The organism is Methylobacterium amylolyticum (genome assembly GCF_030700245.1).
Lineage (GTDB): Bacteria > Pseudomonadota > Alphaproteobacteria > Rhizobiales > Beijerinckiaceae > Methylobacterium.
This window is the reverse complement of record NZ_JAUYZI010000040.1, coordinates 1-55,201: the sequence shown is the minus strand read 5'-3', so window position 1 is coordinate 55,201 and position 55,201 is coordinate 1. Positions and strand designations below refer to the sequence as shown.

52 protein-coding genes and 1 pseudogene are annotated in these 55,201 nt (G+C 72.7%); 26 read left to right on the top strand and 27 right to left on the bottom strand.

Annotated features, from left to right (window positions below; genetic code table 11):
- A pseudogene (locus tag Q8W71_RS23950) lies at positions 1 to 881 on the top strand (IS630 family transposase); the annotation flags it as partial.
- Positions 882 to 913: 32 nt separating this feature from the next.
- Here Q8W71_RS23950 and Q8W71_RS23945 read toward each other — a convergent pair.
- From Q8W71_RS23945 to lptF, 7 genes are all read right to left on the bottom strand, one after another.
- On the bottom strand, positions 914 to 1,369 hold the full coding sequence (locus Q8W71_RS23945) for a PIN domain-containing protein (protein ID WP_305527924.1): 456 nt from the start codon (positions 1,367 to 1,369) through the stop codon (positions 914 to 916).
- Positions 1,366 to 1,626 (bottom strand): type II toxin-antitoxin system Phd/YefM family antitoxin, encoded by a 261-nt coding sequence (locus Q8W71_RS23940; protein ID WP_305527923.1) that lies wholly within the window; start codon positions 1,624 to 1,626, stop codon positions 1,366 to 1,368. Before Q8W71_RS23940 ends, Q8W71_RS23945 begins: the two co-directional genes overlap by 4 nt.
- Before the next feature lie 115 nt (positions 1,627 to 1,741).
- The gene (gene rsmA, locus Q8W71_RS23935; protein WP_305527922.1) at positions 1,742 to 2,617 is read right to left on the bottom strand and encodes a 16S rRNA (adenine(1518)-N(6)/adenine(1519)-N(6))-dimethyltransferase RsmA; all 876 of its coding nucleotides are present in this window, start codon (positions 2,615 to 2,617) and stop codon (positions 1,742 to 1,744) included.
- Entirely contained in the window at positions 2,614 to 3,720 is a 1,107-nt protein-coding gene (pdxA, locus tag Q8W71_RS23930) for a 4-hydroxythreonine-4-phosphate dehydrogenase PdxA (protein ID WP_305527921.1), read from the bottom strand. Before pdxA ends, rsmA begins: the two co-directional genes overlap by 4 nt.
- A gap of 356 nt (positions 3,721 to 4,076) precedes the next feature.
- Positions 4,077 to 6,653 (bottom strand): LPS-assembly protein LptD, encoded by a 2,577-nt coding sequence (locus tag Q8W71_RS23925; protein ID WP_305527920.1) that lies wholly within the window; start codon positions 6,651 to 6,653, stop codon positions 4,077 to 4,079.
- A 75-nt stretch (positions 6,654 to 6,728) separates the two neighbouring features.
- On the bottom strand, positions 6,729 to 7,817 hold the full coding sequence (gene lptG, locus Q8W71_RS23920) for an LPS export ABC transporter permease LptG (protein ID WP_305527919.1): 1,089 nt from the start codon (positions 7,815 to 7,817) through the stop codon (positions 6,729 to 6,731).
- A gap of 8 nt (positions 7,818 to 7,825) precedes the next feature.
- Positions 7,826 to 8,986 (bottom strand): LPS export ABC transporter permease LptF, encoded by a 1,161-nt coding sequence (lptF, locus tag Q8W71_RS23915; RefSeq protein WP_305527918.1) that lies wholly within the window; start codon positions 8,984 to 8,986, stop codon positions 7,826 to 7,828.
- Between the two features lie 173 nt (positions 8,987 to 9,159).
- Here lptF and Q8W71_RS23910 point away from each other — a divergent pair, with 173 nt between their 5' ends.
- From Q8W71_RS23910 to msrP, 4 genes are all read left to right on the top strand, one after another.
- Positions 9,160 to 10,668: a leucyl aminopeptidase gene (locus Q8W71_RS23910; RefSeq protein ID WP_305527917.1), complete on the top strand. Its 1,509-nt coding sequence runs from the start codon at positions 9,160 to 9,162 to the stop codon at positions 10,666 to 10,668.
- 109 nt (positions 10,669 to 10,777) lie between these two features.
- Positions 10,778 to 11,518, top strand: a complete 741-nt coding sequence (locus Q8W71_RS23905; RefSeq protein ID WP_305527916.1) for a hypothetical protein — start codon at positions 10,778 to 10,780, stop codon at positions 11,516 to 11,518.
- 144 nt (positions 11,519 to 11,662) lie between these two features.
- Positions 11,663 to 13,405 carry an AMP-binding protein gene (locus Q8W71_RS23900; RefSeq protein ID WP_305527915.1) on the top strand — a complete coding sequence of 581 codons (1,743 nt, stop codon included), beginning with the start codon at positions 11,663 to 11,665 and terminating at the stop codon, positions 13,403 to 13,405.
- A 105-nt stretch (positions 13,406 to 13,510) separates the two neighbouring features.
- The gene (msrP, locus tag Q8W71_RS23895) at positions 13,511 to 14,464 is read left to right on the top strand and encodes a protein-methionine-sulfoxide reductase catalytic subunit MsrP (RefSeq protein WP_305527914.1); all 954 of its coding nucleotides are present in this window, start codon (positions 13,511 to 13,513) and stop codon (positions 14,462 to 14,464) included.
- Positions 14,465 to 14,635: 171 nt separating this feature from the next.
- Here the strand turns inward: msrP and Q8W71_RS23890 are convergent, their stop codons facing one another.
- The 4 genes from Q8W71_RS23890 to Q8W71_RS23875 form a co-directional block, all read right to left on the bottom strand.
- Positions 14,636 to 15,106, bottom strand: coding sequence for an arsenate-mycothiol transferase ArsC (locus tag Q8W71_RS23890; protein WP_305527913.1), 471 nt, complete (start codon positions 15,104 to 15,106; stop codon positions 14,636 to 14,638).
- A 33-nt stretch (positions 15,107 to 15,139) separates the two neighbouring features.
- A complete protein-coding gene (locus Q8W71_RS23885) occupies positions 15,140 to 15,622 on the bottom strand; it encodes a UPF0262 family protein (protein WP_305527912.1) in 483 nt (160 codons plus the stop codon).
- 105 nt (positions 15,623 to 15,727) lie between these two features.
- A complete protein-coding gene (hisD, locus tag Q8W71_RS23880; protein WP_305527911.1) occupies positions 15,728 to 17,023 on the bottom strand; it encodes a histidinol dehydrogenase in 1,296 nt (431 codons plus the stop codon).
- A 17-nt stretch (positions 17,024 to 17,040) separates the two neighbouring features.
- On the bottom strand, positions 17,041 to 17,481 hold the full coding sequence (locus tag Q8W71_RS23875) for a DUF2948 family protein (protein ID WP_305527910.1): 441 nt from the start codon (positions 17,479 to 17,481) through the stop codon (positions 17,041 to 17,043).
- A 184-nt stretch (positions 17,482 to 17,665) separates the two neighbouring features.
- Here Q8W71_RS23875 and Q8W71_RS23870 point away from each other — a divergent pair, with 184 nt between their 5' ends.
- Positions 17,666 to 17,974 (top strand): hypothetical protein, encoded by a 309-nt coding sequence (locus Q8W71_RS23870; RefSeq protein ID WP_305527909.1) that lies wholly within the window; start codon positions 17,666 to 17,668, stop codon positions 17,972 to 17,974.
- Positions 17,975 to 18,031: 57 nt separating this feature from the next.
- Here Q8W71_RS23870 and Q8W71_RS23865 read toward each other — a convergent pair whose 3' ends face one another.
- From Q8W71_RS23865 to Q8W71_RS23850, 4 genes are all read right to left on the bottom strand, one after another.
- Positions 18,032 to 18,409: a helix-turn-helix domain-containing protein gene (locus tag Q8W71_RS23865; protein WP_305527908.1), complete on the bottom strand. Its 378-nt coding sequence runs from the start codon at positions 18,407 to 18,409 to the stop codon at positions 18,032 to 18,034.
- Positions 18,410 to 18,419: 10 nt separating this feature from the next.
- Positions 18,420 to 18,722: a type II toxin-antitoxin system HigB family toxin gene (locus Q8W71_RS23860; RefSeq protein WP_305527907.1), complete on the bottom strand. Its 303-nt coding sequence runs from the start codon at positions 18,720 to 18,722 to the stop codon at positions 18,420 to 18,422.
- Between the two features lie 47 nt (positions 18,723 to 18,769).
- Complete coding sequence (gene murA / locus Q8W71_RS23855) at positions 18,770 to 20,059, bottom strand: UDP-N-acetylglucosamine 1-carboxyvinyltransferase (RefSeq protein ID WP_305527906.1); 1,290 nt, start codon at positions 20,057 to 20,059, stop codon at positions 18,770 to 18,772.
- An 83-nt stretch (positions 20,060 to 20,142) separates the two neighbouring features.
- A complete protein-coding gene (locus Q8W71_RS23850; RefSeq protein ID WP_305527905.1) occupies positions 20,143 to 20,319 on the bottom strand; it encodes a hypothetical protein in 177 nt (58 codons plus the stop codon).
- A 341-nt stretch (positions 20,320 to 20,660) separates the two neighbouring features.
- On the opposite strand from Q8W71_RS23850, the gene hemA reads away from it, so the two are divergent.
- The 9 genes from hemA (at position 20,661) to Q8W71_RS23805 (ending at position 28,680) form a co-directional block, all read left to right on the top strand.
- Positions 20,661 to 21,950: a 5-aminolevulinate synthase gene (gene hemA / locus Q8W71_RS23845; protein ID WP_305527927.1), complete on the top strand. Its 1,290-nt coding sequence runs from the start codon at positions 20,661 to 20,663 to the stop codon at positions 21,948 to 21,950.
- A gap of 319 nt (positions 21,951 to 22,269) precedes the next feature.
- Complete coding sequence (locus Q8W71_RS23840; RefSeq protein ID WP_305527904.1) at positions 22,270 to 23,067, top strand: inositol monophosphatase family protein; 798 nt, start codon at positions 22,270 to 22,272, stop codon at positions 23,065 to 23,067.
- Between the two features lie 80 nt (positions 23,068 to 23,147).
- Positions 23,148 to 23,693, top strand: a complete 546-nt coding sequence (locus tag Q8W71_RS23835; protein WP_305527903.1) for an adenine phosphoribosyltransferase — start codon at positions 23,148 to 23,150, stop codon at positions 23,691 to 23,693.
- Between the two features lie 164 nt (positions 23,694 to 23,857).
- Positions 23,858 to 23,992 (top strand): 50S ribosomal protein L34, encoded by a 135-nt coding sequence (rpmH, locus tag Q8W71_RS23830; RefSeq protein ID WP_238205808.1) that lies wholly within the window; start codon positions 23,858 to 23,860, stop codon positions 23,990 to 23,992.
- A 70-nt stretch (positions 23,993 to 24,062) separates the two neighbouring features.
- Positions 24,063 to 24,563 (top strand): ribonuclease P protein component, encoded by a 501-nt coding sequence (gene rnpA, locus Q8W71_RS23825; RefSeq protein WP_305527902.1) that lies wholly within the window; start codon positions 24,063 to 24,065, stop codon positions 24,561 to 24,563.
- Entirely contained in the window at positions 24,553 to 26,412 is a 1,860-nt protein-coding gene (gene yidC / locus Q8W71_RS23820; protein ID WP_305527901.1) for a membrane protein insertase YidC, read from the top strand. Before rnpA ends, yidC begins: the two co-directional genes overlap by 11 nt.
- Position 26,413: 1 nt before the next feature.
- Positions 26,414 to 27,076, top strand: coding sequence for a ribosome biogenesis GTP-binding protein YihA/YsxC (yihA, locus tag Q8W71_RS23815; protein WP_305527900.1), 663 nt, complete (start codon positions 26,414 to 26,416; stop codon positions 27,074 to 27,076).
- Between the two features lie 2 nt (positions 27,077 to 27,078).
- Positions 27,079 to 27,450, top strand: coding sequence for a DUF423 domain-containing protein (locus Q8W71_RS23810; RefSeq protein WP_305527926.1), 372 nt, complete (start codon positions 27,079 to 27,081; stop codon positions 27,448 to 27,450).
- 141 nt (positions 27,451 to 27,591) lie between these two features.
- Positions 27,592 to 28,680, top strand: coding sequence for a phytanoyl-CoA dioxygenase family protein (locus Q8W71_RS23805; RefSeq protein ID WP_305527899.1), 1,089 nt, complete (start codon positions 27,592 to 27,594; stop codon positions 28,678 to 28,680).
- A gap of 34 nt (positions 28,681 to 28,714) precedes the next feature.
- Here the strand turns inward: Q8W71_RS23805 and Q8W71_RS23800 are convergent, their stop codons facing one another.
- The 3 genes from Q8W71_RS23800 to Q8W71_RS23790 all read right to left on the bottom strand — a co-directional run bounded on the left by Q8W71_RS23800 (position 28,715) and on the right by Q8W71_RS23790 (position 31,731).
- Positions 28,715 to 29,386 (bottom strand): metallophosphoesterase family protein, encoded by a 672-nt coding sequence (locus tag Q8W71_RS23800; RefSeq protein ID WP_305527898.1) that lies wholly within the window; start codon positions 29,384 to 29,386, stop codon positions 28,715 to 28,717.
- A gap of 49 nt (positions 29,387 to 29,435) precedes the next feature.
- A complete protein-coding gene (locus tag Q8W71_RS23795; RefSeq protein ID WP_305527897.1) occupies positions 29,436 to 30,389 on the bottom strand; it encodes a quinone oxidoreductase family protein in 954 nt (317 codons plus the stop codon).
- A gap of 535 nt (positions 30,390 to 30,924) precedes the next feature.
- Entirely contained in the window at positions 30,925 to 31,731 is an 807-nt protein-coding gene (locus tag Q8W71_RS23790) for an FTR1 family iron permease (protein WP_305527896.1), read from the bottom strand.
- A gap of 254 nt (positions 31,732 to 31,985) precedes the next feature.
- Between Q8W71_RS23790 and Q8W71_RS23785 the strand changes: the two genes are divergently transcribed.
- The 3 genes from Q8W71_RS23785 to Q8W71_RS23775 are packed head-to-tail and all read left to right on the top strand — an operon-like array spanning position 31,986 to position 33,993.
- A complete protein-coding gene (locus Q8W71_RS23785) occupies positions 31,986 to 32,120 on the top strand; it encodes a hypothetical protein (protein WP_305527895.1) in 135 nt (44 codons plus the stop codon).
- Entirely contained in the window at positions 32,117 to 32,410 is a 294-nt protein-coding gene (locus tag Q8W71_RS23780; RefSeq protein ID WP_305527894.1) for an iron transporter, read from the top strand. Before Q8W71_RS23785 ends, Q8W71_RS23780 begins: the two co-directional genes overlap by 4 nt.
- Positions 32,407 to 33,993 carry a PepSY-associated TM helix domain-containing protein gene (locus Q8W71_RS23775; protein ID WP_305527893.1) on the top strand — a complete coding sequence of 529 codons (1,587 nt, stop codon included), beginning with the start codon at positions 32,407 to 32,409 and terminating at the stop codon, positions 33,991 to 33,993. The genes Q8W71_RS23780 and Q8W71_RS23775 overlap by 4 nt, the downstream gene beginning before the upstream one ends.
- 308 nt (positions 33,994 to 34,301) lie before the next feature.
- Here Q8W71_RS23775 and Q8W71_RS23770 read toward each other — a convergent pair whose 3' ends face one another.
- Positions 34,302 to 34,886: a sugar O-acetyltransferase gene (locus Q8W71_RS23770; protein ID WP_305527892.1), complete on the bottom strand. Its 585-nt coding sequence runs from the start codon at positions 34,884 to 34,886 to the stop codon at positions 34,302 to 34,304.
- A gap of 210 nt (positions 34,887 to 35,096) precedes the next feature.
- Here Q8W71_RS23770 and Q8W71_RS23765 point away from each other — a divergent pair, with 210 nt between their 5' ends.
- A complete protein-coding gene (locus Q8W71_RS23765; RefSeq protein WP_305527891.1) occupies positions 35,097 to 35,678 on the top strand; it encodes a TetR/AcrR family transcriptional regulator in 582 nt (193 codons plus the stop codon).
- On the opposite strand, the gene Q8W71_RS23760 is transcribed toward Q8W71_RS23765, so the two are convergent.
- The gene (locus Q8W71_RS23760) at positions 35,675 to 36,988 is read right to left on the bottom strand and encodes a DUF5666 domain-containing protein (protein ID WP_305527890.1); all 1,314 of its coding nucleotides are present in this window, start codon (positions 36,986 to 36,988) and stop codon (positions 35,675 to 35,677) included. The two genes, Q8W71_RS23765 and Q8W71_RS23760, sit on opposite strands and share 4 nt — an antisense overlap.
- 3 nt (positions 36,989 to 36,991) lie before the next feature.
- A complete protein-coding gene (locus tag Q8W71_RS23755; RefSeq protein WP_305527889.1) occupies positions 36,992 to 37,843 on the bottom strand; it encodes a DUF6502 family protein in 852 nt (283 codons plus the stop codon).
- A gap of 155 nt (positions 37,844 to 37,998) precedes the next feature.
- On the opposite strand from Q8W71_RS23755, the gene Q8W71_RS23750 reads away from it, so the two are divergent.
- The 4 genes from Q8W71_RS23750 (at position 37,999) to Q8W71_RS23735 (ending at position 40,021) form a co-directional block, all read left to right on the top strand.
- Entirely contained in the window at positions 37,999 to 38,301 is a 303-nt protein-coding gene (locus Q8W71_RS23750; protein ID WP_305527888.1) for a hypothetical protein, read from the top strand.
- Complete coding sequence (locus Q8W71_RS23745; RefSeq protein WP_305527887.1) at positions 38,298 to 38,429, top strand: hypothetical protein; 132 nt, start codon at positions 38,298 to 38,300, stop codon at positions 38,427 to 38,429. Before Q8W71_RS23750 ends, Q8W71_RS23745 begins: the two co-directional genes overlap by 4 nt.
- 40 nt (positions 38,430 to 38,469) lie before the next feature.
- A complete protein-coding gene (locus Q8W71_RS23740) occupies positions 38,470 to 39,207 on the top strand; it encodes an outer membrane protein (protein ID WP_305527886.1) in 738 nt (245 codons plus the stop codon).
- Between the two features lie 439 nt (positions 39,208 to 39,646).
- Positions 39,647 to 40,021: a hypothetical protein gene (locus Q8W71_RS23735; protein ID WP_305527885.1), complete on the top strand. Its 375-nt coding sequence runs from the start codon at positions 39,647 to 39,649 to the stop codon at positions 40,019 to 40,021.
- Between the two features lie 32 nt (positions 40,022 to 40,053).
- Here Q8W71_RS23735 and grpE read toward each other — a convergent pair whose 3' ends face one another.
- From grpE to Q8W71_RS23710, 5 genes are all read right to left on the bottom strand, one after another.
- The gene (gene grpE, locus Q8W71_RS23730) at positions 40,054 to 40,635 is read right to left on the bottom strand and encodes a nucleotide exchange factor GrpE (protein ID WP_305527884.1); all 582 of its coding nucleotides are present in this window, start codon (positions 40,633 to 40,635) and stop codon (positions 40,054 to 40,056) included.
- A 134-nt stretch (positions 40,636 to 40,769) separates the two neighbouring features.
- On the bottom strand, positions 40,770 to 43,562 hold the full coding sequence (locus Q8W71_RS23725) for a [protein-PII] uridylyltransferase (RefSeq protein WP_305527883.1): 2,793 nt from the start codon (positions 43,560 to 43,562) through the stop codon (positions 40,770 to 40,772).
- 77 nt (positions 43,563 to 43,639) lie between these two features.
- Positions 43,640 to 45,097, bottom strand: a complete 1,458-nt coding sequence (locus Q8W71_RS23720; RefSeq protein WP_305527882.1) for a UdgX family uracil-DNA binding protein — start codon at positions 45,095 to 45,097, stop codon at positions 43,640 to 43,642.
- Positions 45,098 to 45,335: 238 nt separating this feature from the next.
- Complete coding sequence (locus tag Q8W71_RS23715; RefSeq protein ID WP_305527881.1) at positions 45,336 to 46,547, bottom strand: putative DNA modification/repair radical SAM protein; 1,212 nt, start codon at positions 46,545 to 46,547, stop codon at positions 45,336 to 45,338.
- An 882-nt stretch (positions 46,548 to 47,429) separates the two neighbouring features.
- Positions 47,430 to 47,951 (bottom strand): RecX family transcriptional regulator, encoded by a 522-nt coding sequence (locus tag Q8W71_RS23710; protein ID WP_305527880.1) that lies wholly within the window; start codon positions 47,949 to 47,951, stop codon positions 47,430 to 47,432.
- A 224-nt stretch (positions 47,952 to 48,175) separates the two neighbouring features.
- Between Q8W71_RS23710 and Q8W71_RS23705 the strand changes: the two genes are divergently transcribed.
- Both Q8W71_RS23705 and polA read left to right on the top strand, forming a co-directional pair.
- Positions 48,176 to 49,603 carry a TAXI family TRAP transporter solute-binding subunit gene (locus Q8W71_RS23705; RefSeq protein WP_305527925.1) on the top strand — a complete coding sequence of 476 codons (1,428 nt, stop codon included), beginning with the start codon at positions 48,176 to 48,178 and terminating at the stop codon, positions 49,601 to 49,603.
- A 360-nt stretch (positions 49,604 to 49,963) separates the two neighbouring features.
- On the top strand, positions 49,964 to 53,155 hold the full coding sequence (gene polA, locus Q8W71_RS23700; RefSeq protein WP_305527879.1) for a DNA polymerase I: 3,192 nt from the start codon (positions 49,964 to 49,966) through the stop codon (positions 53,153 to 53,155).
- Between the two features lie 112 nt (positions 53,156 to 53,267).
- Here polA and Q8W71_RS23695 read toward each other — a convergent pair whose 3' ends face one another.
- Positions 53,268 to 53,555: a GIY-YIG nuclease family protein gene (locus tag Q8W71_RS23695; protein ID WP_305527878.1), complete on the bottom strand. Its 288-nt coding sequence runs from the start codon at positions 53,553 to 53,555 to the stop codon at positions 53,268 to 53,270.
- 164 nt (positions 53,556 to 53,719) lie between these two features.
- Here Q8W71_RS23695 and Q8W71_RS23690 point away from each other — a divergent pair, with 164 nt between their 5' ends.
- A complete protein-coding gene (locus tag Q8W71_RS23690) occupies positions 53,720 to 54,694 on the top strand; it encodes an NADPH:quinone oxidoreductase family protein (protein ID WP_305527877.1) in 975 nt (324 codons plus the stop codon).
- The last annotated feature ends 507 nt before the right edge of the window (positions 54,695 to 55,201 follow it).

Sequence of the window (55,201 nt, the reverse complement as noted above, 5' to 3'; positions counted from 1 at the left end):
GAGGGGCTGGCGGGTCTGCGCGACCGCCAGGCACCGGGCCGCTCCGCCAAGCTGACGCCCGAGCAGAAGCAGCAACTGGCGGCCCTGGTCGAGGCGGGGCCGGACGTCGACAAGGATGGCGTCGTGCGCTGGCGCCGGGTCGACCTGCAGGCGCGGATCAAGGAGTTGTTCGGGGTCGAGATGCACGAGCGCACGGTCGGCAAGCACCTGGCGGCACTGGGCTTCGTGCGGCTGTCGGTGCGCCCGCAGCATCCCAAGGCCACCGACGAGACCCAGCAGGCTTTTAAAAAAACTTCGCCGCGCGCGTGGCGGAGATCCTGCCCGAGCCCGCCCGCGACAAGCCGCTCGAGATCTGGTTCCAGGACGAGGCGCGCGTCGGCCAGCAGGGCACGCTGACGCGGGTCTGGGCGCGCAAGGGCACGCGCCCGCGGGCGCCGCGCGACCAACGCTACAAGTGGACGTATGTGTTCGGGGCGGCCTGCCCAGCGCGCGGCACCAGCGCGGCCCTGGTGCTGCCGACGGTCAACACCACGATGATGTCGCTGCATCTGGCTGAGATCAGCAAGCAGGTCGCGCCCGGCGCGCACGCGATCCTGGTTCTGGACGGTGCCGGCTATCACGGCACCGCCAAGACGCGCCGACCGCGTGGCCTGGTGGTCCCGGACACCATCACGTTGCTCCACCTGCCGGCCTCATCGCCCGAGCTGAACCCGATGGAGCTGGTCTGGCAGTACCTGCGCCAGAACAAGCTCGCCAACCGGGTCTTCCGCGACTACCGACAGATCGTCGACGCCTGCTGCGACGCTTGGAACTTCTTCGCCAACGACCCAGACCTCGTTACATCCATGACCTCGCGTGACTGGGCACAGGTCAACATCTAGGGCCATTGGTATGATCCGGATCCGGCGCGGTCCTAGAGGCCCTGCGGCTCGACCAGGGCAGCCAGCAGAGCGTGCCGGGGTGAGGCGAACGGATCGACGACCGTCACGCCGCCCCATGTGAAGCCGTCCTGAAGATCCTCCGTCAGCAGCAATCGGCAGCCGGCATGCGAGGCGGCGGACAGGATGACGGCATCCCAGATGCCGAGACGATGGTCCGTCGCGAGGTCGAGGGCCTTCAGCATCGTTTCGGGTGCCGTCCCGATGACCGGGAACGCGTCGCGCCAACTGAGGAGCGCGTCCCTGGCATCGTCCCGCGACCGCCCGGCCTTGCGCACCAGCACATTGAACAGTTCGCCCAGGACCTGAACCGGAATGACGGCGGCGTCCCGAGGCAGATCGCGGATCAGCGCGAGGACGACATCGCGCTTCGCGCCGCCGTTCACGCCCTCCGCGTAGGCCAGGATGTTGGTGTCGAGCGCGACCGTCACCGTTCGGACCCGTAGAGCTCGTCGCGCGTCCAGCGATCGATCTCGACGGGTGTTTGGCGTGCGAGCCGGGAGAACAGACTCGCACGGGCCCCGGCTGTCGAGGCGTCGGATCGGGAGCCCTCGGGCGCGCCGGCCGGAACGATGCGCGCGATGGGACGTCCTTCGCTCGTCACGACGTAGCTGTGCCCCTCGCGCGCGCCGCGCAGGAGGCGGGACAGGTCGCGATCGGCGTCCGCCACCGAAACGGCTTCGTCCACGGCGGAACCTCCTTCGGCGCTCACAGGGCGCATCCTGACGGCGAAGCGGCCCACGCGGCAAGCCCCGCGGTTCGCCCGGCGACGGATCTCGACCGCAGCGGATAGGGGCTTCGCGTCACGCGGACGCCCGGACCCCGGATCCGCCGCGCGCCGCGTCCCACAGGTTGGCCAGATCGACGAAACCCGCCACCGGCACCTCCTCCGCCCGGGCGGTCTCGGGGATGCCGGCCGCCGCGAGCAGGGGGGCGGGATCCGTGCCGAGGCTCTTCAAACTCTGGCGCAGCATCTTGCGGCGCTGGCCGAAGGCCGCTCGGGTCACCGCCTCCAGGGCGCCGGCCCGGCAGGGCAGGGGATCGGCGCGCGGCACGAGGCGCACCACGCTCGACGTGACCTTGGGCGGCGGTACGAAGGCGGAGGGCGCCACATCGAACAGGATGTCGGCCCGCGTGCGCCAGCCGCACAGCACGCCGAGCCGGCCGTAATCGGCCCGCGCGCCCTCGTCGGCGACGATCCGCTCGGCCACCTCGCGCTGGAACATCAGCACCGCCTGATCCCACCAGGGCGGCCACGCCGGTCCGTCGAGCCAGCCGGTCAGCAGGGCGGTGCCGACGTTGTAGGGGAGGTTGGCCACGATCCGCGCGGGCCCCGTGCCGACCAGCGGGCGCGGGTCGAAGCCGAGGGCGTCGGCATCGACGACCTCCAGGCGCCCCGGGTAGCGCGCGGCGATCTCGGCGAGCGCCGGCAGGGCGCGGGGGTCGCGCTCGATCGCCACGACGCGGGCCGCGCCCTCGGCGAGCAGCGCCCGGGTGAGGCCGCCGGGGCCCGGCCCGACCTCGACCACGGTGACCCCCGCGAGCGGTCCGGCCGCGCGGGCGATGCGGCCGGTTAGGTTGAGGTCGTAGAGGAAGTTCTGGCCCAGCGCCTTGCGCGGTTCGAGCCCGTGCCGGGCCACGACCTCGCGCAGGGGCGGCAGCCCGTCCGGGGCGCTCACAGCTCGTCCTCGGGATCGAAGTGCCGCGCCCCGAGCGGGCGCGGGCGCCCGGCATAGACGTTGAACGGGATCACCGCCGCCGTCTCCGCGGCCGGCGCCGACGCCGCCGCGAGGCGGTCGGCCAGCCGCAGCGCGGCGATCAGGCTGTCCGGCCGCGCCACCCCCTGCCCGGCGATGTCGAAGGCGGTGCCGTGATCGGGGGAGGTGCGCACGAAGGGCAGGCCCAGCGTCACGTTCACCCCCTCGTCGAAGGCGAGCGTCTTGGCCGGGATCAGCGCCTGGTCGTGGGTCGGGGCGAGGGCGACGTCGTAGGTCTCCCGGGCGCGGGCGTGGAACAGGGTGTCGGCGGGCAGCGGCCCGCGGATGTCGATGCCCTCGGCGCGCAGGCGCGCGACCGCCGGGGCGAGCACGTCCCGGTCCTCGTGGCCGATCGTGCCGGCCTCGCCCGCGTGGGGGTTGAGCCCGGCGAGCACCAGCCGCGGCTCCGGCAGGCCGAAGCGCTGCCGCAGGTCCCGGGCGACGACCCGCGCGGTCTCCTCGACCAGCGCCTGGGTCAGCAGGTCCGGCACCGCTCTGACGGGCACGTGGATCGTCACCGGCACCACGGCCAGGGCGTCGCTCCAGATCATCATGACCGGGCGCGGCGCCGCGCGGCCCGGGGGCACCGCGAGGGCGGCGAGGAACTCGGTGTGGCCGGGATGGGCGAAGCCGGCGCGGGTCAGGACGAACTTGGCGATCGGGTTCGTCACCACCGCGCTCGCGCGGCCGGCCTGCACGAAGGCCACGGCGGCGGTGATCGACTCGATCGTGGCCCCGGCCCAGGCCGCGTCGGGGGCGCCGGGCTCGGCCGCGACCACGGCCCCGCTCGGCAGCGGCACCACCGGCAGGGCGCGGGGGAAGACCTCCGCCGCGGTCTCGGGATCGACCTCGGCGACGGGTACGAGGCGGTCGAGGCGGTGGGCGAGGCGCTCGACGAAACCTGGATCGCCCACGAGGAAGAACGGCGGCAGCGGCTCGGGCCCGCCGCGGGCGAGCCACGCGGCGAGCGCGAGTTCCGGCCCGATTCCGGCCGGGTCTCCGAGGGTGAGGGCGAGGGGCGGCATGCCGCCCCTATAGCGCGTGCCCGGCGGGACCGTCCGAAAAAACCGAGAGCCGTTCTTGATCCCGTTGGGCACGGTACACGACGGTGCGTGCCGGGCGGCGCATCCGACCCTGTTCCTCATCCTGAGGTGCCGCGGAGCGGCCTCGAAGGAGGACTCCAGGGATCGCGCGGCTGGCTGGAGGGCTCCTTCGAGGCCTCCGCTTCGATCCGGCACCTCAGGATGAGGGGTCTGATGGGATCCGCGGGGCTGCACCCCGGACTGTCGTGTACTTTGCGCGTTGCGATCGTGCACGGCGCCAGCCGTCTGTTTCGACGCGCTCTGTCGTCGAACCGGCATCCACTTCGGCGGAGAGCGCTCTAGCGGGCCGAGGCGATGCCGTCGGAGGTCGTGGCGGTGCCGACGTTCTGGCGCAGATCCGCCTCGCCGAGCGTCTTTAGCTCGACGCGCAGGAGCACGGTCTGGTTGCGCTCGCGCACGCCGGTCGCGGTGGCGATCGGCGAGTTGATGTAGTTCACCGAGACCGTGGTGCACTCGTCCTGGTAGCCGCCGCCGAAGCTCGCCCCGGCCACGTAGAACCGGCCGGGATTCTGGTAGAGCGGCACCGCGCCGATCGGGTTGGCGATGTAGCTCGTCAGCGCGTCGTTGTAGGTGTTGCGCACGTCGAGGTAGTGCGTGAGGTCGACGAGCACCGAGCCCGACACGAACCAGTTCGGGGTGATGTTGTAGGTCGCCGAGGCGGTGATGCCCTCGCGGTAGCGGCTGTAGCCGAGCAGCGGCTGGGCCTCGTAGTACGAGTAGAAGGCCGACAGTGACAGCGGCGCGAACGGCGCGAAGCGGGCGGTCACGCCGGTCTCGAAGCGGGCGACGTGGAAGTTCGACTGGTCGAACCGTGCCCGGCTGATGAAGGTGATGTTCTGGTTCGGCGAGACCTGGAACCGCCCGACGAAGTCCGAGCGCCGGGTCTCCAGCCCCGACTCGAGGCCCGTGTTGGCGAGGTCGCCGCGGCGGAACGAGTTGACGCCGGCGAGCTGGATCGACTCCCCGAACAGGATGTTGGTGTACCAGCCCGAGGGCGTCACCACCGAGTACTGCGCGCCGAGATTGGTGCGCACGCCGCCCTCCACCCGGTCGTAGCCCGAGAACTTGTCCCACTCGAACAGCGAGGTGTCGTCGAAGACGAGGCTCTGCGCGTCCTCGTTGGGCAGGCGGCCGATCCGGGTCTCGGAGGGGCGCACCAGTACCTGCCCGATCGGCTCCAGGGTGTGGACGCCGAGCCCGCCGAAATTGGCCACGAACGGGTAGCGGTAGTCGAGGCCGACGGTGGGCATCACCCGGCCCGCGAAGCCGTCGTCGATCTTGGCGACCGCGGGGGCGAGCTCGTTCTGGTAACCCGACAGGCTCGGGTTCACGAAGAACGCGTCGAGGCGCAGCGACGCGAACGGCGTGAACTTCTGACCCCAGTCGTCGATGAAGCTGCGCCGCCAGGAGAGCTGCGCCGAGGCGCGGGTGTCGGTCCCGGCCAGGCCCTGGATCAGGCAGGTGCCGCGGGCGAACACGGTGCAGGTCTGGTAGAGCGGGAAGCTCACGCCGTTGACGGAGGGCGAGAACAGGTACGAGGCGGTCCGCGGCAGGCCCTGGTACTGGGTGGTCTCGCGGGTCAGGCTGGTGATGTTGCCCTGGAACCGGACCTCGCCGCCGATCTCCGGCGGCCCGTTGACGCGCTTGTCGTAGTCGATCACCGGGGCGACGATCGGCTGCTGCTTCTGCCAGTCGAAGCTCGACAGGCCCTTGAAGTAGAAGGCCCGCATGTCGAACCACGAGCGGTCGCCCTGGCCGGTGAGGTAGGCGGTCGAGACGGCCTCGCGGAAATAGTCCGTGGTGATCGTCTGGTTGCGGATCCGGTAGTTGTCGAGGAACCACTTGTCGGTGACGCCGACGAGGTCCCAGCCGGTGCGCCAGCGGTCGTTGATGTAGAAGCGGCCCTGGCTCTCGACCGAGCCGCGGAAGTCGCGCTCGCCCGCCCCGAGCGGGCTCGGCAGGAACGCCGAGGGCGTGGTCTGCGAGATGCCCGACAGGCGGATGTTGTAGAAGCCGGTGTCGAGCCGGTGCCGGAACTCGGCCTGGGCGAGCAGGCCCTGGCGGCTGAGCAGGGTCGGCGTCAGGGTCAGGTCGTAGTTCGGCGCGAGGTCGACGAAGTAGGGCAGCGACACGCCCCGCCCGAGCGGCGTCGAGGAGACGAAGCGCGGGGTCAGGAAGCCGGTCTTGCGCCGCACCGTCGGGTCGGGCGCCTCGAAATAGGGCAGGTAGGCCACCGGGATCCCGGCGACCTCCAGGGTCGATTCCTCGAAGTAGACCGTGTGGGTCTCGTTGTTGTGGATGATCTTCTGCGCGCGGATCTGCCAGAGCGGCGGCGTCTCCGGCGCATTCTTGCACGGCTCGCAGGCGGTGTAGCTGCCGTAGTCGAAGCTCGTCTGCTCGCCGCCGACGCGCTCGGCCCGGGGCGCCGAGAAGCGGGTGCGGACCGTCTCGCCGCGGCGCTCCACCGTCTGCTGGACGCGGAGCTGGTCGATGAAGCCGGTCTTGAAATCGTCGGTCAGCTCCATCCGCGCGCCGGTCACCACGCCGCCGTCGGCCTCGGTGAGGCGGACGTTGCCCTCGGCGAAGACGCGGCCGGTGCCGCGGTCGTAGCGGACCCGGTCGGCCTGGAGGGTGCGCGGGCCGTAATGCAGCTCGGCGTTGCCGCGGGCGGTGACGGTGTTGCGGTCGTTGTCGTAGATCAGCTCGTCGGCCTCGACGAGCAGCTTCTCGCCGGGCTTGGCCGTGACCGTGGGCAGGCCCTGCGCACCCGCGCCGACGCCGCCCGCCAGCGGCAGGGCGAGCGTCAGAGCAGCCGCGAGCCCGGCGCTCCGCAGGATGTCGGCGACCTTACGCAACGCGCGTCCCAACCCCTGTGACGTGTCCCGCCACGACCCTCAAACCCGTCTCCCGTCCCCCGTGGGGCCGCGGCCTCAGCCGTCTTCCTGGTACAGAAGCGTGAGCGTACCGAGAAGACTCCCTACCACGGCCGGGAACCACGCCGCCACCGGCGCGGCCACGAGCCCGGAGGCGCCGAGGCCCTCCATGACCTGACGGACGACGTAGAGGGCGAAGCCCGCCGCGACGCCGCCGAGGACGAGTTTACCGACGCCACCAAAGCGGAAGAACCGTAAGGAAACGGTTGCCGCCACGATAACCATAGCCACGAACAGAATCGGCCTCGCCCACAGGACATCGTACTGGAGGCGGTAGCGGGTGGCATCCAGCCCGGCCCGCTCCGTCCGCGCGATGGTCGCCGGGAGTTGCCAGAAGGGCACAGATTCCGGCGGGGTGAAGCGCTGGCGCACCTGCCCCGGGTCGAGATTCGAGGCGATCAGGTAGGTGTCGTAGGCCTCCGGCGGCTCGTCCGGGCGCAGCAGCCGCGCGTCGGCGAGTTCCCAGTAGCCGTCGTGCAGGGTGGCGGTGGCGGCCACGATCTGCGCGGCGAACCGGCCCGCCTCGTCGAAGGTGAACACCGAGACCCCCGCGAGCTGGGTCGTGCCCTCGACCGCGGTCTCGGCGCGGATGATCGCCTCGCCGTCGAGCCCCCTCTGGCGGATCCACAGGTCCTTGCCGGACGCGGCTTTCGTCGCGCGCGCGAAGATCCTGGCCTCGATCTCGGTGGAGCGCTGCTTCAGGAGCGCCGAGACCGGGTTGTAGATCCCGACCGTCACCGCCCCCAGCGCCAGCGCCACGAAGATCCCGGGCTGGAGGAATTGCCACGCCGAGATGCCGGCCGCCCGCGCCACCACCAGTTCGAGCTTGCGCGAGAGCTGGAGCAGCGCCGCCATCGAGCCGAACAGCACCGCGAACGGCAGCACCCCCTCCGCCACCGCCGGGGTGCGGTAGAGGGAGAGCTGCGCCATCAGGCCCGGGGAGGCGCCCTCGGCCTCGCCCGCCCGCCGCAGCAGCTCGACGAAGTCGAGGGTGTAGACGAGGGCGAACACGGTGATGAACACGCCGAGCACGGTCCGGACGAACCGGGCCGCGAAGTACCGTCCGAGGGTCGGTCCGATCAGCATCCGACGGGTTACCGGGCCGGCGCGAGGTTGGGGCCGCCCGGCGGGCGCCGCAGGGCGCGAGCGACCCGCGCGTTGAACGCCCGCACCCGCGCGCCCTGGAAGATCAGCAGGCTCGACAGGCCGATGGCGGCGAGCGGCACGGCGTAGACCGCGGCCACGGCGCCGGGGCTGCGCGCGGCCGCGCTCACCGCGGCGAAGCCGGCGATGCGCAGGGCGACCACCGCGAGGATCGCGGCCCCGATCGCCACGCCGCGGCCCTGCCGGGTGGTGCGCGGGTCGCCGAGCGCGGCGAAGGCGATGAACACCAGGGCGATGGGATAGAGCCACGCCGACAGCCGGTCGTGCAGCTCGGCCCGGAAGCGGCCCTTCTGGATCTGGTAGTAGCCCTCGCTCCGGTCCGGGAACAGGAGCTGCGCCGTCGAGCGCTCGCGCGGCTTGTAGATCGTGTCGGAATCCGGCGGCGCGAAGGCGGCCAGATCGATCGTGTAGCGCTCGAAGGTCAGGATCGAGGAATCGCGCGAGTCCTTCTGCTGCTGGAGCACGCTGCCGCGCTCAAGGATCAGGTAGCTCTGGCCGTCGACGTCCACCGCGTTGCCGCGCTCGGCGAGGTAGACCTTGGTCTTGCCGGCCTCGCGCCGGTCCTGGATGAACAGCCCGTCGAGGGTGCCGCCGGCCCCGCGCTCGCGGAAGTGGAAGGTGATGCCGTTGTCGAGCTGGGTGAACTGCCCCTCCTTGACGACGTTCGCGATGAAGTCGCCGCGCACCCGGGTGATCACGTCGCGCAGCTCCTGGAAGCTCGCGGGCATCACCGCGACGACGAGGAAGCCGACGAGGACGCTCACCATCAGGGCGAGCGTCAGGAACGGGCGCAGCAGGGCGCGCGGCGGCATGCCGGCGGCCGCCATGACGATCAGCTCGGAATCGCCGTTGAGCTTGTTCAGCGCGTAGATCGTGCCGATGAACAGCGCCACCGGGGCGATCACCACCACCAGCGTCGGCAGCGACAGGGCGGTGACGAACAGGAAGACGACGAGCGTCTGCCCCTTGGCGGTGACGAGGTCGAGCTCGCGCAGGGCCTGCGTCACCCAGATCGTGCCGGTGAGGCCGACGAGGCAGGCGAGGCTCGCGCCCAGCGCGATGCGGAAGATGTAGCGCTCGATCTGCCTCATCGGCCCGCCGGCCCGTCACCGCGCTCGATCCGTGGAGGCGGCGAGGAAGGGGACAAGTGGGGCGATTCGAGGGCTGCCGCGTCGCGTTGCGTTCTCCGGCTCAGCGGCTACACAGGGCGGATTGCGCATCGCGGCAGCGCGCGGGCTCGAAGACGGCGGTCAGGACGGCGGGAATGGCGGACGGTATCGACATCGGTTTCGGGCCCCTGGGGCAGGCGGGAACCGGCGACCTCGTGGTGTTCGTCGGCGACGACCTCGCCCTGGGCGGCGCCGCCCGCGACGCGCTCGGCGGGGCGGGTGCCGATCTCGTGGCCCGGGCCGCCGCCTCGGAGAAGTTCAAGGGCCGCTCGCTGAGCGCGCTCAGCCTGCCCGCGCCCGCGGGCGTCTCCGCCGACCGTCTCGTGGTGATCGGGCTCGGCAGCGAGAAGGACCGCTCCACCCTCGACTGGACGGTGCTCGGCGGCTTCACCGCCGGCAAGCTCTCCGGGCGCAGCGCCCGCGTCGTGCTGGACTGGCCGGGCACCGCCGCGACGGCCGCGCAGGCCGGCGCCTTCGCGCTGGGCGCGCGGCTGCGGGCCTACGCCTTCGAGCGCTACAAGACCAAGAAGAAGCCCGACGCCGAGGACAAGGCCGGCACCGCCCTGACCCTGCTGCTCGCCGACGCCGCGGGCGGCGGGCGCGAGGGCGAGGGCGCCCGGACGCTCGCCGAGGGCGTGATCCTCGCCCGCGACCTCGTCAACGAGCCGCCGAACGTGCTCTTCCCGGAGGAGTTCGCCCGGCGCGCCTCCGAGCTGACGCGGCTCGGCGTCGAGGTCGAGGTGCTGGAGCCCGGCCGGATGCGCGCACTCGGCATGGGCGCGCTGCTCGCCGTCGCCCAGGGCTCGGTCCGCGAGCCGCGGATCGTGCTGATGCGCTGGAACGGCGGCCCCGCCGGCGAGGCGCCGCTCGCCTTCGTCGGCAAGGGCGTGGTGTTCGATTCCGGCGGCGTGTCGATCAAGCCCGGCGGCGGCATGGAGGACATGAAGGGCGACATGGGCGGCGCCGCGGCCGTGGTCGGCGCGCTCCACGCGCTGGCCTCGCGCAAGGCCCGGTGCAACGTCGTCGGCGCCATCGGCATCGTCGAGAACATGCCGGACGGCGGCGCCTACCGCCCCTCCGACATCCTCACCTCCCTGTCCGGCCAGACGATCGAGGTGATCAACACCGACGCGGAAGGCCGCCTCGTGCTCGCCGACGTGATCACCCACGTGGTCCGCAGCGCCAAGCCGAAGCTGATCGTCGACCTCGCGACGCTGACCGGCGCGATCATCGTCGCGCTCGGCCAGGACATCGCCGGGATGTTCTCGAACGACGACGCCCTGGCGGGCAACCTCGCGGCGGCCGGCGAGGCCACCGGCGAGAAGGTCTGGCGGATGCCGCTGATCCCCGCCTACGACAAGGCGATCGACTCGAAGTTCGCCGACATGAAGAACACCGGCGGCCGCCACGGCGGCGCCGCCACCGCGGCCTCGTTCATCAAGCGCTTCGTCGAGGAGGTGCCGTGGGCCCATCTCGACATCGCGGGCGTGGCGATGTCGTCGAACGCCAGCGAGATCAACCGCTCCTGGGGGGCGGGCTGGGGCGTGCGGCTCCTCGACCGGCTGGTGCGGGACCACTACGAGGCGCGGTCGGCGGGCCGATAGGGTACGGGCAATATCCCTCTCCCCTCTGCGGGGGAGGGATGACGTGTACGGGTGGCACGGGCAATCCCGACCGCCTTCGCGAGCCGCTCGACCGCCCAGGGCTTAGAGAATGCGCGCCGCTCGTCCCGACACGTTCCTCGACACCACCGGCGCGGGCACCCTCGCGGTCCCGCCGGCCCGGTCCGCGACGCGACCCTCGACCTCGCTGGCGGCGGTCACGCCCGTCCTCGCGACGCTGGCGGCGCTCGCCGTCGTCGCGGCGACCGGCCTCAGCCGGCGGTCCGGCCTGCCCGAGGCCGTCGAGCCCCTGGCCTACGGCTTCTTCCTCGATCGCTACCCGCTCTTCGCCTTCGCCCTGGTCTACGGGATCGCCCGGCTGGTGGCCGTCGCCGCGGGGCCCGGCCCGGCCTCGATCCCGCGCCGGGCGGCGTTCTGCGCCCTCGGGATCGTCGTGCTCGGCCTCGCCGGCCTGTACCCGACCTTCGGCGGCGCGGTGCTGCGCGGCGGCTTCGCCACCGGCAGCATGGCCTTCCTCAACGGCACGCCGCTGTGGCTCGCCTACGGCATGGGGGCCGGGGTTGCGGCGGCCCTGTTCGGCGGCACGGTCGGCGTGTTCGCGGTCGCCGCCAACCGCGGCCTGCGTCCGCGCCTCGCGCGCCTGTGGCCGGCGGCCCTGGCCTTCCTCGCCCTGTGGTTCGGCGCCGCGGTCCTCGGCCTCGCCCGCGGCCTCGGCTTTGGGCCCTGGCCGGCCCGGGCGATGACGCCGGCGGAGGCCGGGCTCGCCGCCGGCCTGCTCGTCCTCGCCGCCCTGCCGCACGCGGCCCTGCGCGGCCGGCGCGATCCCCGCTGAGGCGCGTCTCGCCGCAGGTCGCCTGACCGAGACAGCCTTGCCGAAGGTCGCCTTGCCGAAGGCCGCCCGTTCCCGCACACTCGGGACCGGTCGCGTAAGGGGACGGGACGCGGCGGCACAGTCCGCGCCCGCGGGAGGAACGGTATGGAGTCGCGCGTGATCGAGCCCGGTCCGGCCGCGCGCCTGTCCGGCGACGGCCCGCCGGAGCGCCCCTGGCTCGCGTCCTACCCACCCGGCACGCCGGCGGAGATCGACGTGGCCGGCCTCGGCACGCTGGTCGACCTGTTCGAGGCCAGCATCCGGGACTTCGCCGACCGGCCGGCGGTGACCTGCTTCGGCTCCGACATCACCTACGCCGCGATGGGCCGGTCGGCCCTGGCGCTGGCGGGGTGGCTTCAGGCGAACGGGGTCGCCAAGGGCGACCGGGTGGCGATCATGCTGCCGAACGTTCCGGCCTACGCGGCGGCGATCTTCGGAATCCTCCGGGCCGGCGCCACGGTGGTGAACGTCAACCCGCTCTACACGCCGCGCGAGCTCGCCGCCCAGATCCAGGATTCCGGCGCGCAGGTGCTGATCGTCCTGGAGAACTTCGCGCACACCGTTGCCAAGGCGCTGCCCGAGATCGCGCTGCGGCGCGTGGTCCTCGTCGGGCCCGGCGACGGGCTCGGCCTCAAGGGCCGGATCGTCAACCTCGTCAGCCGCCGCGTCCGCAAGGCGGTCCCGCCCTACAGCCTGCCCGCCGGCCTCGCGATCCGGCTCGACGACGCGCTGCGGGCGGGATCGCGCGGCGCGCCGCGGCCCGTGGCGGTGGAGCCGGAGGATCTGGCGTTCCTGCAATATACCGGGGGTACGACGGGCATCGCCAAGGCGGCGATGCTGAGCCACCGCAACATCATGGCCAACGTCGAGCAGGCCCAGGTCTGGTTCGGGTCGAAGGACCCGAGCGTGCGGCGCTGCGTGGTCACGGCCCTGCCGCTCTACCACATCTTCGCGCTCACCGCCTGCTTCTTCCAGTTCATGCGCAGCGGCGGCTGCTGCCTGCTGATCCCGAACCCGCGCGACTGCGACGGCTTCGTGAAGACGCTGAGCCAGCACCGCTTCACCCACCTGATGGGCGTCAACACCCTGTTCAACGTGCTGATCAACCACCCGAAGATCGGGAGCGTGGACTTCTCCGCCCTCGACTTCGTGGTCGGCGGCGGCACGGCAGTGCAGCGGGCGGTGGCCGAGCGCTGGAAGGCGCTGACCGGCAACACCATCATCGAGGGCTACGGCCTCTCGGAGACGTCGCCGGTGGTCTGCGCCAACCCGCGCGGCCTCACGGCGTTCTCGGGCACGATCGGCTTCCCGCTGCCCTCGACGGTCGTGTCGATCCGCGGCGCGGACGGACAGCCCGTGCCGCGGGGCGAGCCCGGCGAGTTGTGCGTCGTCGGACCGCAGGTGATGCGCGGCTACTGGAACCGGCCCGACGAGACGGCCCGGGCCACCACCGCCGACGGCTACTTCCGCACCGGCGACGTCGCGGTGATGGAGGCGGACGGGCAGGTCCGGATCGTCGACCGGATGAAGGACATGATCCTCGTCTCCGGCTTCAACGTCTACCCGAACGAGGTCGAGGACGTGCTGGCCGGCCATCCCGGCGTGCTCGAATGCGCGGTGGTGGGGGCGCCGAGCGACGAGACCGGCGAGATGGTGGTCGCCCACGTCGTGCTGAAGGACCCCGAGGTGTCGACCGACGTGCTGCGCGCCCACGCCCGCACCCAGCTCACCGGCTACAAGGTGCCGCGGGCGGTGATGCTGCACGAGGCGCTGCCGAAGACCAACGTCGGCAAGGTGCTGCGCCGCGTCCTGCGCGACGATTTCCCGCCGCCCGCTCCGCCGCAATAGGGCGTAACCCGGGCGCCGGTCCCGCCGAATGGTGAGGCGGTCGCGGTTGCGCGCGGCCGGGCCATCGCCGATCTCTCGGCGGCAGGGGCGACGGAGGAGGCGGCCATGTTGATCAGGCGCAGGCGCGGCTGGGAGATCCCCGAGCATCTGGCGACGCCGGAATCGGTGTTCCTCGACCGGCGGGCGCTGCTCGGCGGCGCGGCCGGGCTCGCCGCCGGATCCCTGCTCGGCGGCCGCGCGGCGCTCGCCGCGACCGAGGAGGCCGCGCTCTACCCGGCCGCCCGCAACCCGGCCTACACGCTCGACCGGGCGGTGACGCCGGAGCGGTTCAGCGGCGACTACAACAACTTCTACGAATTCGGCATGTCGAAGACCGTGCTGCCGGCCGCCAACGCGCTGAAGACCCGGCCCTGGACGCTCAGGATCGACGGCCTCGTGGAGAAGCCGTTCGAGATCGGCGTCGACGACCTGGTCCGCAAGGTCGGGTTGGAGGAGCGGCTGTACCGGCACCGCTGCGTCGAGGCGTGGTCGATGGCGGTGCCGTGGACCGGCTTCCCGCTGTCGAAGCTGGTGGCGCTCGCCAAGCCCGCTTCGGGGGCGAAGTACGTGCGCTTCGAGACTTTCATGGACAAGGCGACCGCCCCGGGCCAGCGGGTGTTCTACTACCCCTGGCCCTACGTGGAGGGGCTGACGCTGGCGGAGGCCGGCAACGACCTCGCCTTCCTCGTCACCGGGGTCTACGGCAAGCCGCTGCCGAACCAGTTCGGCGCGCCGATCCGCCTCGCGGTGCCGTGGAAGTACGGCTTCAAGTCGGTCAAGTCGATCGTGAAGGTCTCCTTCACCGCGGACCGCCCGAAGACCTTCTGGGAGGGGTTGCAGGCCTCCGAGTACGGCTTCTGGGCGAACGTCAACCCGGCGGTGCCGCACCCGCGCTGGAGCCAGGCGAGCGAGCGGGTGCTCGGCACCGACGCGCGCGTGCCGACGCTGATCTACAACGGCTACGGCGAGCAGGTGGCGGGGCTCTACAAGGGCCTCGAAGGCGAGCGGCTGTTCGTGTGAGGCCGTTTCCGGGTGAACCGTTCGGTGATCCGGGCCCGCGCCGTCATCGCGAGCCGTAGGCGAAGCGACCCAGGGCAGCGCGCGGTTTGAGACGGTGGCGCCCCTGGATTGCTTCGCTCCGCTCGCAAAGACGGAGAGCGTCGATCCCGAACCCTTCGGCCGGAAGCCGTATCAGCCCTTCAACCGTGCCCGGATCCGCCGGGTCAGGCCGTCGCGCACGTCGCGGTAGCCGTCGAGGCGCGCCTCGCGGGAGCCGTCCTGCACGAGCGTCGGGTCGGGGGTCGGCCAGTACTCGACCTCGGCGGCGATCATGTCGGTCGCCGCCAGCGCCCGGTGGTGGGCTTCCGGCGACAGGGTGACGATCAGGTCGAAGTTCAGCCCCTCCCAGTCCTCCAGCTCCTCGATCGTGCGCGGCCGGTGCCGGGTCGCGTCGATGCCGATCTCGTCGAGCGCGGCGACCATGAACGGATCGACCGGCTCCCCGGAGCGCACGCCGGCCGACTGCACGTAGACCGACTTGCCGAAATAGTGCCGGGCGATCGCCTCGGCCGCGGGCGAGCGCACGGCGTTGAAGTTGCACATGAACAGCACGGACTGCACCCGCCGCTTCTTCGGCGCGGCGTCGGGGAGCGGCTCGGCCATCGCGCGTCAGGCCCGGTGCGGCACCGCCACCGCTCAGCCCTTCCAGTGCAGGGCGAAGATCAGGGTGAACAGGCGCCGCGCGGTGTCATGGTCGAGGTCGACCTTGCCGTCGAGGCGCTGCTTGAGGGTGTCGGAGGCCTCGTTGTGCAGTCCGCGCCGGCCCATGTCGATCGCCTCGATCTGGCTCGGCGAGGCGGTGCGGATCGCCGCGAAGTAGCTCTCGCAGATCATCTCGTAGTCGCGGATCACCCGGCGGAACGGGGTGAGCGACAGGAGATGGGTCATCACCGGCTCGCCCTCGGCGGTGGTGATGGCGAACGACAGCTTGTTCTCGACGAGGCCCAGCGTCAGGGCGTAGGGGCCCTCGCGGCCGGGGATGGCGAAGCTGTTGTCCTCCAGGATGTCGTAGAGCGCGATGGCGCGCTCGTGCTCCTGGTCCGGGCTGCCGCGGGCGATGGACGCCTCGTCCAGGCTCACCGCCACGAGGCGGTTCGGCCCGCGCTCCTTCTCCGCCATTCCGACCGTCCCACCCTCAAGCATCACGCGCCGATGCGGTCACCGGTTCGGCGGCGAGAATGATGCACCATCAAGACCCTGACCGGAACGGCGCCGCCCGGCGTCTCACAGGTTCAGCCGGATCGCGACCGAGCGGGCGTGGCCCTCCAGGCCCTCGGACCGGCCGAGCGTTATCGCCGCCGGGCCGAGCGCCCGCAAGCTCTCCGGCGTGCAGGCCAGGACCGTGGTGCGCTTCATGAAATCGAGCACCCCGAGCCCGGAGGAGAAGCGGGCCGAGCGTGCGGTCGGCAGGACGTGGTTCGGGCCGCCGACGTAGTCGCCGATCGCCTCCGGCGTGTGCGAGCCGAGAAAGATCGCCCCCGCGTTCCGGATCCGTTTCGAGAGGGCGTCCGCGTCGGCGGTCTCGATCTCCAGGTGCTCCGGGGCGATCCGGTCGACCAGCGGCACCGCCTCGTCGAAGGTCCGCACGCGGAGGATCGCGCCGAAGTCGCGCCAGCTCGCCCGGGCGATCTCGGCCCGGGGCAGGGTGGCGAGCGCCCGCTCCACCGCCGCCTCGACGGCCTCGGCGAGGTCGGCGCTGTCGGTGATCAGCACCGCCTGCGCGGCGGTGTCGTGCTCGGCCTGGGCCAGGAGGTCGGCGGCGATCCAGTCCGGGTTGGCGTCGCCGTCGGCGAGGATCAGCACCTCGGACGGGCCGGCGATCATGTCGATGCCGACCTGCCCGAACACCCGGCGCTTGGCCGCCGCCACCCAGGCGTTGCCGGGTCCGACGATCTTGGCCACCGGGGCGACCGTCTCGGTGCCGTAGGCCAGGGCCGCCACCGCCTGCGCCCCGCCGACGCGGTAGACCTCGTGCACGCCCGACAATCGCGCCGCGGCGAGCACCAGCGGGTTGAGCACCCCGTCGGGGGTCGGGACCACCATCACCACCCGCGGCACCCCGGCCACCCGCGCGGGAATCGCGTTCATCAGCACCGAGGACGGGTAGCTCGCCGTGCCGCCGGGGACGTAGAGCCCGACCGATTCGAGCGCCGTCCAGCGCCAGCCCGCGGTGACGCCGAGCGCGTCGGTGGCGCTGTGGTCGCTCGGGCGCTGCGCCGCGTGGAACGCCTCGATCCGCCCGGCGGCGAGCCGCAGTGCCTCCAGCGCCTCGGCCGGGCAGGCGGCCAACGCCGCCTCGATCTCGGCCTCGCTCACCCGGAGCGCGGCGGCGGTGAAGTCGGCGCCGAGCCGGTCGAAGCGGCGGGTGTACTCCACCAGGGCCGCGTCGCCGCGCGCCACCACCTCCGCGATGATGGCGCGCACGGCCTCGTCCACGTCCTCGGCGATCTCCCGCTTGACGGTGAGCAGGCGCGCGAAGTCGGCGGCGAAGGCGGGATCTCGGCTGTCCAGGCGGACCATCGTGGCGCTTTCCGTGTTCAGGCGGCGGGGCCGGCGGCCGCGTCGTCGTGGCCGGGACGGCCGGAGGCCTCCCAGACCGGTCCGAGATCCTTCATCCGCACCTCGACGCACTCCACGTCGAGCCGGATCGCGGCGCCGCCGGAGAAGACGAGATCGATCCGCCCGGACGGCGCGTCCGTCGGCTCGAAGGTCAGGGCGAGCAGGCTGAGCGGCGTGTCGTCCCCGGGCTTCAGCCCCTTGGTGCGCACGCTCAGCACCCGCTCGACGTGCAGCCCCGCGAGGCGGCGGCGCGGCGCGCCGTCCGCGTCCGACCAGTCGAACCGGCGCAGCGCCATCAGGAAGCGGTGCTCCCCGGCGAGGTAGGTCAGGTCTCCGGGCCGCAGGATCGCGTCCTGAAGGTGGGCCGAGAGGACGGTCAGGTCCTCGCCGTCGAGGGCGGCGAGCCGCAGAAGCTCCATGATGGGTCCCGGTGGATCTTCGGATGGGTGTGGCGCCGCGCGGCCGGCGGCCCGGCGTAGGTAGCGACGCGGCCCCGTCCGGGCAACGGCATCCCCCGCGGCCGGGATCCGGCGGGGCTGGCGCGGGGGGTGGGGGCCGTCCATGATCCATCCCGGTCGGGCCGCCTCGGCGGGGGGAGGGCGCATGACGGTGAGGCGGATCACGCTGGCGGGCCTGGCGATCCTGGCGCTGGCCGGGGCTCCGGCGAGCGCGCAGTTCGAGAGCGACGACGACGACGACGACCCGCCCCACCGGCCGTTGCCGCCACCGGACTACTACGACGAGAGTCCCCGCTACCGCGGCGGGTACGATTACGGCGGCCCGCGCCGGGGCTTCGGCCGCGTCTGCATCACCGCCCGCGGCAATTGCCCGACCCGGCCGGGGCCGCTGAACGCCCCCTGCGCCTGTGAGATCCCCGGCTTCGGCCTCAAGCGCGGCGCCATCGGCGGCTGATTTTTTTGGACCCGACAGCGCGCCGGCGGGAAGGGATGAGGGCGGGCCTTCGGGGCGTCAGGCCGCGTCGCGGTCCAGGCGGTAGGGCGCTGCGAGCACCGCGATCGGCAGGCGCCACGCCGCGCTGATCGTCCGGATCTGCGCGAGGGTCAGGTGTCGCTTGCGGTTCAGGATCTCCGAGGCGCGGGCCCGCGAGCCGAGGAGTTCCGCCAGTTCCGCCTGCGAGCGGCCCATGTCGTCGATGGCGTAGTGCAGCATCTCGACAGGGTCGGCGGGCGCGATCGGGTGGTGCTCGTTCTCGTAGGCTTCGACAAGCGTCGCCAGCACGTCGAGCCTGTCGCCCTCAGGACTGCCGGGCGGGGCGCCCCAGAGGCGGTCGATCTCCCGCAGGGCTTCGGCGTGGTCCGCTTCCGACCGGATCGGCCTAATCTCCACGGACAGCCTCCTAGAACAGAGAGACGGTGAGCGCATCGACCGCGTCGTACTGACGATGCGTCCCGATGAACTTCACGAAGACGATCTGCCGCTCGAAATCGAAGGCCGCGATCAGGCGATACTGCCCGCCCGCGACCTCGAACCGGACCCGGTCACCGTTCAGCACCTTCGCCTTCGGAAAGACGGATTGCACGTCCGACATGCTGCCGGGCGCGATCTGCTTCATGAGCCGGTGCCAGCGAACCAGCGCAGGCTCGGCGCCCGGATGTGTCCGGGCGAACGTGCGCAACGTGCTGAATGCGATGACCCGCATGGATCAGCGTAGGGTGTTCCCCGATTGGAAACAAGGTCCGTCGGTCGCTACGCCCGAACCCGCTCGATCCGCGCCCCGCAGCGGCCGAGCTTGGCTTCCAGGGCCTCGAAGCCGCGGTCAAGGTGGTAGACCCGGTTGATCTGGGTCTCGCCCTCGGCGGCGAGCCCCGCGATCACCAGGGAGACCGAGGCGCGCAGGTCGGTGGCCATCACCGGCGCGCCCTTCAGGCGCTCCACCCCCTCGACGATGGCGACGTCGCCGTCGAGGCGGATCCTGGCGCCGAGCCGCGCCAGCTCCTGCACGTGCATGAACCGGTTCTCGAAGATCGTCTCGCGGATGTGCGAGCTGCCCTTGGCCAGGGTCATCAGCGCCATGAACTGCGCCTGGAGGTCGGTGGGGAAGCCCGGGAACGGGTCGGTGGTGATGTCGACCGCGGCGATGCCGGCACCGTTGCGGCGGACCCGGATGCCGCCCTCGACCTGGCTGATCTCGGCGCCGGTGGTGGCTAGCACGTCGAGGGCCGAGTGCAGCAGGTCGGCGCGGGTGTCCTGGAGGACCACGTCGCCGCCGGCCATCGCCACCGCCATCGCGTAGGTGCCGGTCTCGATCCGGTCGGGCAGCACGGCGTGGCGGGCGCCCGACAAGCGGGCGACGCCCTCGACCTCGATGCGCGGCGTGCCGGCGCCGCGGATGCGCGCGCCCATCTTGTTCAGGCACTCGGCGAGGTCGACCACCTCCGGCTCGCGGGCGGCGTTCTCGATCACGGTGGTGCCGTAGGCGAGCGCGGCGGCCATCAGCGCCACGTGGGTGCCGCCGACCGTGACCTTGGGGAAGGCGATCTCGGCGCCGCGCAGGCCGTTCTTCGTCCTGGCGACCACGTAGCCGCCGTCGATCTCGATCTGGGCGCCGAGCCGCTCCAGCGCCATGATCAGCAGGTCCACCGGGCGCGTGCCGATCGCGCAGCCGCCGGGCAGGGACACCTTGGCCTCGCCGAACCGGGCGAGCAGCGGCGCCACCACCCAGAAGCTCGCGCGCATGGTCGAGACCAGCTCATAGGGCGCGGTGGTGTCGATGACGTTGGAGGCGGTGAGCCGGATCGTCTGGCCGGTCTCGGCGGTCTGCCCCGGGCGCTTGCCGACCACCATGTGATCGACGCCGTGGTTGCCGAGGATGCGCAGCAGCGCCGTGATGTCGGCGAGCCGCGGCACGTTGATGAGTTCCAGCGTCTCGCCGGTCATCAGGCTGGCGATCATCAGCGGCAGCGCCGCGTTCTTGGCGCCCGAGATCGGGATCACGCCGTTGAGCGGCGTGCCGCCGGTGATGTGGATGCGGTCCATCGTGCTCGTCCGTGGGGCCGGATCCCCGTGGGCGCCGGCCGTATCCCTCGACGGGCGCGCGGGCGCCCAGGCTTGGCCTTAGCCTAGAGCCCGGTTTTGTCCGAATCGGGACCGCGCCGGTCCGGAGCGTCGGGGCGCTCCGCGTCCGGCGGCCGGACGGCCTCCGCCCGGCCGCGCCCCTGCGCCTTGCGCCGCCGCAGGTTCTCGCGCAGCGCCGCCTTCAGGCGCTCGGCGCGGGTGTCGGTCGTCTCGCCGGCCATGTCGTCGATCCTGCCTGCCGCTCACGCTTCGCGACCCTTCGTCGCCGCCCGGGCCCATGACGGGCCCGCGCCGCCCGCCCGCGCAACCCAGGGGTCGTGCGCCCACGCCCCGGCGGCGCCGATCCCGCCCGCATCGCGAAGACCGCCCCGATGCCGCGCCGTCCGGCCCCGTCCCAGGGTTGCAGTGCGGGTCTGGCGGAGTTTCACCTTGAACCAGTTCCAGATCCGCCGCGATCCTGTATACCCCGCGGGCGACGAGACGCAGCCCCGCCAGGGGTTTACGGCCCGTTTCCCGAGCGGGCGCCGGACAACGTCAAGGATTCTCGATGGCCGTCACGCGGATGCCCAGCACGACGCTCACCCCGGTGGGCGAGACGCGCGTCGGGCCCGGGCCGGCCGAGTACGAGCGCCATTTCCGCGGCGCCCTGGAGCGGCTGCACGGCGAGCGGCGCTACCGCGTGTTCGCCGACATCGAGCGCATCTCCGGCCGCTTCCCCACCGCCAAGTGGCGCCGCCCGGACGGCACGGTCACCGAGATCACCGTGTGGTGCTCCAACGACTACCTCGGCATGGGCCAGCACCCGGAGGTGGTCGGCGCGATGACCGAGACGGCGACCCGCTGCGGCGTCGGCGCGGGCGGGACCCGCAACATCGCCGGCAACACCTCGCCGCTGGTCGACCTGGAGCGCGAACTCGCCGACCTGCACGGCAAGGAGGCGGGCCTCGTCTTCACCTCCGGCTACGTCTCGAACCAGGCCGGCATCTCGACGATCGCCAAGCTGATCCCGGACTGCCTGATCCTGTCGGACGCCTTCAACCACAACTCGATGATCGAGGGGGTGCGCCACTCCGGGTGCGACAAGATCATCTTCCGCCACAACGACCTCGGGCATCTCGAGGAGCTGCTGCGCGCGGCCGGCGACCGGCCGAAGCTGATCGTGTTCGAGTCGGTCTACTCCATGGACGGCGACGTGGCGCCGATCGGCGCGATCTGCGACCTCGCCGCGCGCTACGGCGCCATGACCTACCTCGACGAGGTCCACGCGGTCGGCCTCTACGGCGAGCGCGGGGCCGGCATCGCCGAGCGCGACGGGGTGATGCACCGGGTCGACGTGATCGAGGGCACGCTCGCGAAGGGCTTCGGCTGCGTCGGCGGCTACATCACCGCCTCCGCCGCGATCTGCGACGCGGTGCGCAGCTTCGCGCCCGGCTTCATCTTCACCACGGCGCTGCCCCCGGCGGTGGCGGCCGCCGCCCGGGCCTCGGTGCGCTACCTCAAGCGCTCGGGCGCCGAGCGCGCCGCGCACCAGCGGCAGGCGGCCGCGACCAAGGCGGCGCTCACCGCGGCCGGCCTGCCGGTGCTCGCCACCGAGACCCACATCGTGCCGGTGATGGTCGGCGATGCCGAGCTGTGCAAGGCGGCGGCCGACCACCTGCTGGAGTGCCACGGCATCTACATCCAGCCGATCAACTACCCGACCGTGCCCCGCGGCACCGAGCGCCTGCGCATCACGCCCTCGCCGTTCCACGGGGTGGCGCATATCGAGACGCTGACCGCGGCCCTGGTCGAGACCTGGGAGACGCTCGACCTGCCGCGTGCCGGCACGGTGTTCGTCGAGGCGGCGGAGTAGCCGCCGGCTCCAGCGCGTGCGCTCCCTGTCCCCGTTGCGGGGGAGGGTGGTCCGCGAAGCGGGTCGGGTGAGGGGAGCGCCGTTGCAAGATGGGGCGCCCGGCATCCATGGCCGCGACCGTGCCTGAAGCCGCGCTCCCCTCTCCCGACCCTCGCTCACGCGTGGTCCACCCTCCCCCGCAAAGAGGGGGAGGGAACACCTCCGGCGATGCTGGAGCCCGACCGAAACGATAACCGCGGTCCCCACCGCGGGCTCGTCATTTCCTGTGCGCGCCTGTAACCACCCCCTGCGAATCCGCGGCCGAGAAGTCCGAAACGAAATGATCTCCTCCCCCCTCATGACCGTGATGGTCGACGCGGTGCGCAAGGCCGCCCGCGGCCTGCGGCGCGATTTCGGCGAGGTCGAGAACCTCCAGGTGTCGCGCAAGGGCCCCGGTGACTTCGTCTCGGCCGCCGACCGCAAGGCCGAGGAGGTCTTGCGCGACGCGCTGCTGAAGGCCCGGCCCGGCTACGGCATGGTGCTGGAGGAGAACGGGATCATCGAGGGCACCGACAAGAGCCACACGTGGCACATCGATCCCCTCGACGGCACCGCCAACTTCCTGCACGGGGTGCCGCACTTCGCGGTGTCGGTGGGGCTGGAGCGCGACGGCCAGATCGTGGCCGGCGTCGTGTTCGACCCGATCAAGGACGAGCTGTTCGTCGCCGAGCGCGGCAAGGGCGCCTACCTCAACAACCGCCGCCTGCGGGTCTCCGCCCGGCAGGACATGGCCGACGCGCTGATCGGCTACGGCACGCCCTATCTCGGCCGCGGCAGCCACCCGCGGCTGCTGCGCGAGCTCGGCGCGGTGATGGCGGTCTCCGGGGGCACGCGGCGGATGGGCTCGGCGGCGCTCGACCTCGCCTACGTCGCCTGCGGGCGCCTCGACGCCTACTGGGAACGCGACCTCCAGACCTACGATTTCGCGGCCGGGGTCGCCCTGGTGCGCGAGGCCGGCGGCTTCGTCACCTCCGCCGACGGCGCCGCCGAGCCGCTCGCCGCCCGCTCCGTCGCCTGCGGCAACGAGGGCCTGCACCGCGACCTGCTGGCGATCCTCAAGAAGGCGCAGGGCGCCTGAGCCGGCGACCGCCTGAGCCGGCAACTGGCCTCCCGGGCGGGCTTCTGCTTTAACGCGCCGTCTCGTCAGGGAAGGCCCGCATGCAAGCCCGCCGTCACGTCGCGCTGAAGGACTCGATCCGGTCGATCCCGGATTACCCGAAGCCCGGCATCATCTTCCGCGACATCACCACCCTGCTCAGCGATCCGCGCTCGTTCCGCCGGGCGGTCGACGCGCTGGTGCACCCCTACGCGGGCGGCGGCATCGCGCAGGTGGCCGGCATCGAGGCGCGGGGCTTCATCCTGGGGGGCGCCATCGCCCACCAGCTCTCCTGCGGCTTCGTGCCGATCCGGAAGAAGGGCAAGCTCCCGCACAAGACCGTGAAGATGGCCTACGCGCTGGAATACGGCACCGACGAGATCGAGATCCACGTCGACGCGGTGAAGCCCGGCGACCGGGTGCTCCTGGTCGACGACCTGATCGCCACCGGCGGCACCGCGACCGCCGCCATCAACCTCCTCAAGCAGATCGGGGCCGAGATCGTCGCGGCCTGCTTCGTCATCGACCTGCCGGAGATCGGCGGTGCGCAGCGCCTGCGCGACCTCGGCGTCGAGGTGCGCACGCTGATGGAGTTCGAGGGTCACTGACCCCCTCGAATCGTTGACTTGCGCAGGCCCATCCGCCATAAGCCCGCCACCCGCGACGTGGCGCCTTTCTGGGCGCCCTTCGTGTTTGCGAGACATCCTGGACGCGTGAAGGTCGGGTGCGGCATGCCGCCGTCCGCGAGCGCGCCGACCTTCGAGGCAGAATCATGAAGAGAACCTACCAGCCGAGTAAGCTCGTCCGTAAGCGCCGCCACGGCTTCCGGGCGCGCATGGCCACGGCCGGCGGCCGCAAGGTGCTGGCCCGCCGCCGCGCCCACGGCCGCAAGCGCCTGTCGGCCTGAGACGGGACGGGGCCCGCCGGGCCCCGCATCGGCCCGTCTGACGGGGCTTGGGGCCGGGATCGGACCATCGATGGCTGCGATCGAACGGCTCAAGAAGCGACCGGACTTCCTGGCCGCGGCCGAGGGCCGCCGCTTTCACACCGAGCGGATGACGGCGCAGGGCCGCCCGCGCGGCACGGACGCCGCGGGCGGCCTGCGGCTCGGCTTCACCGTCACCAAGCGCGTCGGCCACGCCACGGAGCGCAACCGCATCAAGCGCCGGCTGCGCGCCGTCGCCGAGCGTGTGGCGGCCGAGTTGCCGCCCGAGATCGCCGCGGCCCCCGCCGACATCGTGCTGATCGCCCGCCGTCCGGCGCTGGACGCCGATTTCTCGGCGCTCGCCGAGGATCTGCGCCGCGCGATCCCCCAGGTGATCCGCCCCGGCAAGCCGCGCGGCGACCGGCCGCCCGGACGCACGAAGAACGCGGGCGGCGCCGGCCGGCCGGAATCCCCATCGTCCCGGCGCGCGGATCCGGATCCCGCGCCGACCCACAGTTCGAACCCGTGCGGCGGTGTCCTCGATGGGCAATGACAAGACGAACATGTTCGTGGCCATCGGCCTGTCGCTGCTGGTCCTGCTGGGCTGGCAGTACTTCGTCGCGGGGCCGCGGGTGGAGCAGCAGCGCCAGATCGAGGCGCAGAACCGGGCCGCGCAGACCCAGCAAGCCCCGGGCGTGACCCCGGACGGCGTGCCCTCGCCGTCGCCGAAGGAGGGCGGCCCGGCCGCGCCCGCGCCCGGCACCGCGCCGACCCCGGCGGGAGGCCCCATTTCCCGCGAGGCCGCGCTCGCCCGCTCGCCGCGGGTGCAGATCGACACCCCCGCGCTCGCGGGCTCGATCGCCCTCAAGGGCGGGCGCATCGACGACGTGAAGCTCAAGAACTACCACGAGACCGTCGACCCGAAGAGCCCGGAGATCGTGCTGTTCTCGCCGGTCGGCACCGAGACGCCGTACTACGCCGAGTTCGGCTGGGTCGGCGCGAATGCCGGCCCGCTCCCGAACGGCGACACGCTCTGGACCGCGAACGGCCAGACCCTCTCGCCCGGCAAGCCGGTGACGCTGACCTGGGACAACGGCGCCGGCCTCGTCTTCAAGCGCATCGTCGCGGTCGACGACAAGTTCATGTTCACGGTGCGCGACTCGGTCGAGAACGCGGGCACCGGGGCGGTCACGCTCTACCCCTACAGCCTCGTCTCGCGCTGGGGGAAGCCGCACACCCAGGGCTACTACGTCCTGCACGAGGGCCTGATCGGCTATCTCGGCAACGACGGCCTGCAGGAGTTCACCTACGACAAGCTCGCCAAGGAGGGCGCCTACGGCGGCGCCAACACCCGCGGCAAGGCGTGGTCCAACGTGACCGGCGGCTTCGTCGGCATCACCGACAAGTATTGGGCGGCGGCCGCCATCCCCGATCAGGCGGTCCCCTACACCGGCGCGTTCACCGACCGGACCGAGGGCGGCACCAACGTCTACCAGGCGAGCGTGCGCGGCGACGCGATCAACCTCGCCGCCGGCGCCTCGGCCTCGGCCACACAGCGCCTGTTCGCCGGCGCCAAGGAGGTCAACCTCATCAACGCCTACGAGAAGGACCTCGGCATCAAGCACTTCGACCTGATGATCGACTGGGGGTGGTTCTTCTTCATCACCAAGCCGATGTTCCGGGCCTTGGACTTCTTCTACCACCTGTTCGGCAACTTCGGCGTGTCGATCCTGGTGGTGACCTTCTGCCTCAAGCTGCTGTTCCTGCCGATCGCCAACCGCTCCTACGTCTCGATGGCCAAGATGAAGGCCGTCCAGCCCGAGATGACCAGCATCCGGGAGCGGTACAAGGACGACAAGATGAAACAGCAACAGGCGATGATGGAGCTGTACAAGAAGGAGAAGATCAACCCCGTCGCCGGCTGCTGGCCGGTGCTGATCCAGATCCCGGTGTTCTTCGCGCTCTACAAGGTGCTGTTCATCACCATCGAGATGCGGCACGCGCCGTTCTTCGGCTGGATCCACGATCTCGCCGCACCGGATCCGACCAGCATCCTCAACCTGTTCGGCCTGCTGCCCTACCCCGCGCCCGACTTCGTCCATCTCGGCGTCTGGCCGCTGATCATGGGCGTGACGATGTTCGTGCAGATGAAGATGAACCCCGCGCCCCCGGACCCGGTCCAGGCGCAGATCTTCACCTTCATGCCGATCATCTTCACCTTCATGCTCGGCTCGTTCCCGGCCGGCCTGGTGATCTACTGGGCGTGGAACAACACCCTGTCGGTGATCCAGCAATACGTCATCATGCGCCGCAACGGCGTGAAGGTGGAATTGTGGGACAACCTCAGGGACACGTTCCGGCGCGCGAAGGGCGGCTCGAAGCCCGCCGCCACCAAGAGCTGACGTGACCGGACCGGACACGGACGACGCGGACGCGGCCGGCCTCGTCGAGGCCGGCCGCGTCCTGTTCGCGGGCAGCGCCGACTTCTACGCGGCGGCCCAGACCCTCGACCGGCTGCCGCCGATGGAGGGCGTCGAGATCGCCTTCGCCGGGCGCTCGAACGTCGGCAAGTCGAGCCTGATCAACGCGCTCACCGGCCGCAACACGCTGGCGCGGGTCTCGCACACGCCGGGGCGCACGCAGCAGCTCAACTTCTTCCGGATCGCCGAGCGCTTCGCCCTCGTGGACATGCCGGGCTACGGCTACGCCGCGGTCGAGAAGGCCAAGGTCGAGGCCTGGACCCGGCTGATCCACGCCTACCTCAAGGGCCGCGCCAACCTCGCCCGCGTGTTCGTGCTGATCGACGGCCGCCACGGCCTGAAGAGCATCGACACCGACGTGCTCGACGGCCTCGACAAGGCGGCCGTGAGCTACCAAGTGGTGCTGACCAAGGGCGACGCCCTGAAGAAGGGCGAGGTCGAAGCCCGCATCCGCGGCGTCGAGGCCGGCCTCGCCAAGCGCCCGGCGGCGTATCCGCAGGTGCTCCTCACGTCGAGCCGGGACGACAGCGGCGTGGCCGACCTGCGCGCGGCGGTGGCGCGTCTGCTGGCGGAGCGCGGCGCGTGATCCTGCCCGGGCCCGAGCGGGCGCTCGCGGCCGCCGCCTGCCTCGCCGGGCTGCTCGGCGTGGCGGCCAGCGCGGCCGCGGCCCACGTCGCCGGCGCCGATTCGCTGAAGACCGCCGCGCAGTTCCTGCTGTTCCACGCTCCCGCGATCCTGGCCCTCGCCGGGTTCGGGGCCGCCGGGCTCGTGCGTCCAGGCCTGTCCCGGGCGGCGGCGGGCCTGCTCGCCCTCGGCCTCGTCCTGTTCTGCGGCGACCTCGCCCTGCGGGCGCTCGCCGGCCGCGCGCTGTTCCCGATGGCGGCGCCGGCCGGGGGCATCCTGCTGATGGCCGGCTGGGCCGCCGGCCTCCTGTGCGCCCTCGTGCCCGGCCGCCGCTGAGGCGCGCGGGACACGCCCGGCGCGCGATCTGCCGTCGCGGGGCCTCCGGCCGGCGTTTGTTCCCGCGGATGCCCCGATCCGGCCATAGACGCGCGTCTGTATGCCGGGGACCAGATTGAAGCGACCCGAAGGGGGCGAAGCGTGACCCAGGGACTTTCGCGGGTGTCGAGCCTCGGGCGCAGCCTGACCATGGCGGCGCGCAACCTCGCGCTCGGGCGCGACGACGCGCTGCCGGTGCCGCCCGAGCCGGAGGCCGGCCCGTCCTACGCGGTCGACGCGGACGTGCCCGTCGAGATCGGCTGCATCAAGGTGTTCCGCGCCGAGAGCTTTCCGGAATCCGGGCCGAGCCCCTGGCTCGACCAGCCCGACGCCCCGGCGATCATCGACCGGCGCGTGGCGCGGCGTGAGATCACCCCGAAGCAGGCCGAGATCTGCCGGTTCTGGGTCGAGAACGGCTACTACGTCGCCCGCGGCGCCATCGATCCGGACACGATCGACGAGGCCTGGGGCGCCTACGAGGCGGCGATCGCCCGGGGCGACCTGACGCTGGCGCCGGAGAAGGCCGCCGAGGACGACCCCCATCCGGGCCGCTACCTCAACCCGCACCTGAAGGTCGAGGAACTCGACCGGCTCTTGCGGCACCCGGTGCTCGTCAACTTCAGCAGCATGGTGCTCGGCCGGCCCGCGATCCCGTTCCAGACCATCGCCTCGCACAAGGGCAGCCAGCAGTCCGAGCACTCGGACTCGATCCACATGACCACCTACCCGCTCGGCTATCTCGCCGCCTGCTGGGTGGCGATGGAGGACATCCACGCCGATTCCGGGCCGCTGGTCTACTACCCCGGCACGCACCGGCTGCCCTACCTGTTCAGCCACGATGTCGGCATCTCGACCGACGAGTTCCGCGAGCGCGGCTACACCGCCTACCGGGAGCGCTACGAGCCGGCGATCAAGCGCGAGATCGCCGATCACGGCGCGGCGCCGCACCACTTCATCGCCCGCAAGGGCGACGTGCTGTTCTGGCACGCCAACCTGCTGCACGGCGGCTCGGCCCGGGCGGACATGCGCCACTCCCGCAAGGCGCTGGTGCACCACTACTTCGCAGAAGGCTGCGTCTGCTACCACGACCTATCGGCCAGCACCTCGGCGGTGCACGGCCCGGTGGAGAGCCTGCCGACCTGCGGCGCGTCGAGCCCCGACATCGCGGTGCGGGACAAGGTCGTCGCCTGAGCCCGCGCGGTCCGGCGCCCCGCGCCGGACGGCCTCAGCCGCGGACCTGAAGGAAGTCCAGCGCCGGCCCTCGCGCGTCGGAGAACACGCCCGCGGTGAGCGGTCCGCCGTAGACCGCGCCGGTGTCGAGGTTGGTGCGGAAGCGCCGCACCTCGGGCCGGCCGTCCTGGCGGGGCGTGTGGCCGTGGACCACGTGGCGGCCGAAATCGTGGTCGCCGTCGAGGAACGGCTCGCGGATCCACAGGCGGTCGTGCGGCTCGGAATCCGGGGGCGCCACGCCGGGGCGGAAGCCCGCATGGACGTACCAGCGCGCGGCGTCCCCGTGGAGGGTCGGCAGCGCCTCGATCCAGTCGAGGGTGTCGCGCGGCAGCCCGGCCGCGTCCCGGGCACCGAAGGCGGCGAGCGTAGCCTCGCCCCCGTTGATCAGCCAGTGGCCGGCCGCGCCGTCCCGCACCAGCGCGTCGAGCAGCATCCGCTCGTGGTTGCCCATCAGGCAGGTGACGCGCTCGGGCTCGGCCCAGGCGAGGCGGCTCACCGTGCGCAGCACCGCGGCGCTGTCGGGGCCGCGGTCGATGTAGTCGCCGAGGAACACGAGCCGCCGGTCGCGGCCCGCCGCGTGCGCCGCGATCCGCTCCAGCAGCGCGTCGAGCAGGTCGGCGCGGCCGTGGATGTCGCCGACGGCGTAGGTGAGCGTCCCGGGCTCCATGCCGCACTCATCCACGGCGGGCGCGCGCGAGGCAAGGCGGCCGTCGCATTCAAACGGTCCCCGGCATCGCCAGCACCACCTTGTCGCCGCCCTCGCGCGCGACCGCGCGGTAGGCGGCGGCCGCCTCGGCGAGCGGCACCTCCGTCACCGCGCCCGGCACGAGGTCGCCGGCCTCGAACAGGGCGCCGATCCGCGCCAGCATCCGGGCGCAGGCGCGGCTGTCGTAGAGGAGCGAGTTGACCCCGACGAGGCTGCCGCCCCGCCGGTAGAGGTCGAGCACCGGCGTCTCGACCGTGCCGCCGGGCGGCGCCGCGATCACCGCGACCCGGCCGAACGGCGCGAGCGACCGGATCGCCTCGGGCAGCCGGTAGCCCGTCGTCTCGAAGGCGACCGCGAAGCCGGTCGGAAGCGCCGTCCCGTCGGGGTAGATCCCGGCCTCGAACCCGGCGGCTTCGAGGGCGCGGGCCTGGTCCGGCCGCCGCACGGCCACGTGGACCGCCGCGCCGCGGGCGCGGGCGAGGTCGGCGGCCGCCCGGCCCACCGCCCCCGCCCCGACGACGAGCAGCCGCGTGCCGGCGCCGACCCCGGTGCGCTCCAGCCCGTCCCAGGCGGTGGTGTAGGGCACGCCGAGGCTCGCCGCCTGCGCGAAGGCGAGGCGGTCCGGCAGCAGGGCGACGCCGTCGGCCGGCACGGTCAGCCACTCGGCGTGGCTCCCGTCGCGGTCGAAGCCGAGATCCCGGCCGGTGCCCCAGACGCGGCGCCCGACGAGGTCGTCCGGGCCGTCCGTGACCACCCCCGCGAAGTCGCGGCCCGGCACCCGCGGCACGGTGGTGTAGGGAAAGCGCCCGAGCACGTTCTTGGCGTCGCTCGGGTTCAGGCCGGCCGCCCGCACCGCCACCCGCACCGCGCCGGGCCCGGGCTCCGGCCGCGGCACCGCCTCGACCCGCACCGCGTCGAGGCTTCCGGTCACGTGGAAGCGGACCGCCTGCATGGTCCCGGACATCGCGGTCTCCGCGGCTCGATCGCCGGCGCCCCGCCGGGATGGGTACTGGCGACGGGGCGTCGTGGGAAAGGCGCCGATCCTGCCAGATCCGGCCCGCGCCGTCGCCCGGCATCGGAGCTGCTCCCGACCGCGTTGCGATCGTCCGCAACTCTGGACCCTCGGTTCGACGCGCTCTCCGGCACCGAGCCGGCGACCACTTCGGCGGAGAGCGCTCTAAGCAGGTTCGCGTCGGCACGCCACACGGTACACGACGCGGCGAGCCGAGGGGCGTTTCCGACCCTCGACCTCATCCTGAGGTGCCCGCGTCAGCGGGCCTCGAAGGAGACCTCCAGGGATCGCGCGGCTGGCTGGAGGGCTCCTTCGAGGCCCCTTGCCGAGGCAAGGGGCACCTCAGGATGAGGGGGTTGGTGGGATCGGCCGACCCAAACGCCGAACTGTCGTGTACCGTGGGGCACGCCAACGCTTCACCCGCTCAGATCCTTGAGGGATCGCAGGTTTTCGACGCCGAACCGGCGACCACTTCGGCGAAACCCGCTTAGCGCGACGCGGTCGCCCCCGCCGGCCCCGCACCGCGGCGGTGCAGGACGAGGAGACCGGCCAGCGCCAGCAGGACCAGGACGCCCTGGACCCCGAGCGCCTCCCAGGTCCCGTTGAAGCCGAGGTCGGACACCAGCCCCGGGACCCCGTCGTCGTGAACGGGCACCAGCACCTGTTCCTGGAACTCCTGGATCGCCGCGCCGACGAGCCGGAGCCCCATCACGAACAGGAAGGCCGAGGTGATCAGGAACATCGGGCGCAGCGGCAACCGCACGGCCAGCCACTGCATGGCCACGTAGACCGCCGCGAGAACAACGGCCGCGACGCCGAGCCCGCCGAGCAGGGCGGCGCTCCAGCCACCCGCGGTCCGGGCCAGGGCGTGCAGGAACAGGACCGTCTCCGCGCCCTCGCGGAACACCGCCAGGAACGCGATGCCGGCGAGCGACAGCACGGTGCCGGCGCCGAGCGCCTCCCGGGCCATGCGGTCGAGATCCGCCTGCCACGCCTTCGGGTCCTGGCGCAGGAACAGCCAGCCGCTCATGTAGAACATCAGCGCCGCGGCCAGCAGCATCACGCCGGCCTCGATCAGGTCGTTGTGGTTGCCGTCGAAGTAGGTCTCGAACACCCAGGCCATGGCGAGGCTCGCCAGCACCGCCGCCCCCGCGCCGAGGTAGATCGGCGCGATCCGGTGGGCGGCGTCGGCCCGGCGCAGCAGGGCGGCCAGCGCCGCGATCACCAGCAGGGCTTCCAGCCCCTCCCGGAACAGGATCGTGAAGGCCTGGACGAAGGTCGATCCGTCGGTCACCGGGTCACTCCGACCGCTCGATGGGCCGCACCCGCGCGGCCCGGACGACCGCCGCTCGGTCGCCGCGCGCGCCGGTCGTGCGGTTGTGGCTTGGCCGCGACATTCGCCGCGGCGATGGGGCCGGCGCCTTGCACGCGCCGCCGCCGGTGCGTATCACCGGCCGAAAAATTTAGCAAAACCAGCATCTTGTAACATTTCTAAATTATCGGGCGGTCCGCGGGGCGCGGCGGCTCCGTGGGGTCCGAAGGGTCGGGATGATGACGGTCGATCGCACTTGGACCGGCCTGGTCCGCGAATTCAACCTTCAGGCTGGCTTCCTCGTCCCGGCGATCGACCGCGGCATCGGCGGCGCCCGGCTGCCGATCGCCGCCGCGAGCGACCGGTGGTGAGGCCGGCGATCACCGCCGGCGCGCGGGCCGCGGTCGCCGCGCGGGTCGCCGTCGCGGTCCTCGGGGGCTACGCGGTCGCGGCGGCGGCGACCGCGTGCCTCGCGCTCGCCCTGCCGCTGGCGCCGGCCGACGCGACCACGACGGCGACGATGCTGAGCTTCGCGGTCTACGCCGCGGCGGTGCTGTGGGCCTTCTCCGCCCGCCGCCTCGCCGCCGCGGCGCTCGGCCTGCTCGCCCCGGCGCTCGCGCTCGGCGCGCTCGCCTGGCTCTTGCACGGAGGACACGGATGAAGGGGACGCTCCGGCAATCGATGGCGTGGCTGCACGCGTGGTCCGGCCTCGTGGTCGGCTGGGTGCTGTTCGCGGTGTTCGTCACCGGAACCGCCAGCTACTACCGGTCCGAGATCTCGCAGTGGATGCGGCCCGAGCTGCGCGCCGGCCGGTCCGTCGACGCGGCCCGCGCCGCCGACCTCGCGGTGGCGGCCCTGCGCGAGCGGGCGCCCGAAGCCCGGACGTGGTTCGTGACGCTGCCGACCGCCGAGCTGCCGGCGACCCAGATCGCGTGGCGGTCCCGGCCAGGCACGCCGTTCTCGGTCGCGCTGCTCGACCCGGAGGCGGGCGGGCCGTCAGCCGCGCGGGACACCCGCGGCGGCGATTTCCTCTACCGCTTCCACTTCGAGCTGCACATGCCGCCGCTCTGGGGGCGCTGGGTGGTCGGCGCCTGCGCGATGATCATGCTGATCGCGCTCCTGTCGGGGATCGTCACGCACCGGCGGATCTTCGCGGATTTCTTCACCTTCCGCCGCCGCGCCGACCAGCGCGGCTGGCTCGACGCGCACAACGTCGTCGGCGTGCTGGCGCTGCCCTTCCACCTGATGATCACCTACACCGGCCTCGTCACGCTGATGCTGCTGTACATGCCCTGGGGCGTGAATGCGGCCTACGAGGGCAACCGCGAGCGGTTCTTCCAGGACCGCGGCCAGTCGATCGCCGCCCGTCCCCCCGCCCGCGCGCCCGGGGAGCTGGCCCCGCTCGCGCCGATGGTCCGGGAGGCGATGCGGCTCACGGGATCCGAGGCGGTCTTCGTCGCGATCCACAACCCCCGCGACGCGGCCTCGACCGTGGTGGTGACGATGGACGAGCCGGAGGGCATCCCGCACCTGCACCCGTCCGTGGGGTTCGACGGGACCACCGGCGCGGCGCTCGGCACGACGGGTCCGGCCAGCGCCGCGACCACGACCCACGCGACGATGCTCGGGCTGCACGAGGCCCATTTCGCCGGCCCGATCCTGCGGGTGCTGTTCTTCCTGTCCGGGCTGATGGGCTGCGCGATGGTCGCCACGGGGCTCGTGCTGTGGAGCGTGGCGCGCATGCCCAAACCCAACGCCAAGCCCAGCGCCGAGCGCGAGGCCACGGCGCGGATGCCGCTCGGGCACCGTCTGGTCCACGCCCTCAACGTCGGCACCGTGGCCGGGCTGCCCGCGGCGCTCGCCTGCTACTTCCTGGCCAACCGGCTGCTCCCGGCATCGATGCCGGGCCGGCTCGACGCGGAGGTGCAGGTCTTCTTCGCGGCCTGGCTGCTGATGGCCCTGCCGGCGCTGGTCGTCGCGCCGCGCCGGGCCTGGACCGGGGCGCTCGCCGCCGCCGCCGCGCTGTTCCTGGCGGTGCCGGTCGTCGGCGGCGCGACCACGGGCCGCCACCTCGCGGCGAGCCTGCGCGACGGGGACGCGGCCTTCATCGGCTTCGACCTCGCGATGCTCTGCCTCGCCCTCGGCTTCGCCCTCACAGCGCACGCGCTGGGCCGCCGGCCGGTCACCCGGTCCGCCGGGCGCGCGCTGCCGCGCGACGGGATGGTCGGCACGCCCTCGCGATAGAGCCGCTCCCGATCGCGTTACACACGGTCCACGACGGTTCGGCGTTTGCGTCGGCCGCTCCCACCAACCCCCCTCATCCTGAGGTGCCCCTTGCTTCGGCAAGGGGCCTCGAAGGAGTCCTCCAGCCGGCCGCGCGATCCCTGGAGGTCTCCTTCGAGGCCCGCTCTCGCGGGCACCTCAGGATGAGGTGGAGGGCCGGAAACACCCCTGGGCTCGCCGCGTCGTGTCCTGCGCGCGTTGCGATCGGGCGCGGCTCCAAGCCTTTGTCCGGCATCCCCTTCGCTGGAGGGCGCTCCCGACGAGCCCGCTCACGGCGCGGCGAGGGCGTTCCGCTCCGCCGCGTCGATCGCGCGGATCACGCGGCAGGGGTTGCCTGCCGCGAACACCCCTTCCGGCACGTCGCGGGTCACCACGCTGCCCGCGCCGATGACGCTGCGCGCGCCGATGGTCACCCCGGGCAGGATCAGGGCGCCGGCGCCGACCCACACGTCCGGGCCGATGTCGATCGGCCGGCCGTATTCCTGCTTGCGCCGCAGGGCCGCGTCGAGGGGATGCATCGGCGTCAGGATCTGCACGGCCGGGCCGAACAGGGTGAAGTCCCCGATGCGCACCCGGCACACGTCGAGCACGACGCAGTTGAAGTTGAAGAACACCCGCTCGCCCAGCTCGATGTTCCGGCCGTAGTCGCACTGGAACGGCGGCTGCATCCACACGGTGTCGCCGCCGGTGCCGAAGATCTCCCGGCACAGGTCGCGGCGCAGGTCCTCCTCGGCCTCGCGGGAGGCGTTGAGCTTGAGGCACAGGTCGCGGACCCGGGCGCGGTCGGCGGCGAGGTCCGGGTCGAGGGCGTCGTAGAGTTCGCCGGCCAGCATCTTGTCGCGTTCGGTGCGCATCGGCGTGCCCTCCGCCCTCGTCGATCCCTCGCCGTGCAGGCGATGCGTACATATGTACGCATCGGGAGCGCTTGCCAACCGCGTCCGGCGGCATTCCTGTTCCGGACGACGCGCCCGGCCCGGTCGGGTCGCGCGCCCGATCCATCGTTCTCACGCGTCTCCGCCGGACCCCTGGCCCGGTCGGCGGTCGAGCGCCCCGAGGAATCGCCCGTGCCCGCGTCCCAGCGCCGCTACGATCCGGACCGCCGCGCCCGCATCGTGCGGGCGGCCCTCGACGTCATCGCCGAGCGCGGCGTCGCCGAGACGACCCACCGCCGGGTCGCGGCGGCGGCCGACGTCCCGCTCGGCTCGATGACCTACCATTTCGCGACGCTCGACGCGCTGCTGGCCGACGCGTTCTCGCTGCTCGCCGACACGGTGTCGGCCCGGTTCACCGAGCGGCTCGCCGCCGCCGCGACCGTGGACGAGGCGCGCGAGGCCGTGGTCGACCTGATCGTGGACGAGAGCTGGGCGACGCCGCGCAACATGCTCCTGAGCTACGAGCTGTACGCCTACGCGGCCCGCAACCCGCCGCTGCGCCGGGTGATGCAGGCGTGGATGGCCCAGAGCCAGGCGGCGCTCCGCAGGCACTTCCCGCCGGACACGGCCAAGGTGCTCGACGCCATGATCGAGGGCCTGTCGATCCACCGGTCCGTGGACGCGGAGCCGATGGCGCGCGACCAGATCCGCGCGGTGGTCGAGCGGCTGACCGCCGATCCCGCGGGGGCGGTCCCCGGCGCCGGGCAGCGCTAACGCCGCCCGCCGAACCCGCCGCCGGGTCCTCCCGGCCCCCCGCCCGGCCCCGCGGCCGGACCGCCGCCCGGGCCGCCGAAGCCGGGTCCGATGCCGCCGAACCCGCCCGGGCCGCCACCGGGCCGTCCGGCGGGATTGCCGGGCTCGCCGCCGCCGGGGGCGCCGAATCCGCGCGGGCCGGCGCTGCCGGGGATGTCGCCGCCCGGCCGCGTATCGATCGCCGGACCGCGCGGCCCGGTCCCGCCGGGAGGGCCGCCGGGATCGATCCCGAACCGCCCCGGCTCGCCCCCGAGTCGGTTCGGGGCGCCGTCCGGCAGGCCGCGCAGGTCGAGGCGGTCGCGCTCGCGCTCGAAGCGGGGGGGCTCCGGGGCCTGGGGGGCGATCCGGTCCTCGGCGCGCAACCGCTCCACCGTCAGGTCGCCGCCGGGGGCGACGCGCGCGGTCACCACGGCGCGGACGCTGCCGGTGCGCGGCACCGCGGGGGAGGGGCGCCCGGCGATCCTGAGCCCCGAACCCAGGTCGAGGTCCCGGCCGGCCCGGCCGATATACGCCTCGATCGAGACCTGCCGCAGCCCGGGCGGGAACGGGAGACCTGCGAGCGCCGCGTTCGTCACCCGGAGCGCGTTGCCGGCCGGCTCGCCGGTGACGAGGGCGCGCTTGCCCGGGACGAGCCCCGCCGCCCCCTCCAGGCGCAGGGCGCCGATCCGGAGCGTCCCGTCCGCGTCACGGCTCACCGGCCCGGCGACCCGGTCGGGACCGGCGGGCCGCGTCTCGATCAGGCTCGCGACGATCACCCCGTCCGGCCGGCGCAGGCCGCTCACCGCGACGCGGATCCCGGGCTTCCAGTCGCCCGGCAGGTCGCCGGTCATCACCCGCTGGCCGAGCACGGTGAGGCGGCCGGGGGCGGCCGCGTCCACGGGACCGACCACCTCGCTCGTCACGTCGATGCGCCGGGTCGCGAGGCCGCCGTCCCCGGGGCGGGCCACCACCTGCACCACCTGCCCGATCCTCAGGTCGGCGGCGGTCGCCGGGGCGCCGTCGATCCGCACGGCCACGTCCGCCGGATAGGCGATGCGCAGGCCGTTGACCACGATCGAGCCGAAGCGGCGGATCGTGCCGATCACCCCGGTTCCGCCGATCCCGCGGTCGCCCTCGCCGGGCGGACGCTCGGCGGGCTCGGGGGCGGCCCGGGCGCCGGTCCCGCCGATGCCCTGGTCGAGGGGGGGCTGCTGGGCGCGGGCGCCGGCCGGCAGCGCGGCGGCGCCCGCGAGCAGCCGCAGAACCAGACGCCGGGTGGGACGAGGGCTCACCGCTCAGCCCTCGGCATCCGTCCGGGGCCGGGCCGCGGGCGGGGCCTCGGTGTAGACGTAGAGGCCGAAGGTCCAGCGATGGCCGCCGCCGGCATCCCCCTGGCAGGCCGCGTGGGCCTCGCGGTTGGCCTGTTGCAGGGCCTCCATCGCCAGCTCCCGCGCCCGCGCCTCGAGGCGGGCGGCCAGATCCGCCGAGAGGCCGTCGTAATGGACCGCCCGCTCCAGGAACCGGGGGGCATCCCCCAGGATGTTGGCGGTCGCCGCGGCGATATGGTCGTGCAGGTTGCGGCCGAAATAGTAGGCCTGCGCCTCGGCGTTGCCGTCGGCCCTGGGCACGTAGGCGGCCTCGGCGAGGACGATCCGGTCCAGCGGATCGACGAAGACCAGGCGGCGGTCGAGCCACTCGTCCAGTACCGCCCGGGGCCGCAGGTCGCGGGTCACGCCGGCCACCAGCGACTCGAAGGACGGCGCATCCCCCTCCGCAACCCGGGGCAGGGGCAGCGGGGCCCCGTCCGGCCCGGTGAAGGCCGGGTCGGCCAGCCAGCGGGCGATGATCCGGCTGGTGCGCGACAGGGTGGCCGGCACCGCGCTCACCGGTGCCCCCGCCCCGCGCAGGCGCCGCACCTCCTTGCGGTGGATGCCCGTCAGCAGCGACACCCGGCTGTCGGTCTGCTCCTTGCCGGGCAGGGCGAAGTCGTACTCGGCGACGTTCACGTACAGCTCGCGCAGCAGGTCGGTGAGCGCCGGAAAGGTGATGCCGCGCGCCACCAGAAGGCGAACGAGCGGGCGCAGCAGCCGCGCCAGCGGCGCGTGCAGGCCGGCGCCTTCCGGAGCGGTCTGGGCGGTCTCGGACATCCCGGATCCATGCCCCGGTAGAGCGTGGGAGACAATCCCACGACGTGCGACAGCACACCAACGCGGACGGATTCCCGATTGACGTGGGATTTTTGCACACGTAGCTTGGCTGCGTGGTCAAATTTCCCACAGATCATCCCCTGAAGGCTCTCACGATGGATGCGCCCCACCTCCTCGTTCCCTCCGCGCTGCCGCCGATCGTCCTGGGCGTAGCCGGCGCTCCCCGCGCGAGCCAGGGTGGAATGCTGCCGCGGATGAGGCGCCTCGCCTGCGCGCTCGCCGCCCTCGCTCTGCCCGCGTTCGGGGTCGCGATCACGGATACGGTCCACCGTGCCCGCGCCCCGGACGCGCAGCAGGCCGTCGCGCCCGCCCCCGGCGGTGCGGCGGCGGCCGCCGCCCGGATCCGACCCCTGGTCCGGGTGGCGGCCCTCGACGCGTCGGAGGGCGCGCGGCCGTGATCGCCCTGTCCGCACCGCGGCCCGACCGGCCGCGCGATCCCGCCTGCGGCGGGGCGCCGATCCTCGACCTCGCCCTGTGCCTCATCCTGGCGGTGACGGTGGTCGGCCTGCTCCTCATCGCCCTCTGATCCGCCGCCCCGGCGGCTCCCTCAACCCCCAGAGACAGACATGACCCAGTTCCTCCCGGCCGCCCTCGTCGGCGCCGCCGCATTCTCCTGCGCGCTCGCCGCCGAGGCCGCCGACCTCCCGGTCCGCGCGGCGCCACCGGCCTTCACGCCGCTGCCGGCCTTCACCTGGACCGGCTTCTACGCCGGCGTGAACGCCGGCTACGCGTTCGGCACGGCGGGCGGCAGCTTCACCGATCCGAGCTACGGCACGGTCACGGGCGGCGGCCGCTCGGGCGGCTTCGCCGGCGGCGGGCAGATCGGCTACAACTACCAATTCACACCCGGCTCGGGCTTCGTCGTCGGCGTCGAGGCCGACATCCAGGCCACCGCTTTCGCCAAGGCCGACGCGGCCTATCTCGGTGCGACGCCGTACTACAGCGTGCGGCCGAGCCTCGACTATTTCGGCACCCTGCGCGGCCGGGTCGGCTACGCCTTCGACCGGGTCCTGATCTACGGCACCGGCGGTTTCGCCTACGGCGGCGGGGCGCGCTCCTCCTACGCGGCCGCCTATCCCTACACGCTGCCCAACACGACCCGGACGGGCTACGCGCTCGGCGGCGGCGTCGAGTACGCCTTCACCGAGAAGCTCTCGGCCAAGGTCGAAGCACTCTACCTCAAGCTCGGGCGCGGCACCGCCGGCGCCACGTACTACGACGCCGCCGTGCCGGCCTATTACGGCACCGGGCGACGCGACGACGGTTTCGCCGTGGTGCGGGCGGGCCTCAATTACCGGTTCTGAGCGTCGACGCCCGACGACCGATCGGAATGACAGGACCGACGGGACGTCGGGCGCCAAGACCATCGTCGAGACCAGACCGTGGCAGATCAAGACACTGCGCGCCGGTCTCAAGATGACCGCGATGCCGGGCGGCGACGAGGTGCGGCCGATGTCTATCCCGGACCTCGCCGCCTCACTGATCAACAGGTCTTCAACAGTCTCCGGATGTGGCATGCACGCACCCGGCACGGCCCTGGGCTAGCTGTGCGATCGAATACGCAGTGCACGCGGCCGTCGCGCGCTTGACGATAACACCGGAATCGGGCGCTATGCCTCGACTTCGGTCCGCGCAGAGCCGAACGGTCGCGGTCTCGACGCCGGCGATGAAGGTTAGCCGGCGGAGATACTGGACCCGGACCGGTCGCGCGGTCGTAGGCGACGCCTCGCTTCGGGATCGGCCGTGACTGCACCCAGCCTCAACGCCCTCAAGCTGCTCCTCGCCTGCGGGCTCGGCGTCGCGGCAGCCCCGGCCGGCGCCCAGGAACTGGTGCCGTCCAGCGGCAACGGCCGCGGCGCGCTCCTGATCTACGGCAACTATTGCGGCCCCGGCAGCCGCGGACCCGGCTACCCGCCGATCGACGCGCTGGACCTCGCCTGCGCCCGGCACGACGCCTGCTCGCCGGACCCGGCCGCGGGCGTCCTGGCGACCTGCGCCTGCAACCGCCGACTCCAGGTCGAGGCGGCGGCGGTCTCGCGCGATCCCTACGCCGGGCAGCGCACCCGGGACATGGCCCGGTTCATCTCGGATTTCGCGGCCTCGATGCCCTGCCAGTAGGCAGGGCGGCACGGGGGAGCGAGACGGTCGCCTCAGGCCGCGTCGGCGGGCTTGGCGGCCGGCTTCGGGCCGCCCTTGGCGACGCCGACCAGCGCCGGGCGCAGCACGCGCTCGCCGATCACGTAGCCGGTCTGCATCACCTGCACGACCGTGCCGGCCGGCACCTCGGCGTCCGGCACCTCGAACATCGCCTGGTGCCGGTTCGGGTCGAAGCGCTGGCCCTGCGGCTCGACCGCCTTCACGCCGTGGCGCTCCAGCGTCTTGGCGAGGTCGCGCTCGGTCAGCTCGATGCCGTCGATCAGACCCTTGAGGTCTCCGTCGGCGGCCGCGCGCCGCTCGGCCGGCACGCTGTCGAGGGCGCGGCGGATGTTGTCGGCCACCGTGAGCACGTCGCGGGCGAAGTTCGTGACCGCGTAGGTCCGCGCGTCGGCGGCCTCGCGCTCGGTGCGGCGGCGCAGGTTCTCCATCTCGGCGAGCGTGCGCAGCGTCCGGTCCTTCAGCTCGTCGCGCTCGGCGGTGAGCAGGGCCAGGGCCTCGGCCACGGGATCGACGGTCGGGGCCTCGGCGCCCTCGGCCCGGGCCTGCGCGTCCTGCGGGGTCTCGTCGTTCGTCATCGCGTCTTCAGTGCATCACCGGCGGGGAGGGGGATCGGCGCTGATATCAGGCGGGGGGGCGGCGAAATCAACCCGACCGGCCACGCTCGGGCGCGCGGCGGCGCTCGGTCGAGCGGCCACGCTCGGGCGTCGGCTCACGCCTCCCGCGGCGGCGGCGCGGCGACCAGGGCTTCGAGCCCCTCGGCCTTGAGGGCGGCGACGTCGCCCGCGAACACCTCCATCACCGCGGTGCGGATCGCCGCCTGCCGGTCGGGCTGGGTCACCCGGGTGCCGGTGAGGTCGGTGACGTAGAACACGTCCACCGCCCGCTCGCCGAAGGTCGCCACGTGCGCGGAGGTGATGTTGAGCGACAGCCGGCCGAAGGCGGTGGTCAGCTCGTAGAGCAGGCCCGGCCGGTCGAGGCCGGTGACCTCGACCACGGTCTCGCGGCTCGACAGGGCGTTGTCGATGGCGACATCGGGGGGCACGAGGAAGGTTTTGGCCCGGGCGCTCGGCTGCGGGTGCTTGTCGGCCACGAGGTCGGCGATGCGGATCTCGCCCTTCAGCGCCCGCTCGATCGCCGCGGTGATGCGGCGGGCGCGGCGGGTCTCGTCCTCGTCGCGCTCGAAGGCGCGGGAGATGAAGATCGAGTCGAGGGCGAAGCCGTCGGTGGTGGTGAAGATCTGCGCGTCGACGATGTTGGCGCCGGCCGCCGCGCAGGCGCCGGTGACGATCGCGAGCAGCCGCGGGTGGTCGGGGGAGTAGACGGTGATCTCGGTCACCCCGCGCACGGGGTCGAGGGCCACGTCGGTCGCCGCGGCGCGGCCCTCCTCGTGGACGGTGCGCAGGAAGATCGCGTTCTTGACGTGGCGGGCGCGGTCCACCTTCAGCCAGTAGGCCTGGTTGTGGCGGGCGGCGTAGGCATCGAACGCCTCGGCCGGCCAGTCGGGCAGTTGCTCGCGCAGGCTCATCTGGATCAGGCGGACCCGGTCGGTGCGGGCGATCTCGCTGTGGCCGCCGGACAGGTGCACCTCGGTCTCGTCGTAGAGGGTGCGGATCAGGGTGCCCTTCCACGCGGTCCAGACGCCGGGGCCGACCGCCGAGATGTCGGCGACCGTGAGGATGGTCAGGAGCTTCAGCCGCTCCAGGCTCTGGACGGTGGCGGCGAAGCGCTCGATCGTCTTGGCGTCCGAGAGGTCGCGGCTCTGGGCGGTCATCGACATCAGCAGGTGGTGCTCGACGAGCCACGCCACCGTCTCGGTCTCGGCCTGGCTCAGGCCGAAGCGCGGGCCGAGCTTGCGGGCGATGGCGGCGCCGGCGGTGGAGTGGTCCTCGGGCCGGCCCTTGGCGATGTCGTGCAGCAGGATCGCCACGTAGAGGGCGGTGCGGTTGTGGATCGTCTGGATCAGCCGGGAGACCAGCGGGTAGCCGTCGTCGAAGCGCCCGGCCTCGATGGCGGCCAGGATGCCGACCGTGCGCAGCAGGTGCTCGTCCACCGTGTAGTGGTGGTACATGTTGAACTGCATCATCGCCACGACGCGCCCGAAATCCGGGACGAAGCGGCCGAGCACGCCGGCCTCGTTCATGTCGCGCAGGGCCTCCTCGGGGGCGTTGCGCGAGGTCAGGATCTCGATGAACAGCCGGTTGGCCTCCGGGTCGCCCCGCAACGACGGGTTGACGAGGCGCAGGGAGCGGCTGGCGAGCCGCTTGGCGTCCGGGTGGATCGCGAGGTTGTGCCGGTCGGCCAGCCAGAACAGGCGCAGCAGGTTGACCGGGTCACGCTCGAAGGCGTCCTCGGCCCGCAGGTTCACCCGGCCGTGGTCGATCCAGAAATCCTCCGCCTCGATGGCGGTGGCGCGGAACCGATCCCGGAACCGGCCGATCCAGCGGTCGAGCACCGGCGTGCGCTTGGCGTGGCGGGCCTCCAGCTCGGCGCTGACGATGGCGGTGAGGTCGCCGACATCCTTGGCGACCCGGAAATACGCCTTCATGAAGCGCTCGACGCCGGACAGGCCGGCGCGGGCCTCGTAGCCGAAGCGCTCGGCGATCCGCGGCTGGAGCCCGAAGGACAGGCGCTCCTCCGCGCGCTTCGTGGCGAAGTGCATGTGGCAGCGCACCCGCCACAGGAACTCCTCGCAGCGCTCGAACAGCCGGTACTCCTCGGCCGTGAACAGGCCGGCACCGATGAGTTCCATCTGGTCGCGCACCCGGTAGGTGTACTTGGCGATCCAGAACAGGGTGTTGAGGTCGCGCAGGCCGCCCTTGCCGTCCTTGACGTTGGGCTCGACGAGGTAGCGCGAGGTGCCGACCTTCGCGATGCGGGTGTCGCGCTCGCGCAGCTTGGCCTCCACGAACTCGGCGGAGGAGCCGACCACCAGCTCGCCGTCGAAGCGCGTGACCAGCTCCTCGAACAGGGTGCGCGAGCCGAACAGGAACCGGGCTTCGAGCAGCGCGGTCCGGATCGTCATGTCGGCGCGGGCCTCGCGCAGGCACTCCTCCACGGAGCGCGTGGCGTGGCCGACCTTCAGCTTGAGGTCCCAGAGCACGTAGAGCATCGCCTCGACGACGCTCTCCGACCACGCGGTCTGCTTGTAGGGCAGCAGGAACAGCAGGTCGATGTCCGAGCCCGGCGCCATCGTGCCCCGGCCGTAGCCGCCGGTGGCCACCACCGCGAGTTGCTCGCCGGTCGTCGGGTTGTCGTTCGGGTAGAGGCGCCAGACCACCGCGTCGTGGATCGCCCGCACCACCGCGTCGGTCAGCCGCGAGATGTTCTGGGCGCAGCGCAGGCCGTCGCGGTGCTTGAGGAGCTGCGCCTCCGCCGCCCGGTGCCCGTCCTCGATCACCTGCCGCAGGGCGGGCACGAGGGCGGCGCGCAGCTTGGTCGGCTCGCGCGCGTCCTTGTCGAGGCTGTCGAGGATCCTGTCGAGGGCGGTGGCGGGATCGAACATGCCACCCCGTTAGCATGATATGCCTACGCCGCCAGCCGGGCGGCGACGCGGGCGGGCTGGGCGTCGCGCCGCCCGCGTCAGGCCGAGAGCTCCCGGCCCAGCGCCTGCACCCGCCGCAGGTCGTCGACGAAGGCGGCGTAGGCCTCGGCCTTCGCCTCGTCGGGCAGGCGCAGCAGGTAGGAGGGGTGGACGGTGATGAAGCCCTGGACGCGGCCGTCGAGCCGGTCGAACCGGAACGGCCCCCGCGACCGGGTGATCGGGATCGACTTGCCGGCGAGCGCCAGCACGGCGGTGGCGCCGAGCGCGACGACGAGCTTGGGCGCCACGAAGTCCAGTTCGCGGTCGAGCCACCAGCGGTAGTGGCTGACCTCGCCGGCGGTGGGCTTCTCGTGGATGCGGCGCTTGCCGCGCAGGGTGAATTTGAAGTGCTTGACCGCGTTGGTGAGGTAGCTCGCCCCGCGGTCGATCCCGGCCTCCGCCAGCGCCCGCGAGAGGAGCTGCCCCGCGGGCCCGACGAAGGGGCGGCCCTGCACGTCCTCCTGGTCGCCCGGCTGCTCGCCGACGAAGGCGAGGGTGGCGCCGAGCGGCCCCTCGCCGAGCACCGCCTGCGTGGCGCCGGGCACCAGCGGCTCGGTGCGCCGGATGATCGCGTTGAGGTCGTCGAGGGACTTCGGGTCGGCCTCCGACATCGCGGCCACGGCCTTGGCGGGTTCGCGGCGTGTCGGCATCGTCGGCTCCCTCTCGATCATGGCGTCGCTGCGCGCGGCGGCCCCCCGCACCAGGGCGGGGATCGCGGCGGCCTCGGGCAGGTTGCGCCAGTACTTCTTCGGCATCTCGGCGCGCATCGCCGCCGGGTTGACCCGGGCCGGGTTGAACGTCGTCTCGTAGTAGGTCCGCCAGCCGGCCTCGAAGCCGTCGCCCTCGGGCAGGTCGGCGCGCGCGCCCGGCGGCCCGAAGGTCAGCGCCGCCCCGTCCCAGTGCGCCGAGCCGTCCGGCGTCAGGATCGACCAGCGCATCGACGCGAACCGGCGCACGAAGAACGGGGCGGCCGCCTCCAGGATGTGATGGTCGGGCTCGAACCACGCCACGTAGCGCTCGGTGCCCTCCGCCTCGCCCTCCACCGCCACCCGGCGGAAGCGCAGGAAGGCGTGCATCTTGTGCAGGTCGCGGCCGATCGCCTTGGACAGGCGGTGGAGGCGGTGGACGAGGGGATCGCTCATCACCTCCAGCAGGTGGCGCTCGCCGCGGGTGACGCGCCAGATCAGGGCGTAGAGCAGGGCGTAGCGCTCGGGATCGCGATGCGGGACGACGCCGGGGATCAGCGCCGCGACCGCCCGGGGCAGCGACAGCGGCGCCCCCCCGGAGCCGGTGCCGGCCTCGCCGAACAGGCCGGGCGCGGCCTCGACCGAGAACGCGACCCCCTCGGGCGGGACGCCGGCCGCGACGAGAGCCCGGGCCGCGGCGCGGAAGCCGTCGAGGTCGGCGCCGGGGCGGAGATGGACCGTGCGGGATATGACGAGGGGGGCCGCATTCATGGTGAGGCGCACGCCGCTCGGCGCGCACGCGCATCGGCGAGCCCGCGTCCTCCCTCCCCCCTCTGCGGGGGAGGGTACCCTGCGCAGCAGGGGGGGAGAGGGGAGCGACGGGGCCGGAGAGATCGCGATGCGAGCCCCATCCTGCGTCGTCGCGCCGCCCCTCTCCCGGCCCTCGCTGACGCGAGGGCCACCCTCCCCCGCAGAGAGGGGAGGGAAACGCGCCGGTGGCCGAGCGCCATCAGAACAGACTCAACTGCCGCGCCGGCTCGGCGAGCTTCTCGCGCAGGTCGAGGCGGTCGGTGAGCCCGGTCGGGCGGTGGTCCGGGGTCACGAGGAACGGCCGCGCCCGCTTCAGGCCCGAGGTCAGCCGGGCGACGTCGTCGAGCCGCAGCGTCGCGTGGCGGCGCGCGGCGACGATCCGGTCGACGGCGCGGGCGCCGAGGCCCGGCACCCGCAGCAGCAACTCCCGGTCGGCCCGGTTCACGTCCACGGGGAAGCGCTCGCGGTGCTTGAGCGCCCAGGCGAGCTTGGGATCGATGTCGAGCGCCAGCATGCCGCCGTCCGAGGCGTCGGCGACCTCGCCGGGGGTGAACGCGTAGTACCGCAGCAGCCAGTCCGCCTGGTACAGCCGGTGCTCGCGCCGGAGCGGCGGCGCCTTCAGCGGCAGCACCGCCGAGCCGTCGGGGATCGGGCTGAAGGCGGAGTAGTACACGCGCTTGAGCCCGACGCGGCCGTAGAGGTGGGCGCTCTTGGCGATCAGCGCCGCGTCGGTGGTGTCGTCGGCGCCGACGATCACCTGCGTCGAGTGCCCGGCCGGGGAGAAGCGCCGCCGCTCGGCCTTGGCCTGGACGATCCGCTCGCCGATCTGCGCCATCGCCCCCTCGATCGCCGCCCCGTCCTTCTCCGGCGCCAACCGCTCCAGGCTGGCCTCGGTGGGCAGTTCGACGTTGATCGACAGCCGGTCGGCGTAGAGCCCGGCCTCCTCGATCAGCCACGGGCTGGCCTCGGGGATCGACTTGAGATGGATGTAGCCGGCGAAGCCGTGGTCGCGCCGCAGGGATTTCGCGACCCGGGTCAGCAGCTCCATCGTGTGGTCCGGCGACTTGATGATGCCCGACGAGAGGAACAGGCCCTCGATGTAGTTGCGCTTGTAGAAGTTGACCGTGAGGTTCACGACCTCCTCGACGGTGAACTTCGCCCGCCGCACGTTCGAGGAGCGGCGGTTGACGCAGTAGGCGCAGTCGAACAGGCACCAGTTGGTCAGCAGGATCTTGAGGAGCGAGACGCAGCGGCCGTCCGGCGTGTAGGCGTGACAGATGCCCGCGCCGGTGGTCGAGCCGAGCCCGTCCTTGCCCGCCGCGCGCTTGGGCGCCCCCGAGGAGGCGCAGGAGGCGTCGTACTTGGCCGCATCCGCGAGGATGCGCAGCTTCTTGGCCAGCGTCTCGTCCATCGAACGAAAGATGAACGCGGATGCGGCGCAGACAAGGCCGCGCGACGCCCGCTCCCCGGCCGTGATGCCGCACCCCGGGGACAGGGCTCCGAACTCCGGTCGATGTATGCATGGCAGCGGTGTTTGCGAGCGGCCCCGTCATTCCGGGCCCTGCTGGGCAGTCCCAGCATGACGGACTGCGTGTGAGAGAGGGGTTGCATCTCTCATACCGCTTCCTGGTGAACCGCTCGGTGATCCGGGCCCACGCCGTCATCGCGAGCCGTAGGCGAAGCGACCCAGGGCTGCGCGACGCCGGTCGATGTGGCGCCGCTGGGTTGCTTCGCTCCGCTCGCAAAGACGGAGAGAGCCGCGCCCGAAGCGTTCAACCTGAAGTCGTATGATAGCGGGGTTGCATCTCTCATACCGCTTCCGGGTGTACCGCTCGGTCACCTGGGCCCGCGCCGTCATCGCGAGCCGCAGGCGAAGCGACCCAGGGCAGCGCGCGGTTTGAGACGGTGGCGCCCCTGGATTGCTTCGCTCCGCTCGCAAAGACGGAGAGCGTCGATCCCGAACCCTTCAGCCGGAAGCCGTATCACAGGTTGCGGGTCGTGAACCCGAGTCCGGAGCCCTGTCCCCGGGGTGCGGATTATGGCCATCGCGACCGTCGCCGGATCCCGATCGCCCCGTCAGACGCGCAGCGCGCGCACGATCAGCCTGGGGCAGGCCTCGAGCAGGCGCGCGACGCCGACCGGACATTCGACCCGATCGAGACGGGAGAGGGCATCCCACCACGAAGAGCGGTCCTCCTTCGGATCGCCGTCCGTCCCGTCGCACCGTCCCGCCAATGCCCCGCCTCCCGGCCGACGCTCCCCAGGCGCGGTGCCGGGAGCGGTCGGCGCCGCCTCACGCCTCGCCGATCTCCCCATCCACCACCTGCTTCGCCAAATCATAAGAGAACCCGGCGCGGGCCATCGCGGCGAGGTCGCGGTCGCGGTGGGCGGCGCGGGTGTCGGGCCGGCGGTGCGGGCCGAGGCGGCGGCGCTTGGCGTAGGCGTGGGCCGCCTGCGCGTCGATGCCGGGGGCCTCCGCGTCGGAAGACTCCTGCTCGGCGGCCATCGCGGCCTCGATCTCGGCGCGCGGCACGCCCTTGGCGGCGAGCTTGGCCGAGGCGCCCCGGCTCGACGTGCCGCGGCGGCGCAGGGTCGCGAGCCGCGCCCGGGCGAACCGGGCGTCGTCGACGAGGCCGGCGCCCCGGGCGCGGGCGACCACCGCCTCGACGAGGTCGGCGAAGGCGGCCGGGTCCTCGTCGCGGGCGCGCGCCCGCTTCGCCACCCGCCGCGCGAGCGTGCGCCGGAGCATCTCGGTCGAGGCGCTGTAGCGTTCGAGGTAGTGCAGGGCGACCCGCTCCAGCCAGGCGGCGGTCACCGGGCCCGGAGGCCGGCGCGCGGCCTCGCTCCGCCCTTCGGCGCGATCTGGCGCGGGATCTGCAACGTTTGGGCGAGTCACCGGTTCTTCACGTTCTGGACAGGATTGCGTTCCATGACGGAGCCATGGAACGCGCGCAACGCGACAGGCTCGGCCATGGACCGATCCCACGCCCATCGCCCGGACTCCTGCGACACCGCCTGCGGGCGGTGGCCGAGGTGCTGATGCGCCGCGAGTGGGTCCTCGTTCTCCTCGCCGTGGCCCTGGCCGGGGCGGCCGCGCTGGTGTTCTACCTGTCGCGCCCGACCACGCTGACCGTGGCGGTCGGGCCCCAGGACGGGCCCGAGGCGGCTTTGGTCGAGGCCTACGCGTCCGCCCTCGACCGGGCCCGCGAGGACGTGCGCCTGAAGGTGGTGCGCTACGAGGACGTGCGCGACTCCGGCCTCGCCCTCCAGAAGAACCGCGCCGACCTCGCGGTGGTGCGCCCCGACGTCTTCCTGCCCGAGAACGGGCTGACGCTGGCGATCCTCCACGACGAGGCGCTGGTGATCGTCGCCCCCGAGGGCTCCGACATCGACGAGATCCCGGCTCTGTCCCGCCGCCGGCTCGGCGTGGTGGTCCGGCACGGGGCCGATCTGCCGTTCGTGACCAACGTCCTGTCGTTCTACGACCTCGTGCCCGGCGGCGCCGCGGCCGAGGGCGCCGAGGCCGGCCACGCGGCGGGGGAGGGCGAGCCGGCGCCGGGCCGCGTCGCCCTGGTCCCGCTGAAGGTCGGCGAGGTGAGCGCCGCGCTCGCCGAGAAGCGGGTGGACGCGGTGGCGGTGATCGCCGGTCCGACCTCCAAGGTCGCGGCCGCCGTGGTCCGGGCGGCCGAACTCGGCGCCCCGGAGCGCAAGCTCGGCTTCGTGGCGATCCCCGACGGCGACGCCATCCTCCAGCGCTTCCCCGAACTCCAGGCGGTGACGATCCCCGCGGGGACCTTCGGCGGCCGGCCGAAGCGGCCGGAGGAGGAGGTGCGCACGGTGGGCGCCTCCTACCGGCTGATGGCCCGCGGCACGGTCAGCCGCGTGGCGGTGGCCTCGGCGACCCAGCACCTGTTCGAGTGGCGCTCGAAGCTCGCCGCGGCCGCGCCCGCCGCCAAGCTGATGAAGGCGCCCGAGTTCGACACCACGGTCGCGGCCACCTCCGCCCGGCTGCCGAACCACCCCGGCGCGGTCGACTATTTCGAGCGCGAGCAGCAGACGTTCCTCGACCGCTACGAAGACTACATCTACCTGTTCGCCTTCTTCGGCGGCACGCTGGGCTCCGGCATCGCGTGGGTCGGCCAGCGGCTCGCCCGCAAGCGGCGGGAGCGGGTCGACATCGTGCTCGACCGCCTGCTCGACATCCTGCGCGAGGTGCGCGGCGCGTCGAGCGCGCTGGAGCTCGACACCATCGCCCGGGAGACCGACGGCCTCGTCGCCGACGTGGTCGCCTACGCCCGCGAGCGCGCCATCGACACCCGCACGGTCAGCGCCCTGATCCTGGCGGTGGACGGGGTCCACGCGGCCATCGCCGACGCGCGGCGGCAGCTCGGCCCGGAGACGGAGGGCGACGCGCGCCGCCGCAACAAGGCGCGCCTCACGGCGCTGAGCCTGCCCGCGGCCGAGTAGGCGGCTCGGTCGGCGTCGCGCCAGAGGTCCGAACTCGGATGAACGCGACACAGCCGCAGCGTGTTTGTCGCCGGTTCTGACACGCACTCCGTGATCCCGGGGCGCCGGAGGCGAGCCCGGGATCCAGAAACGCCGACGATAGCCAAGCCCGGCACGCCCTGTGGTTCTGGATTCCGGGCTCCGCTGCGCGGCCCCGGAATGACGGGGGTGGTGGATCGCAGCCGAGGTGGCCCAGCGTTAACCCGAGTTCGGAGCCCCGCGGCGTCGCGCGGGCGCGCTGGACAACCTCCGGCGGAGCGTTCACGACCGGCCTCGCGGCCGCGCCGGATCGCGAGCCGGCCTCCCGACGCCTGGACGCCCATGACCGCCGAGACCGAGTCCGCCGAGACCGCGACAACCGAGACCGAGACCGCCGGGTCCGCGACCCCGAAGCCCGTCGGCCCCGGCGATCAGGTGCTCCTGGTCGACGGCTCGTCCTTCATCTTCCGGGCCTACTTCCAGTCGATTAACCAGCCCGAGCGCTACAACTTCCGCCCGTCGGACGGGCTGCCGACCGGGGCGGTGCGGCTGTTCTGCGCCAAGATCGCGCAGTTCGTGCAGGAGGGCGCGGCGGGCGTGTGCCCGACCCATCTCGGCATCGTCTTCGACAAGTCGGAAGGGTCGTTCCGCAAGGAGATGTTCCCGGACTACAAGGGCCACCGCCCCGACGCGCCCGACGACCTCAAGCGGCAGATGCCGCTGATGCGCGACGCGGTGCGCGCCTTCGGCCTGCACGCGGTGGAGCTGGAGCGCTACGAGGCCGACGACCTGATCGCCACCTACACCCGGCTCGCCGAGGCGCGGGGCGCGGGCGTCATCATCGTCTCCTCCGACAAGGACCTGATGCAGCTCGTGGGGCCGCTGGTGCGGTTCTACGACTTCGAGTCGGGGGCCAAGGGCAAGCCCGGCTACCGGCCCGAGCGCAACCTCGACGTGGCGGCGATCGTCGCCAAGTGGGAGGGCCTGCAACCGAACCAGATCGGCGACGCGCTGGCGCTGATCGGCGACACCTCCGACAACGTCCCCGGCGTGCCCGGCATCGGCCTGAAGACGGCGGCCGCCCTGATCAAGGAGTTCGGCAGCCTCGACGCGCTCCTGGAGCGGGCGGGGGAGATCAAGCAGCCCAAGCGCCGGGAGACCCTGCTCGCCAACGTCGATCAGGCCCGGCTCTCGCGCAAGCTCGTGGCGCTGATGGAGGACGTGGCCGTCCCGGTGCCGCTGGACGACTTGCGGCTGCCCAAGCCCGACCCGGAGCGGCTGGTCGGCTTCCTCAAGGCGATGGAGTTCAACACCCTGACGCGCCGCATCGCCCAGATGCTGCACGTGGATCCCGAGGCGGTGCGGCCCGACCCCGCCCTGCTGCCGGGCGCGCGCCCGCACGGCTACCGGAACGACGCGGGCGGCAGCGACGCGGTGCCGTTCTTCGGGGATTCCGTGCCGCCCGATCCGGAGACCCAGGCGGCCGGGCCCGAGCGCCCGCCGGGGGACGCACCGCCGGACTCGGGCGAGGTCGATCCCTTCGCCGCGTTCGACCTGCCGGAGGCCGCGCCGAAGCCCCGCGCGCCCGCCGAGCCGACGCCCGGCAACCTCGTCGCGGCGCGCGCGGCCGAGGCGGTGAAGCCGTTCGACACGGAGGCCTACGAGACGGTGGTCTCGCTGGAGCACCTCGACGCCTGGATCGCGGAGGCCGAGGAGGCCGGCGTGATCGCCGTCGACACCGAGACCGACGCGCTCGACGCCCACCGCGCCGGCCTCGTCGGCGTGTCGCTGGCGGTGGCGCCGGGGCGGGCCTGCTACATCCCGCTCGCCCACGTCCAGGCGGTGAAGGCCGAGCCCGATGCCGGCGACCTTTTCGGGGAGGGCGCCGCGCCCTCCGACGTGGTCGAGCGCGTCCCCAGCCAGATCGCGCTCGACGACGCGCTCGCCCGCCTCAAGCCGCTGCTGGAGAACCCCGGCGTGCTCAAGGTCGGCCAGAACCTCAAGTACGACTGGGTGGTGCTCGCCCGCTACGGCATCGAGGTCGCGCCCTTCGACGACACGATGCTGATCTCCTACGTGCTCGACGCGGGCAAGGGCGGGCACGGCATGGACGAGCTGGCCCGCCGCCACCTGGGCCACCAGCCGATCACCTTCTCGGACGTGGCCGGCACGGGGCGCAACAAGGTCAGCTTCGACCGCGTCGCGCTCGACCGCGCCACCGCCTACGCGGCCGAGGACGCCGACGTGACCCTGCGGCTGTGGCGGATGATGAAGCCGCGGCTCGTCGCCGAGCGCAGGGCCGCCGTCTACGAGACCCTGGAGCGGCCGCTGCTGCCGGTGATCGCCCGGATGGAGCGGGCCGGCATCCGCGTCGACCGCGACATGCTGAGCCGCCTGTCGGGGGATTTTTCTCAAATTCTCGTTCGCCTTGAAGAAGAGATCCAGGCGGACGCGGGCGAGACCTTCTCGGTCAGCTCACCGAAGCAGATCGGCGACATCCTGTTCGGCAAGATGGGCCTGCCGGGCGCCAAGAAGACGCCGTCCGGTCAGTGGGCCACCCCCGCCACGTTGCTGGAGGAACTCGCCCAAGCGGGACACGAATTACCCAAAAAGATCCTGGAGTGGCGGCAGCTCTCGAAGCTCAAGTCGACCTACACCGACGCGCTCCAGGCGCACGCCGACCGCGACACGCAGCGCGTCCACACCTCGTTCTCCCTGGCGGCGACCACGACCGGGCGGCTGTCCTCGTCCGAGCCGAACCTCCAGAACATCCCCGTGCGCACGGAGGAGGGCCGCCGCATCCGCCGGGCCTTCGTGGCCGCGCCCGGAAAGGCGCTGATCTCGGCGGACTACTCGCAGATCGAGCTGCGCCTGCTCGCCCACATGGCCGACATCCCGCAGCTCCGGCAGGCGTTCGAGGAGGGCATCGACATCCACGCGGCCACCGCGAGCGCGATGTTCGGCGTGTCGCTCAAGGCGATGACGCCGGACCTGCGGCGCCGGGCCAAGACGATCAACTTCGGCATCATCTACGGCATCTCGGCCTTCGGGCTCGCCGACCGCCTCGGCATCGGCCAGCCGGAGGCCGCGGCCTTCATCAAGCAGTATTTCGAGCGCTTCCCCGGCATCCGCGCCTACATCGACGACACCAAGAAGCTGTGCCGCGACAAGGGCTACGTCACCACCCTGTTCGGCCGGGTCTGCCACTACCCGCAGATCCGCTCCAACAACCCGTCCGAGCGGGCGAGCGTCGAGCGGCAGGCGATCAACGCCCCGATCCAGGGCACCGCCGCCGACATCATCCGCCGGGCGATGACCCGGATGGAGGGCGCACTGGCCGAGCAGGACCTCGGCGCGCGCATGCTGCTCCAGGTGCACGACGAGCTGGTGTTCGAGGCCGACGCGGGCGAGGTGGACCGGGCGATCCCGATCATCGCGCGCGTGATGGAGGAGGCGCCGGCGCCGGCCCTGACGCTGCGGGTGCCCCTGATGGTGGAGGCCAAGGCGGCCGGGAACTGGCAGGAGGCGCATTGAGAGCGCTCCAGGCCGGATCATCGACTGGGTGGGCATCCTGTACCCTGGCCGCGCCGCCGCCGTCTTTGCGAGCGCAGCGAAGCAATCCAGGGAACCGCGACGCGAGACACCGTCACGCGAGGGTGGGATAGAGGTCCCGCCAATCCGGATTCAGCGCCTCGATCAGTGCGAGTTTCCCTTTCCGCGATCCGGCCTTGATCTGCTTCTCGCGGGCGATGGCCTCGATCATCGTCGCATGGCCCTCGTACCAGACGAGCAGCTTGCAGCCGTAGCGGCTGGTGAAGCCCGGCAGGAGCGCTTCGCGGTGCTCATGGACCCGGCGGGCGAGGTTCGCCGTCACGCCCGTATAGAGCGTCCCGTTGCGGCGGTTCGCCATGATGTAGACGGCGGGCTCGCGCATGCGGCTTTCCTCGGCGACGCGAAACGACGCACCGCGCGGCTCCCTAAATTGCTTCGCTTCGCTCGTGAAGACGGAGGGGCGTTCGCGGTGATGTCACCCTGGAACCGGCTTGACCGAGCCGCCCGCCCGGTCCTGAAAGGCGCGAGGGGATCGGGAGCGACGCGATGCGGGCCTTGGTGTGCGAGAGCTTGGACGGGGCCGAGGCCCTGCGCGTCGCGGAGCGGCCCGCGCCGACTCCCGGGCCCGGCCAGGCGCTGGTGCGCATGTCGCTCGCCGCGCTCAACTTCTTCGACACGCTGATCGTCGCCGGGCGCTACCAGGTGAAGCCGCCGCTGCCGTTCTCGCCGGGGGGCGAGGGGGTCGGGGTGATCGCGGCGCTGGGGGAGCGGGTTGCGGGGCTCGCGATCGGCCAGCGGGTGGTGGTCCATGCCGGCCACGGCTGCTGCGCCGAAGAGATCGCGGTCGATGCGAAGCGGCTGACGCCGGTGCCGGACGGGGTGCCGGACGAACAGGCGGCGGGGCTCACCATCACCTACGGCACCTCGCTGCACGCGCTGGCCAACCGCGCGCGGGTGCAGCCCGGCGAGTGGCTGGCGGTGCTCGGCGCCTCGGGTGGGGTCGGGCTCGCGGCGGTGGAGCTTGGGGCGCTGATGGGCGCGCGGGTGATCGCCTGCGCCTCCTCCGAGGAGAAGCTGGCGGCCGCCCGCGCCCACGGGGCGGAGGCGGGCCTCGTCTACGACCCCGCCACCCTCAAGGATGAACTGCGCCGGATCACCGGCGGGGCCGGGGTCGACGTGGTCTACGACGCCGTCGGCGACGCCTTCGCCGAGCCGTCCTTAAGGGCGCTGGCGTGGCGGGGGCGCTACCTCGTGGTCGGATTCGCGGCCGGCGCCATCCCGAAGCTGCCGCTGAACCTGATCCTCCTGAAGGAACTCGACGTGCAGGGCGTCCACTGGGGCGCCTTCACCGACCGCGAGGCGGCGGCGCACCGGGCCGACCAGGAGAGGCTGCTGGCCTGGGTGGCGGCGGGCAAGCTCACCGCCAAGGTGCACGGGGTCTACCCGCTCGACGCGTTCCGCGACGCGTTCGGGGTACTGATCCGGCGCGAGGCGGTGGGGAAGGTGCTGATCCGGGTGTGAGCTTTTTTAAGAGAGCCCGCGCCTCTCCCTCCCCCCTCTGCGGGGGAGGGTGGCCAAGAAGGCGCCCCTCGCGTGAAGCCGGGTCGGGAGAGGGGAGCACGGCGTCAGGCACCGTCACACCAGCGCGTGCCGGGCACCACCTCCGGCGCCGCCGCTCCCCTCTCCCGACCCCCTCCGGGGGCCACCCTTTCGCGCAGAGGGGAGAGGGAGAGGCGTGCGACGTCGCTTAGAGAAAATAAACAAAGAACTTGACTTTTGTCCTGATGCGTGGTTCTGATGGGGCATCCGCTGCCCGGCGGGGCGGGGTCTTTTCGGACTTCGCCCCGCCCAGGGAGCCCCCCGGTGACCGACCGGGGCGGTTCGGGCGGCGGGGCGGTGCCCGCGTCGGCGACTTCGGTCGTCGCCGCCCCGGGCGGCGCGTCCGGTGCGGGACGGCTCGGGTGCGGGCATGGAGGCAGGGGCGTACGCGCCCGGCGCGGCACCAAATGAGCCGCGCCCGGACCCCAT

What these genes read in the sequence shown, in the direction of transcription:
- pdxA (WP_305527921.1), bottom strand. Translation starts at nt 3,720, where the DNA reads ATGCCGCCCCTCGCCCTCACCCTCGGAGACCCGGCCGGAATCGGGCCG.
- lptG (WP_305527919.1), bottom strand. Translation starts at nt 7,817, where the DNA reads ATGCTGATCGGACCGACCCTCGGACGGTACTTCGCGGCCCGGTTCGTC.
- lptF (WP_305527918.1), bottom strand. Translation starts at nt 8,986, where the DNA reads ATGAGGCAGATCGAGCGCTACATCTTCCGCATCGCGCTGGGCGCGAGC.
- Q8W71_RS23910 (WP_305527917.1), top strand. Translation starts at nt 9,160, where the DNA reads ATGGCGGACGGTATCGACATCGGTTTCGGGCCCCTGGGGCAGGCGGGA.
- Q8W71_RS23905 (WP_305527916.1), top strand. Translation starts at nt 10,778, where the DNA reads ATGCGCGCCGCTCGTCCCGACACGTTCCTCGACACCACCGGCGCGGGC.
- Q8W71_RS23900 (WP_305527915.1), top strand. Translation starts at nt 11,663, where the DNA reads ATGGAGTCGCGCGTGATCGAGCCCGGTCCGGCCGCGCGCCTGTCCGGC.
- msrP (WP_305527914.1), top strand. Translation starts at nt 13,511, where the DNA reads ATGTTGATCAGGCGCAGGCGCGGCTGGGAGATCCCCGAGCATCTGGCG.
- Q8W71_RS23890 (WP_305527913.1), bottom strand. Translation starts at nt 15,106, where the DNA reads ATGGCCGAGCCGCTCCCCGACGCCGCGCCGAAGAAGCGGCGGGTGCAG.
- Q8W71_RS23885 (WP_305527912.1), bottom strand. Translation starts at nt 15,622, where the DNA reads ATGGCGGAGAAGGAGCGCGGGCCGAACCGCCTCGTGGCGGTGAGCCTG.
- hisD (WP_305527911.1), bottom strand. Translation starts at nt 17,023, where the DNA reads ATGGTCCGCCTGGACAGCCGAGATCCCGCCTTCGCCGCCGACTTCGCG.
- Q8W71_RS23875 (WP_305527910.1), bottom strand. Translation starts at nt 17,481, where the DNA reads ATGGAGCTTCTGCGGCTCGCCGCCCTCGACGGCGAGGACCTGACCGTC.
- Q8W71_RS23870 (WP_305527909.1), top strand. Translation starts at nt 17,666, where the DNA reads ATGACGGTGAGGCGGATCACGCTGGCGGGCCTGGCGATCCTGGCGCTG.
- Q8W71_RS23860 (WP_305527907.1), bottom strand. Translation starts at nt 18,722, where the DNA reads ATGCGGGTCATCGCATTCAGCACGTTGCGCACGTTCGCCCGGACACAT.
- murA (WP_305527906.1), bottom strand. Translation starts at nt 20,059, where the DNA reads ATGGACCGCATCCACATCACCGGCGGCACGCCGCTCAACGGCGTGATC.
- Q8W71_RS23850 (WP_305527905.1), bottom strand. Translation starts at nt 20,319, where the DNA reads ATGGCCGGCGAGACGACCGACACCCGCGCCGAGCGCCTGAAGGCGGCG.
- hemA (WP_305527927.1), top strand. Translation starts at nt 20,661, where the DNA reads ATGCCCAGCACGACGCTCACCCCGGTGGGCGAGACGCGCGTCGGGCCC.
- Q8W71_RS23840 (WP_305527904.1), top strand. Translation starts at nt 22,270, where the DNA reads ATGATCTCCTCCCCCCTCATGACCGTGATGGTCGACGCGGTGCGCAAG.
- Q8W71_RS23835 (WP_305527903.1), top strand. Translation starts at nt 23,148, where the DNA reads ATGCAAGCCCGCCGTCACGTCGCGCTGAAGGACTCGATCCGGTCGATC.
- rpmH (WP_238205808.1), top strand. Translation starts at nt 23,858, where the DNA reads ATGAAGAGAACCTACCAGCCGAGTAAGCTCGTCCGTAAGCGCCGCCAC.
- rnpA (WP_305527902.1), top strand. Translation starts at nt 24,063, where the DNA reads ATGGCTGCGATCGAACGGCTCAAGAAGCGACCGGACTTCCTGGCCGCG.
- yidC (WP_305527901.1), top strand. Translation starts at nt 24,553, where the DNA reads ATGGGCAATGACAAGACGAACATGTTCGTGGCCATCGGCCTGTCGCTG.
- Q8W71_RS23800 (WP_305527898.1), bottom strand. Translation starts at nt 29,386, where the DNA reads ATGGAGCCCGGGACGCTCACCTACGCCGTCGGCGACATCCACGGCCGC.
- Q8W71_RS23795 (WP_305527897.1), bottom strand. Translation starts at nt 30,389, where the DNA reads ATGTCCGGGACCATGCAGGCGGTCCGCTTCCACGTGACCGGAAGCCTC.
- Q8W71_RS23785 (WP_305527895.1), top strand. Translation starts at nt 31,986, where the DNA reads ATGATGACGGTCGATCGCACTTGGACCGGCCTGGTCCGCGAATTCAAC.
- Q8W71_RS23775 (WP_305527893.1), top strand. Translation starts at nt 32,407, where the DNA reads ATGAAGGGGACGCTCCGGCAATCGATGGCGTGGCTGCACGCGTGGTCC.
- Q8W71_RS23770 (WP_305527892.1), bottom strand. Translation starts at nt 34,886, where the DNA reads ATGCGCACCGAACGCGACAAGATGCTGGCCGGCGAACTCTACGACGCC.
- Q8W71_RS23755 (WP_305527889.1), bottom strand. Translation starts at nt 37,843, where the DNA reads ATGTCCGAGACCGCCCAGACCGCTCCGGAAGGCGCCGGCCTGCACGCG.
- Q8W71_RS23750 (WP_305527888.1), top strand. Translation starts at nt 37,999, where the DNA reads ATGGATGCGCCCCACCTCCTCGTTCCCTCCGCGCTGCCGCCGATCGTC.
- Q8W71_RS23740 (WP_305527886.1), top strand. Translation starts at nt 38,470, where the DNA reads ATGACCCAGTTCCTCCCGGCCGCCCTCGTCGGCGCCGCCGCATTCTCC.
- grpE (WP_305527884.1), bottom strand. Translation starts at nt 40,635, where the DNA reads ATGACGAACGACGAGACCCCGCAGGACGCGCAGGCCCGGGCCGAGGGC.
- Q8W71_RS23725 (WP_305527883.1), bottom strand. Translation starts at nt 43,562, where the DNA reads ATGTTCGATCCCGCCACCGCCCTCGACAGGATCCTCGACAGCCTCGAC.
- Q8W71_RS23720 (WP_305527882.1), bottom strand. Translation starts at nt 45,097, where the DNA reads ATGAATGCGGCCCCCCTCGTCATATCCCGCACGGTCCATCTCCGCCCC.
- Q8W71_RS23715 (WP_305527881.1), bottom strand. Translation starts at nt 46,547, where the DNA reads ATGGACGAGACGCTGGCCAAGAAGCTGCGCATCCTCGCGGATGCGGCC.
- Q8W71_RS23705 (WP_305527925.1), top strand. Translation starts at nt 48,176, where the DNA reads ATGCGCCGCGAGTGGGTCCTCGTTCTCCTCGCCGTGGCCCTGGCCGGG.
- polA (WP_305527879.1), top strand. Translation starts at nt 49,964, where the DNA reads ATGACCGCCGAGACCGAGTCCGCCGAGACCGCGACAACCGAGACCGAG.
- Q8W71_RS23695 (WP_305527878.1), bottom strand. Translation starts at nt 53,555, where the DNA reads ATGCGCGAGCCCGCCGTCTACATCATGGCGAACCGCCGCAACGGGACG.
- Q8W71_RS23690 (WP_305527877.1), top strand. Translation starts at nt 53,720, where the DNA reads ATGCGGGCCTTGGTGTGCGAGAGCTTGGACGGGGCCGAGGCCCTGCGC.